Origin of the sequence: Rothia sp. P4278 (assembly GCF_048512945.1) — a bacterium.
Lineage (GTDB): Bacteria > Actinomycetota > Actinomycetes > Actinomycetales > Micrococcaceae > Rothia.
In genome coordinates this window covers 403701-461371 of the sequence record NZ_JBLXXU010000001.1, presented here as the reverse complement: position 1 = coordinate 461371, position 57671 = coordinate 403701, and the positions used below count along the sequence as shown (strand labels likewise).

50 protein-coding genes (2 of these 50 cut by a window edge) are annotated in these 57671 nt (G+C 55.9%); 8 read left to right on the top strand and 42 right to left on the bottom strand.

Annotated features, from left to right (window positions below):
- The 3 genes in view from ACN085_RS02065 to hrcA are tightly spaced (at most 57 nt apart) and all read right to left on the bottom strand, a layout consistent with a single transcriptional unit that may run on beyond the window.
- On the bottom strand, window positions 1–183 hold the 5' portion of the coding sequence (locus ACN085_RS02065; protein WP_419110418.1) for a 16S rRNA (uracil(1498)-N(3))-methyltransferase. It extends 579 nt beyond the left edge of the window; 183 of the gene's 762 nt are visible here — the first part of the coding sequence; its start codon is at window positions 181–183; the stop codon falls past the left edge of the window.
- Between the two features lie 9 nt (window positions 184–192).
- Entirely contained in the window at window positions 193–1308 is a 1116-nt protein-coding gene (dnaJ, locus tag ACN085_RS02060) for a molecular chaperone DnaJ (protein WP_419104511.1), read from the bottom strand.
- 57 nt (window positions 1309–1365) lie between these two features.
- Window positions 1366–2358 (bottom strand): heat-inducible transcriptional repressor HrcA, encoded by a 993-nt coding sequence (hrcA, locus tag ACN085_RS02055; protein WP_419110417.1) that lies wholly within the window; start codon window positions 2356–2358, stop codon window positions 1366–1368.
- A 149-nt stretch (window positions 2359–2507) separates the two neighbouring features.
- On the opposite strand from hrcA, the gene ACN085_RS02050 reads away from it, so the two are divergent.
- Complete coding sequence (locus ACN085_RS02050; RefSeq protein ID WP_419110416.1) at window positions 2508–3359, top strand: DUF3097 family protein; 852 nt, start codon at window positions 2508–2510, stop codon at window positions 3357–3359.
- A 159-nt stretch (window positions 3360–3518) separates the two neighbouring features.
- Window positions 3519–3935 (top strand): DUF4870 domain-containing protein, encoded by a 417-nt coding sequence (locus ACN085_RS02045; RefSeq protein ID WP_419099677.1) that lies wholly within the window; start codon window positions 3519–3521, stop codon window positions 3933–3935.
- A gap of 60 nt (window positions 3936–3995) precedes the next feature.
- Here ACN085_RS02045 and hemW read toward each other — a convergent pair whose 3' ends face one another.
- Together hemW and lepA are read right to left on the bottom strand one after the other, a co-directional pair.
- Window positions 3996–5243, bottom strand: a complete 1248-nt coding sequence (hemW, locus tag ACN085_RS02040) for a radical SAM family heme chaperone HemW (RefSeq protein WP_419110415.1) — start codon at window positions 5241–5243, stop codon at window positions 3996–3998.
- Complete coding sequence (gene lepA / locus ACN085_RS02035; protein ID WP_419099675.1) at window positions 5243–7099, bottom strand: translation elongation factor 4; 1857 nt, start codon at window positions 7097–7099, stop codon at window positions 5243–5245. The genes hemW and lepA overlap by 1 nt, the downstream gene beginning before the upstream one ends.
- Window positions 7100–7244: 145 nt before the next feature.
- On the opposite strand from lepA, the gene ACN085_RS02030 reads away from it, so the two are divergent.
- Together ACN085_RS02030 and rpsT are read left to right on the top strand one after the other, a co-directional pair.
- Window positions 7245–7940: a type II toxin-antitoxin system PemK/MazF family toxin gene (locus tag ACN085_RS02030; RefSeq protein ID WP_419110414.1), complete on the top strand. Its 696-nt coding sequence runs from the start codon at window positions 7245–7247 to the stop codon at window positions 7938–7940.
- A 201-nt stretch (window positions 7941–8141) separates the two neighbouring features.
- A complete protein-coding gene (rpsT, locus tag ACN085_RS02025; protein ID WP_419099673.1) occupies window positions 8142–8405 on the top strand; it encodes a 30S ribosomal protein S20 in 264 nt (87 codons plus the stop codon).
- Window positions 8406–8519: 114 nt separating this feature from the next.
- On the opposite strand, the gene holA is transcribed toward rpsT, so the two are convergent.
- The 6 genes from holA to leuS all read right to left on the bottom strand — a co-directional run bounded on the left by holA (window position 8520) and on the right by leuS (window position 16672).
- Entirely contained in the window at window positions 8520–9527 is a 1008-nt protein-coding gene (gene holA, locus ACN085_RS02020) for a DNA polymerase III subunit delta (protein WP_419110413.1), read from the bottom strand.
- Window positions 9528–9578: 51 nt separating this feature from the next.
- On the bottom strand, window positions 9579–10556 hold the full coding sequence (locus ACN085_RS02015; RefSeq protein ID WP_419110412.1) for a ComEC/Rec2 family competence protein: 978 nt from the start codon (window positions 10554–10556) through the stop codon (window positions 9579–9581).
- The gene (locus tag ACN085_RS02010) at window positions 10553–11821 is read right to left on the bottom strand and encodes a ComEC/Rec2 family competence protein (RefSeq protein ID WP_419110411.1); all 1269 of its coding nucleotides are present in this window, start codon (window positions 11819–11821) and stop codon (window positions 10553–10555) included. Before ACN085_RS02010 ends, ACN085_RS02015 begins: the two co-directional genes overlap by 4 nt.
- A 311-nt stretch (window positions 11822–12132) precedes the next feature.
- The gene (locus ACN085_RS02005) at window positions 12133–13059 is read right to left on the bottom strand and encodes a helix-hairpin-helix domain-containing protein (RefSeq protein WP_419110410.1); all 927 of its coding nucleotides are present in this window, start codon (window positions 13057–13059) and stop codon (window positions 12133–12135) included.
- A 165-nt stretch (window positions 13060–13224) separates the two neighbouring features.
- Window positions 13225–14133 (bottom strand): DegV family protein, encoded by a 909-nt coding sequence (locus tag ACN085_RS02000; RefSeq protein WP_419099668.1) that lies wholly within the window; start codon window positions 14131–14133, stop codon window positions 13225–13227.
- A gap of 100 nt (window positions 14134–14233) precedes the next feature.
- Window positions 14234–16672 carry a leucine--tRNA ligase gene (leuS, locus tag ACN085_RS01995; protein WP_419110692.1) on the bottom strand — a complete coding sequence of 813 codons (2439 nt, stop codon included), beginning with the start codon at window positions 16670–16672 and terminating at the stop codon, window positions 14234–14236.
- Window positions 16673–16909: 237 nt separating this feature from the next.
- Here leuS and ACN085_RS01990 point away from each other — a divergent pair, with 237 nt between their 5' ends.
- Both ACN085_RS01990 and ACN085_RS01985 read left to right on the top strand, forming a co-directional pair.
- The gene (locus ACN085_RS01990; protein WP_419110409.1) at window positions 16910–17827 is read left to right on the top strand and encodes an alpha/beta fold hydrolase; all 918 of its coding nucleotides are present in this window, start codon (window positions 16910–16912) and stop codon (window positions 17825–17827) included.
- Window positions 17824–18948, top strand: coding sequence for a glycosyltransferase family 4 protein (locus ACN085_RS01985; RefSeq protein ID WP_419110408.1), 1125 nt, complete (start codon window positions 17824–17826; stop codon window positions 18946–18948). The genes ACN085_RS01990 and ACN085_RS01985 overlap by 4 nt, the downstream gene beginning before the upstream one ends.
- Here ACN085_RS01985 and ACN085_RS01980 read toward each other — a convergent pair.
- From ACN085_RS01980 to hisS, 29 genes are all read right to left on the bottom strand, one after another.
- Complete coding sequence (locus ACN085_RS01980; protein ID WP_419110407.1) at window positions 18945–21068, bottom strand: primosomal protein N'; 2124 nt, start codon at window positions 21066–21068, stop codon at window positions 18945–18947. The genes ACN085_RS01985 and ACN085_RS01980 overlap by 4 nt on opposite strands.
- 12 nt (window positions 21069–21080) lie before the next feature.
- Window positions 21081–22286, bottom strand: a complete 1206-nt coding sequence (gene metK, locus ACN085_RS01975) for a methionine adenosyltransferase (protein WP_419099664.1) — start codon at window positions 22284–22286, stop codon at window positions 21081–21083.
- 44 nt (window positions 22287–22330) lie between these two features.
- The gene (gene coaBC / locus ACN085_RS01970; RefSeq protein ID WP_419110691.1) at window positions 22331–23581 is read right to left on the bottom strand and encodes a bifunctional phosphopantothenoylcysteine decarboxylase/phosphopantothenate--cysteine ligase CoaBC; all 1251 of its coding nucleotides are present in this window, start codon (window positions 23579–23581) and stop codon (window positions 22331–22333) included.
- Between the two features lie 13 nt (window positions 23582–23594).
- Window positions 23595–23981, bottom strand: coding sequence for a DNA-directed RNA polymerase subunit omega (rpoZ, locus tag ACN085_RS01965; RefSeq protein WP_419099662.1), 387 nt, complete (start codon window positions 23979–23981; stop codon window positions 23595–23597).
- Window positions 23982–24133: 152 nt separating this feature from the next.
- Entirely contained in the window at window positions 24134–24706 is a 573-nt protein-coding gene (gene gmk / locus ACN085_RS01960) for a guanylate kinase (protein WP_419099661.1), read from the bottom strand.
- A gap of 10 nt (window positions 24707–24716) precedes the next feature.
- Window positions 24717–25031 (bottom strand): integration host factor, actinobacterial type, encoded by a 315-nt coding sequence (mihF, locus tag ACN085_RS01955; protein WP_419099660.1) that lies wholly within the window; start codon window positions 25029–25031, stop codon window positions 24717–24719.
- Between the two features lie 230 nt (window positions 25032–25261).
- Window positions 25262–26122 (bottom strand): orotidine-5'-phosphate decarboxylase, encoded by an 861-nt coding sequence (gene pyrF, locus ACN085_RS01950; RefSeq protein WP_419110406.1) that lies wholly within the window; start codon window positions 26120–26122, stop codon window positions 25262–25264.
- Window positions 26119–29424 (bottom strand): carbamoyl-phosphate synthase large subunit, encoded by a 3306-nt coding sequence (gene carB, locus ACN085_RS01945; protein WP_419110405.1) that lies wholly within the window; start codon window positions 29422–29424, stop codon window positions 26119–26121. Before carB ends, pyrF begins: the two co-directional genes overlap by 4 nt.
- A gap of 11 nt (window positions 29425–29435) precedes the next feature.
- Window positions 29436–30605, bottom strand: a complete 1170-nt coding sequence (gene carA / locus ACN085_RS01940; protein WP_419110404.1) for a glutamine-hydrolyzing carbamoyl-phosphate synthase small subunit — start codon at window positions 30603–30605, stop codon at window positions 29436–29438.
- 33 nt (window positions 30606–30638) lie between these two features.
- A complete protein-coding gene (locus ACN085_RS01935) occupies window positions 30639–31181 on the bottom strand; it encodes a hypothetical protein (RefSeq protein WP_419110403.1) in 543 nt (180 codons plus the stop codon).
- Between the two features lie 31 nt (window positions 31182–31212).
- Window positions 31213–32523: a dihydroorotase gene (locus ACN085_RS01930; protein WP_419110402.1), complete on the bottom strand. Its 1311-nt coding sequence runs from the start codon at window positions 32521–32523 to the stop codon at window positions 31213–31215.
- Between the two features lie 23 nt (window positions 32524–32546).
- Entirely contained in the window at window positions 32547–33530 is a 984-nt protein-coding gene (locus ACN085_RS01925) for an aspartate carbamoyltransferase catalytic subunit (RefSeq protein WP_419099654.1), read from the bottom strand.
- On the bottom strand, window positions 33527–34132 hold the full coding sequence (gene pyrR / locus ACN085_RS01920) for a bifunctional pyr operon transcriptional regulator/uracil phosphoribosyltransferase PyrR (RefSeq protein ID WP_419110401.1): 606 nt from the start codon (window positions 34130–34132) through the stop codon (window positions 33527–33529). Before pyrR ends, ACN085_RS01925 begins: the two co-directional genes overlap by 4 nt.
- A 197-nt stretch (window positions 34133–34329) precedes the next feature.
- Window positions 34330–34740: a transcription antitermination factor NusB gene (nusB, locus tag ACN085_RS01915; protein ID WP_419099652.1), complete on the bottom strand. Its 411-nt coding sequence runs from the start codon at window positions 34738–34740 to the stop codon at window positions 34330–34332.
- Window positions 34741–34745: 5 nt separating this feature from the next.
- Window positions 34746–35309 (bottom strand): elongation factor P, encoded by a 564-nt coding sequence (gene efp, locus ACN085_RS01910; RefSeq protein WP_419099651.1) that lies wholly within the window; start codon window positions 35307–35309, stop codon window positions 34746–34748.
- Window positions 35310–35439: 130 nt separating this feature from the next.
- A complete protein-coding gene (aroB, locus tag ACN085_RS01905) occupies window positions 35440–36534 on the bottom strand; it encodes a 3-dehydroquinate synthase (RefSeq protein ID WP_419099650.1) in 1095 nt (364 codons plus the stop codon).
- On the bottom strand, window positions 36531–37151 hold the full coding sequence (locus ACN085_RS01900; RefSeq protein WP_419110400.1) for a shikimate kinase: 621 nt from the start codon (window positions 37149–37151) through the stop codon (window positions 36531–36533). The genes aroB and ACN085_RS01900 overlap by 4 nt, the downstream gene beginning before the upstream one ends.
- 2 nt (window positions 37152–37153) lie before the next feature.
- Window positions 37154–38368, bottom strand: a complete 1215-nt coding sequence (gene aroC, locus ACN085_RS01895; protein WP_419110399.1) for a chorismate synthase — start codon at window positions 38366–38368, stop codon at window positions 37154–37156.
- 94 nt (window positions 38369–38462) lie between these two features.
- Window positions 38463–39389 carry a shikimate dehydrogenase gene (locus tag ACN085_RS01890; protein ID WP_419110398.1) on the bottom strand — a complete coding sequence of 309 codons (927 nt, stop codon included), beginning with the start codon at window positions 39387–39389 and terminating at the stop codon, window positions 38463–38465.
- Window positions 39390–40589: an endolytic transglycosylase MltG gene (gene mltG / locus ACN085_RS01885; RefSeq protein WP_419099646.1), complete on the bottom strand. Its 1200-nt coding sequence runs from the start codon at window positions 40587–40589 to the stop codon at window positions 39390–39392.
- On the bottom strand, window positions 40582–41100 hold the full coding sequence (gene ruvX / locus ACN085_RS01880; RefSeq protein WP_419104557.1) for a Holliday junction resolvase RuvX: 519 nt from the start codon (window positions 41098–41100) through the stop codon (window positions 40582–40584). The genes mltG and ruvX overlap by 8 nt, the downstream gene beginning before the upstream one ends.
- A 28-nt stretch (window positions 41101–41128) precedes the next feature.
- The gene (gene alaS / locus ACN085_RS01875) at window positions 41129–43816 is read right to left on the bottom strand and encodes an alanine--tRNA ligase (RefSeq protein WP_419110397.1); all 2688 of its coding nucleotides are present in this window, start codon (window positions 43814–43816) and stop codon (window positions 41129–41131) included.
- Between the two features lie 36 nt (window positions 43817–43852).
- Window positions 43853–44302, bottom strand: a complete 450-nt coding sequence (locus ACN085_RS01870) for a peptide chain release factor 4 (RefSeq protein ID WP_419099644.1) — start codon at window positions 44300–44302, stop codon at window positions 43853–43855.
- Window positions 44299–44706, bottom strand: a complete 408-nt coding sequence (locus tag ACN085_RS01865) for a DUF948 domain-containing protein (protein WP_419104534.1) — start codon at window positions 44704–44706, stop codon at window positions 44299–44301. Before ACN085_RS01865 ends, ACN085_RS01870 begins: the two co-directional genes overlap by 4 nt.
- A 246-nt stretch (window positions 44707–44952) precedes the next feature.
- Window positions 44953–45585: a 30S ribosomal protein S4 gene (gene rpsD, locus ACN085_RS01860; RefSeq protein WP_419099642.1), complete on the bottom strand. Its 633-nt coding sequence runs from the start codon at window positions 45583–45585 to the stop codon at window positions 44953–44955.
- Window positions 45586–45912: 327 nt separating this feature from the next.
- Window positions 45913–47331: a replication-associated recombination protein A gene (locus ACN085_RS01855; RefSeq protein WP_419110396.1), complete on the bottom strand. Its 1419-nt coding sequence runs from the start codon at window positions 47329–47331 to the stop codon at window positions 45913–45915.
- A 9-nt stretch (window positions 47332–47340) separates the two neighbouring features.
- Window positions 47341–47775, bottom strand: a complete 435-nt coding sequence (gene dtd, locus ACN085_RS01850) for a D-aminoacyl-tRNA deacylase (RefSeq protein ID WP_419110395.1) — start codon at window positions 47773–47775, stop codon at window positions 47341–47343.
- 631 nt (window positions 47776–48406) lie between these two features.
- Window positions 48407–50179, bottom strand: coding sequence for an aspartate--tRNA ligase (aspS, locus tag ACN085_RS01845; protein ID WP_419110394.1), 1773 nt, complete (start codon window positions 50177–50179; stop codon window positions 48407–48409).
- A 145-nt stretch (window positions 50180–50324) separates the two neighbouring features.
- The gene (hisS, locus tag ACN085_RS01840; RefSeq protein ID WP_419110393.1) at window positions 50325–51683 is read right to left on the bottom strand and encodes a histidine--tRNA ligase; all 1359 of its coding nucleotides are present in this window, start codon (window positions 51681–51683) and stop codon (window positions 50325–50327) included.
- A 339-nt stretch (window positions 51684–52022) separates the two neighbouring features.
- On the opposite strand from hisS, the gene ACN085_RS01835 reads away from it, so the two are divergent.
- Both ACN085_RS01835 and ACN085_RS01830 read left to right on the top strand, forming a co-directional pair.
- Entirely contained in the window at window positions 52023–53312 is a 1290-nt protein-coding gene (locus ACN085_RS01835) for a DUF349 domain-containing protein (RefSeq protein WP_419110392.1), read from the top strand.
- Between the two features lie 153 nt (window positions 53313–53465).
- Window positions 53466–54272, top strand: coding sequence for a type IV toxin-antitoxin system AbiEi family antitoxin (locus tag ACN085_RS01830; RefSeq protein ID WP_419104539.1), 807 nt, complete (start codon window positions 53466–53468; stop codon window positions 54270–54272).
- Window positions 54273–54296: 24 nt separating this feature from the next.
- Here the strand turns inward: ACN085_RS01830 and ACN085_RS01825 are convergent, their stop codons facing one another.
- Both ACN085_RS01825 and secF read right to left on the bottom strand, forming a co-directional pair.
- Window positions 54297–56684: a RelA/SpoT family protein gene (locus ACN085_RS01825; protein ID WP_419110391.1), complete on the bottom strand. Its 2388-nt coding sequence runs from the start codon at window positions 56682–56684 to the stop codon at window positions 54297–54299.
- Between the two features lie 196 nt (window positions 56685–56880).
- Window positions 56881–57671, bottom strand: the 3' portion of a protein-coding gene (secF, locus tag ACN085_RS01820; RefSeq protein WP_419110390.1) for a protein translocase subunit SecF. Its footprint extends 277 nt past the window's final position; the window shows 791 of its 1068 coding nt (coding positions 278–1068); its start codon lies beyond the right edge, outside the window; the stop codon is at window positions 56881–56883.

Below are 57671 nucleotides of genomic sequence, written 5' to 3'. Positions count from 1 at the left end.
TGTGCCCTCCACCCTTGTGACGGCCCGGTTGCCCAAGCCGTTGACCAGGTCGATCCCCTCGCCTAACTCCGCACGTTTGACGGTCTTGGCGTGGTGGCCCTCATCGCCTAGGAGACTGTAGGCGGCACCTGGGACCAAGGACTCAAAATCTTCGGGCGAGATGTAGTAGACGGCGTTGCTCATAACGAGTTCCTACTTGAGGTGGTCTTTGAGGCGGGAGAAGAACCCACCCTGCTTATGGGTCACGGTTTCACTCATCTTGAGATCTTCTCCGCGCAACTCCGAGAACTGCTTAAGCAGGTTCTTTTCTTCATCGGTGAGCTGGGTAGGGGTACGGACCTCAACCTGCACACGCAAATCACCGCGGCCACCACCGCGCAGGTGGTTAACACCCAGGCCCTTGAGCGTGATGACATCGCCAGACTGAGTGCCGGCTGGAATCTGTATCTCCTGCGGCCCGTCGAAAGTCTCCAAGGTGATGGTAGTGCCCAAGGCGGCAGCGGTCATCGGAACCCCTACCGCCGCAATGAGGTCATCGCGTTCGCGTGAGAAAGTGGGATCGGCCGCTACACGAAGCTCAACGTAGAGGTCACCATTAGGTCCGCCGGCGGTGCCTGCTTCACCCTGCCCCGCTAGACGAATACGGGCGCCATCGGTTACGCCCGCAGGAATCTTGATGGTCAGGGGCTTGCGTTCACGCACACGACCCTCACCATAGCACTCGGCGCAGGGGTGCTTGATAACGGTTCCAAAGCCACGGCAGCTGGGGCACTCAACAGGCTGAACGACAGTACCCAAGATGGACTGAACCTGGCGCTGCATGTAGCCCTGGCCACGGCAGGTTTCACAGGTTTCGGGGTGGGTACCCTCAGCGGTTCCCTCGCCCTTACACAGGTCGCAGGTCACAGCGGTATCAACGGTGATGGGCTTATTGGTGCCAAAGACAGCGTCTTTAAGGTCAATCTTGACGTTGATAAGAGCATCCTGCCCCTGACGAACCCGGCTCTGCGGCCCGCGCGGAGTCGCGTTGAAAAAGGTCTCAAAGATATCCTGGAAACCACCAAAGCCGCCCGCCCCGTTAAAGCCGCCGGCTGTGCCGTTCTCGTTACCGGTTTGATCATAAATCCGGCGCTTTTCAGGGTCAGAGAGCACATCGTGAGCTAGCGAAACACGCTTAAATTCCTCAGCGGCTTCCTCAGAAGGGTTAATGTCGGGGTGCAGCTGGCGGGCTTTCTTGCGGTAGGCCTTTTTGATTTCTTCGGGGCTGGCATCGCGCGATACACCGAGGGTTTCGTAGTGACTGCTCACAGTTCTCTCTTTCAGGGTCATGGGGTACTACTAAATATGTGGAGGCAAGAAGCTGTTTTACTCCTGCCCCAAAATCTTTGACAGGTAGCGGGCTACGGCATTCACCTTTGAGACGGTTCGGGCGTAGTCCATACGTGTTGGCCCTACAACACCAACGTGTGCCTTTCCTCCAGGGCCGTAGCTACTTGCAACAACTGAGGTCTCGGCCAGCGATTTCTCCCTGTTTTCTGAGCCGATGCTGACCGCAAAACCGCGCTCATCGTGTTCCATAGTTGCCAAAAGCTTAAGGAGCACCACCTGCTCTTCAAGGGCATCGAGTACAGGTGCAATACTACCGCGAAAATCAACGGTTGACTCTGCCAGGTAGGCTGTTCCCGCTATCAGCACCTGAGAGGATACACCCTGAGCTGCCAGTAGCTGAACGGCCTGGACGAGGCTGAGCATGAGCTTGCTGCGCGGGTGAGGAGCCAGCGCCTGAGCCACCTGGGACAGAGGCTGACCCGAAAAGGCCTCAATAAGCTGTTGCTTGATAGTGACCAGTTCATCGGCTGTATGCGGGCATGCTACCGTTCGTTGGGTGACCTGCCCGGTATCGGTAATCACTACCACTAGGACTGTGGATGTTGATAAAGAGACCAGCTCAACATGCCGTAGCGCAACCGTCGGGCCGGTCGGATACTGCACCATGGCGACCTGGTGAGTAAGCGAAGAAAGGAGCTGGACGCTACTTTTCATCATGTCATCCACGCTATCGGCGCTATCGAGCAGGGTATGGATTGCTCTCTTCTCCCCTGGTGAGAGCGGTCGCAAAGCCGATATCTGGTCAACGAAAAGCCGGTAACCCAGGTCAGTGGGCACTCTGCCCGCACTGGCATGTGGTGCCGATATCAGGCCCTGTTCTTCCAGAGCGGCCATGTCGTTGCGCACCGTGGCGCTAGAAACCCCCAACTGCCGCCGCTCAATGAGGGTCTTTGAACCAACCGGCTCCCGAGTATGCACGTATTCCTCGACGATAGCCTGCAAGACCTGAAGCCTGCGCGGATGGTCCATTTCACCTCCTGATGATGTGAGCTTTAAGGGTTTTTAGCACTGGGGATACCAGAGTGCTAAGTTACCCGTTAACTCTAATACCACTGCACTAGAATCAGAATTCAGTACGCTGATGGCTAAGGCACTTGGCCGTGTTTTCAAGGAGTTCAATGGATTATCGCGCTTCGTGGGGGTCAGCTGATCTGAGCGCCCACAAACATTCCCAATTACCCCGCGTGGTGCTCAAACCGGGGCTGGTTCTCGAAGATATGGTGAGCGGTTTTGTGGGTGCAGCTGTTTCGCTCCGCTCTGTTGGCAGTCACCGTATGGTAGGTCTTGAGGATCGGCATGGGCGGGTCAAGCAATTCCCCTTGGGCCCCGGCTTCCTCCTTGAAGGTCGACCGGTCAACCTTGTTGCTCCTGAACCGCAACAGGCTAAGCCCACCAAGCAGATTTCCCGATCCGGTTCTGTCGCCTTGGATAATGCCCCCGCTAGGACTGCCCGTGCCAGCCGAATTTGGGTCGAAGGTATCCACGACGCTGAACTGATTGAGAAAGTGTGGGGGCACGACCTGCGTGTCGAAGGGATTGTGGTCGAACCCCTCCACGGTCTTGATGATGTAGCCAGTGCCATTAGGGAGTTCGCACCAGCGCCCCACCGAAAACTCGGGATTCTAGTGGACCACCTGATTACCGGGTCTAAAGAAAGCCGTATAGCCGAAGCCGCGCTGAAAACCCCCGGCGCTCGCGGGAACGTAATGATTATGGGGCACCCCTTTGTCGATATTTGGCAGGCAGTTAAACCCGGCGTTCTTGGAATCGAGAAATGGCCCGTAATCCCTCGCAGCGAAGAATGGAAGCAGGGAATCCTCCGCCGACTCAACCGGCCTTACGCCAGACCCGAAGATATTCGAGCCGGATGGGACTCAATCCTAAAGCGCGTTAATACCTATACCGACCTTGAGCCGGCTCTGCTTGGCCCAGTAGAACAACTCATAGATTTTGTGACTCTTGAAAGCTAAACTTTCTCGGTAAATAATGTGATAAATATCGTGCGCTCACAAGACAAAAAGTCACTTATACCTATACCTTGTACACAAGCTATTGACTAGACTTGTCTGAGGCATGAACTTGGCATCGTGCCATCACTCGTATCCACCCAAGACCAAAGAGAAACCTTCTTGAAGACTGCAACTTCTCCATCGACCACCACCTACAAGGGGTCCTCAGCAACGGCATCGCACCTGTCCGTTAATGCTGACCGCAACATAGCGACTGCTGCCCACTTCGGTGGTGTACTCGGCTGTATCCCCTCCGCTGTTATCTACTACCTCTACCGGGGTCGCGGTCCTTTCACTGAGCAGGAATCACGTGAGGCGCTCGACTTCACCCTGCTTCCCACCATCGTTTTGGCTCTGGGAATTATTCTGAGTAACATCCCCGCTATCGGCTGGTTCTTCGGACTTGTAGCAGCTCTGACCTGGACCTACCTGGCTTTCTCAGCCCTTATTGCCGGCATTGTGGTAACTCGCGGTAACCCCTACCAGTACAAGTTCAACACTTTCCTTTTCACTAAGATTTTGAGCCGTAAAAAGTAGCCTCTGCTAATCTAAAAGTTCTGGGCCCCTACCTTATGCAGGTATGAGGCCCAGTTTTCTTTAGTACAGGTCGGGTAGTAGCTCCCTGGTCACGGCATCGCCTAAGAGCCGACCCTGCAGAGTGAGTCTGACCCGACCGTCAGCAAGGGCTTGCTCATCAATCAGCCCTTGACTTATAAGCCAGTCGAGGGACGAAGCTATATCGGTGCCCTGCCGGCCCTCCACCAGCCGGCTCACAGGTAATCCGTCGATGACGCGAAGCATGAGCATGATGTCTTCAAACCGTCGCGTTTCTTGACTTAAGACCTCGCGGGCCGCTGCGGGGCTTAGACCTTGCCTGACCCTTGTGGTGTAGGGAACTGGGTGCTTGAGGTTCCACCAGCGAGTCCCATCCACATGTGAATGAGCACCGGGACCAACCCCCCACCAGTCCTGGTTGCGCCAGTAGGCGTAGTTGTGGCGGCTCCTAAACTCCGGCGACTTAGCGTAGTTGGATACCTCATACCAGTGGTAGCCTTCTTCATCGAAGATTGCTTCAGCAAGAAGATACTTATCGGCCATAGCATCTTCATCGGGCATAGCAAACTCACCCCTACGAATTTGCGCGGCAAGTTTAGTCCCCTCCTCCACAATCAGGGAGTAGGCCGAGATATGGTCAGGCCCATAAGAAACTGCCGCTCGTACGGTCTGCTCCCACTGCTCTAGACTCTCCCCCGGAGCGCCGTAGATCAGATCAAGGGAAACCTGTAAACCGGCCTCGCGGGCCCAAGCCACTACCTTAGGAACATTAGCCGGTGTGTGCGTGCGGTCAAGCACTGCAAGGACATCAGGCACCACGGACTGCATGCCAAAGGATACCCTGGTAAAGCCACCGGCTCTGAGCGTAAACAGGTCATCGCGGGTCACAGAGTCGGGGTTGGCCTCCGTGGTAACCTCCGCCCCCTTCTCCAAGCCAAATAGATTTATGGCTTTCGCCAGAATCCGGACTAAATCAGCAGCCGGCAATTTGGTCGGAGTCCCACCCCCAAAGAACACAGAGTAGAGCTTACGCTCCGGTGCTCCTGACTCTCGCAGAACCCGCTGAGCAAACTCAAGCTCAGCAATAGCATCGTCAGCATAACTGCCTAACCCAACGCCGTCACCGAAATCTTCGGTTGCGTAGGTGTTGAAATCGCAGTAACCACAGCGCACAGAACAGAAAGGAACATGCACATACAAACTAAAATCGCGTTCCTGCAAACTGGCGGCAGAATCAAATGGGATTCTGCCGTCCAAGGGTGCAGGTTGGCCTAAAGGCTGAGCCGGCATTATTTCTTTGACTTGTCCTTAGACTCTTCACCCGATGAGAGCGCCGCAATGAAGGCTTCCTGGGGAACCTCAACGCGGCCCACCATCTTCATACGTTTCTTGCCTTCCTTCTGCTTCTCAAGGAGCTTACGCTTACGCGAAATATCGCCACCGTAGCACTTAGAAAGGACATCCTTACGCATAGCGCGGATATTCTCACGGGCAATAATGCGTGACCCGATGGCAGCCTGGATAGGTACCTCGAACTGCTGGCGAGGAATCAGCTCACGCAGTTTACCGGTCATCATGACACCGTAGGAGTATGCCTTATCACGGTGAGTGATAGCAGAGAAAGCGTCGACCTTTTCACCCTGGAGCAAGATGTCAACCTTGACCAGGTCGGCCTCTTCTTCGCCGTCAAATTTCCAGTCCAGTGAAGCGTAGCCACGGGTCTTGCTCTTGAGCTGGTCAAAGAAGTCAAAGACAATCTCAGCCAGTGGCAGACGATAACGGAGCTCCACACGGTCCTGGGAGAGATAATCCATGCCCCCCATGGAACCGCGACGGGACTGACACAACTCCATGATGGCACCCACAAACTCGTTGGGAGCGATGATGGTGCAGGCGACCATGGGTTCCTTGATGATGGCTACCTTGCCTTCGGGGAACTCACTGGGGTTGGTCACCCGCTGGGAAACTCCATCTTCGCCCACAACATCGTAGATAACGTTGGGAGCGGTGGAGATAAGGTCCAGGTTGAACTCCCGCTCAAGACGTTCACGAACAATCTCAAGGTGGAGCAGACCCAGGAAGCCGCAGCGGAAGCCAAAGCCTAGTGCCGCTGAAGTCTCAGGCTCCCAGATCAGGGCAGCATCGTTGAGCTGGAGCTTTTCCAGGGCATCGCGCAGGGCCGGGTAGTCCGAGCCGTCAATGGGGAACAAGCCAGAGAACACCATAGGCTTGGGGTCCTGGTAACCTCCCAACTCCTCACTGGCGGGCAGATGCGAACTTGTCACGGTATCACCCACGCGGGAGAGACGGACGTCTTTTACACCGGTAATTAGGTAGCCCACTTCGCCCATGCCCAGTCCGTCGGTGGGTTTAGGTTCGGGCGAAATCACACCAATTTCGAGCAGGTCATGCTCCGCGCCCGTGGACATCATCTTGATTTTTTGACGCGGGGTGAGCTTACCATCAACTACACGAACATAGGTGACAACGCCGCGGTAAGAGTCGTATACGGAGTCGAAAATCATGGCGCGGGCGGGAGCATCCTGCTCCCCCTTAGGTGCAGGCAGGAGCTCCACAATACGGTCTAGAAGTTCGGGCACACCCTCACCGGTCTTACCGGAAACACGCAAAACCTCATCGGGCTCAACTCCAATCAGATGAGCTAGCTCCTCTGCATATTTATCGGGCTGTGCCGCTGGCAGATCAATCTTGTTGAGGACCGGGATAATAGCCAAATCGTTTTCCATGGCTAGGTAGAGATTAGCCAGGGTCTGGGCCTCAATACCCTGAGCCGCATCAACCAGAAGCAAAGCGCCTTCACATGCTGCCAGAGAGCGTGAAACCTCATAGGTGAAGTCCACGTGGCCGGGTGTGTCAATCATGTTCAGAGCGTAGTTAACGCCCTTGACTTCCCAAGGCATACGAACAGCCTGGGACTTAATGGTGATACCGCGCTCACGCTCGATATCCATGCGGTCAAGATACTGAGCTTTCATCTCACGCGGGGTAACAACCCCGGTAGCCTGCAACATGCGGTCGGCCAGGGTCGATTTACCGTGGTCGATATGCGCGATAATGCAGAAATTGCGGATGATGGAGGGATCAGTAGCCGCGGGCTTAGGTGGGTTGGTCGCCAAGGGTGACACGTGGGTTTGGTCCTTTCACGACTCACAGTAGCTTGCAGAAGCTTACAGGGAAGTCTCTGACGATAGAAATCAGTTAACCAGTTTCTCACACTTCACGCGTGCGTGTCTGCTCGCGCGCCGCTCATAAGCGTTTATTGTAGTGACCATGAAGATCAATTTGAGAACCATCAACCAGGCGCTCAGCATCGGTCAGAAGCTTATGCGCGAATGGAACAAGTACCAGAACCAGAAGGATCGTCAGCAGGGTACCGCAGCCCCGAAGACCACCCGCTCAAAAACCACGCGAGAAACCAAACGTCAGGGTGACTACGGCACTTTTGGGACTGAGCCAGCTCAGCAGAGACCGGCAGAGAGCACTCAAGGCCAGTCGCCGGGAGTCCCCTCAAACCCTTACGCAACCGGTACAACGCCACCCCCTGCTACCAGCTCAAACACTGGTAGCTGGGAAACCGGCGGCTACCCCGGCGATTACTTCGGAACTGTAACTTTCGACTACTCCCCTAACCCCGATGGTGAAGCTGACCCCGGTGAAGTTGTATGGGCCTGGGTGCCCTTCGAAGAAGACTACACCCAGGGAAAGGACCGCCCGCTTCTGATTATCGGGAAGAGCGGCAACTACCTGCTAGGTCTCATGCTGACCAGTAAGGACCACACCAACGCCGCAACCACCGACCCCAACTATCTCGATATCGGTAGCGGCGCATGGGATAAGGAAGGTCGCCCCTCCGAGGTCAAGCTCAACCGGGTCATCCAGCTCAACCCCAGGGGTCTTCGTCGTGAAGGCGCCACTATGGATAGGGCAACCTTCGACCTGGTTGTTCAGGCCTACAACCAACGCTGAACTATCTTCAGGGCAGGTGCATAAGTGTTGCCTTAATCTCCGCCACACAGAGCCAATAAACTGATAAAGTTAATGCTTGTGTGTCCGATGGTCATCGGGCACTGCTGACTGGTTGCCATAGGCATCCCCACGCCGCTCAGTCGATGACCGGTCAGCACAGCCCTCACCGACCAATTAGACAAAAACAGAAAGTTTTTAATCGTGGCTAATATTAAGTCCCAGAAGAAGCGTATCCTCACCAACGAGAAGGCTCGCCTGCGCAACAACGCAATCAAGTCCGATCTCAAGACCTCCATCCGTAAGGTCACCGAGGCAGTTGAAGCTCAGAATGTTGAAGCAGCAACTGACGCTCTTCGTACCGCAAACCGCAAGCTTGACAAGGCTGTTTCAAAGGGTGTTCTTCACAAGAAGAACGCTGCAAACAAGAAGTCAGGCCTTGCTGTTCTGGTAAACAAGCTTTCCTAAGTTCTGGTTCCGGCCCCTCTAGCCGGCGTCTAAGAGCGAAGTGACATAAAGCCCCACACACCCTTAGGGTATGTGGGGCTTTGTGCATGCCAGGGATATTTTTGCCAGGACCTATTACCGGCTCTGTGCCGTCTGCGCAATAGCAAGGACAGCTTTTTCCAGCGGGTAGAGCGGATCAAGGTTCTCACCCTTAAGCTGGGCATCGGTATCAGCCAGAAGAGCTAGAATCTGCGCAAGGTCAGCCGGAGAATACCTGCGTGCATCACGTTGCGCGGCCTCGACCTGCCAGGGGATCATCTTGAGCTCACTTGCGAGCTGGTTAGCGCTCCCAGGTACCCCGTGAACCTTGGCGATATTACGGATACGGGCGGCCAAGGCACCGAGCAGTGGGATAGGGTCACTTCCGGTGTCCATAGCCTGGCGGACAAGCTTGATGGCTTCCCTGCTGTTACCGGCAATAGCAGCATCGGCCACCTTAAAGGCTGTGACCTCGGTTCGGCCTCCGAAGTATCTGTTGATAGTCTCCAGGGTAATCTCACCGGGTTCATCGGAGGCCAGCTGTCGAGCCGCCGATGCCAGCTCAGCTATATCGCTGGAAGCAGCTGCCAAGGTGGAGGCGGCAAGGGGGTCAATACGCCGACCAGCTTCCCTAAACTCATAAATCACAAAATCTACACGGTCACGTTCGTTCTTGAGAGATTTGCACTCAACTACTGGGTAATTCCTGTTAGCACGGATGGTGTCTAAGAGTTTCTTTCCGCGGTTTCCCCCGCTGTGGTGAAGGATAGTCAGGGTTGAAGCCTGCGGAGTCTGGCAGTAGGCCAACATATCGGTCAAGAAGAGGTCGTTCATCTGTGCAAGCTGTTCGACCTCAATAATTTTGGGCTCGTCAAAGAGAGAAGGGCTAGCTAGGACCCCTAGCTGGCCAGCTTTGTAGTCTTTAGCTGAAAGTACCGATAGCTCATAGGCCCCGTGTTCTTCAGCAAAGAGCTTGCGGAGCCGCTCCTTCGCTCGTTGGGCAAAATATTCCTCGGGTCCGTACAGTAGGGCTACTGCCGCCAGAGGAACTGTCCTCCAAGCCTTGTCTGCAGTGGACGGTCGTGATTTTGATGAGCGTGCCATGGGCCTCCTTCGTGCCCTTCCATCTTGTCAGAAAATCTTTGGGCGTGCAGGTTAACGAGAAGTGATGAGGTGTAGACCATCGTCATGGGAGCTCACCGCGATATGGCCCTGTTGGTCTGTCCTCTTAGTAGCTATGCCCTGTTTCTCTAAAAATTCCATAATGCTGGGGTGAGGGTGGCCGTAGCTGTTGCCCTGTCCCACCGAAACTACAGCTAGCTGAGGTTTGACAGCGATGATGAGATCGGTCCCGCTCCCCCTGGACCCGTGGTGGGCGACCTTAAGCACTACTGAGGGCAAGGCTGAGCCGTAGTTTGTGATGATGCTATGGGCAGCTTCCGCCTCTAGGTCGCCTGTGGTGAGTACCGTGAGGTGCTCCTCTTGCGAGTTCAAGGGCGCGATATCCCAGCGCATCACCAGCGAGGTATTGTTGGTCCAGCTTGAGCTATCTGATTCACCGGGTATCGCTTGCGGTTCGGACGGTGGCCACAAAACCTCTGCGGTAGCTTGTACCCGGTGATTACTGAGGGGAAAGCCTACAGAGCTCCCCTGCTCAAGGGAATGCAGTGCCGGTTGATGCTGTAGCTGCCGGGAAACGTGACCTTCTAGCTGGTTGAGTTTTTCTGAAGCAAAATAGGGGCTTACCACTACATTCTTCACGGGTAGGGAGGCCAAAGCCCAAGAGTAGGCACCGTAGTGGTCGCTGTGCTCGTGCGTGAGCACGACTGCCTCTAGTTCGTCGATGCCAGCCCAGTCCAGACAGGTTTTAAGTGCTTGAGGGTTATCCCCTGTATCCAGGAGGATGGCAGAACTATTGCCTATTCTGATGAGGTGGGCATCGCCTTGGCCAACGTCGCAGGTAATCCACTGCCAGTCAGCTGGGGCCTTATCTCTTGATGAAAAGCGTGGAGTGATAAGTACGAACAGAAGAACCACAATGAGGCAGAAGAGCACCAGATTGGCCCATTTTCGTGCTGGGTCTTTTCTCCAGGAACCGGGTAAGAGGTTATTCAAAGAAGGTGTTCTGCTCACGCTATACCGCTCCCGCCAACATCAAATAAGGCAGGAACTCTTGAATCCTGCGGAGCGTTAATCCGGGCATCGGTCACCAAAACTATGGCACTGACAGCCGCCACGCCAAAGAGCGTCAGCAGTAGGTTGTGGGGGCTCACCTCTAAAGGGATGCGACTACCGGGGAGGTCATAGCACCAGCGGCTTACCCAATGGACGGTTTGGGCGCCCAGGCCACCGCATTGGAGGAAGAAGCTAGCTGCCTGATCGGCATAATTCTGGCTTGAAGCTAGGAGGGCCGCTAGGCCGGCCAAGGTAATAGGGGCAACGAATGGGGCCACCAGAATATTCGCAAGAACGGTATAGGGGTAGAAAGACTCTGAAAGGAGCAAAATAACCGGTGCACACCATAGAGAAGCAGCCAAAGGAAGAGCCAAGACTTCAGCCCAGAGTAAAGGAAAAATATGGCAGAGGAGACGCGTTATGGCAGGTGCCAACAGCATCAGCGAGGCTGTGGCGGTGACGGATAGCACGAACCCGTAGTCGGTTGCCAGTTCGGGTGATATAAACAGCAAACCGATAAGGCAGCTTGAGAGCAAGGTAAGCCGGTAGGCCCCGTGCCCCAGCACAAGACCTACCGCACCGAGCAGGCCCATAGTCCAAGCCCTTAATACCGAACCGTCCGGGCCGACAACCGAGACGTAGAGGGTGGCAGCGCCCAGACCAGAACAAATCAGAAGTAACCTGGGTAGGCCCAGTTGCTGAACCAGCCGGTAGGCCAGTACGAAGATGAGGGTGATATTGGAACCGGATACGGCTGTGAGATGAGTGAGCCCTGAGGCTCTTAAAGCATTGACCGCCTGCTCTGAAAGCGGAGTATCGTCCCCGTATGCCATTCCTAAGACCAGCCCGGCCTCATCCGCACCTATCTCTCTAGTCGCCTTTGCTCGTAGCTCGTTTTTGAGAAGAAAAATAGCGGGAGCTGATGGGGCACCGCCCTGGTGCCGTAGCGCCCCTTTGACGCTGTAGTAGCTACCCTGAACACGAAATCTACCTACACCGGTTACTGAGCTTCCGGGAACAAACAGCTGCTCTGTGTAGATATGAAGGCTGATAGCTGCCTCGTAGGTGCTGGGATACTTCGATAGCTGGTGAGTGGCAACGGTCGTCCTGTAGCCTCCCCGAGTGGCCGGTTCGGAGTTCACAACCTGGCCGGCAAGCCGTATGCCCTGACCGTTGAGCTCTTGGAGTAGGGCTAACCTAGCTGGATAATCTTTGCCCACCATAATGACGGCTTGCAGAGAACAAAGCAGGAGCGCAAAGGCTAGACAGGCCTGTAATCCCCCGTGAATCCTGGTGCTGATTCTGCTTATTCTGAGAGTCAAGGGCCGATAGGAAAGGCACAGCAGGAAAGCAAGTAAGAGCAGGAAGATCAGAGCCACTCTGAAAGGGTATAGGTGCGTAAGGGCAGTAAAACACCAGAGAGAAAGTGCCGCAGGAAGGAGCCGTATATCTGTAAAACGAGGTTGCGCCAGCCGATGCCAGCTCAGTGCCCGGGATTGGTGCCAGCGCTTGCGAAGGTACTGTGCAGATCCCATTAGACGGTCACCAATGGCCTGAGTTTTTCGAGTTTAGCCGGCCCGATACCTGATACCTGGTCTAACTCGTCAACGGACTGGAAACCTCCGTGCTCTTCACGCCAGGCTATGATCGATTCAGCAAGTACAGGACCAACCTGGGGCAGAGTCTGCAGCTCGCTAGCTTCTGCTGTGTTGATGTTCACCAAATGATCGGTAGCAGAGGAACTACCGGCGGAGCTACTTGCCTTTCCTTGGGTAGCCTGTGCGGGTGGCAGGACGGTTTCCTCCCCCACCGCCGGAACATATATTTGCCTCCCATCCATGACCGGTTCTGCCAGATTGATAGCCGAGGTATTTGCATCGGGCCTAGGCCCACCGGCAGCAGTAAGTGCGTCGTTGACGCGGCCCCCCGGTTTAAGCTCGTAGAGGCCGGGAGAGATCACAGCACCGGTCACATGTACTAGGACAGCACCACCTGATGCGGCTGAACTGCTACTGGTGGGCGTACTAGAATCTGAGGTGTAGTTTGGCTCCTGCCTGGACCGAGCACCTACCTGTTCCTGTGCCGGAGCAGAAACGGGAGAGATGACTTCTTGGCTACCTCTTGAACCTCCTACTAACGGCCACAGGGCAAAGCCGGAAAGAACCAGTGCAAGGATAATAAGCGCTCCGGTAGGTACCTTCCAACGAATCACCGATGCTTGAGGGGCTGATAAAGAGCTATGAGCTGACTGCGCCTGCAGGGCCTGTTCAATCAGTAGCCGGTGGCGTGGGCGTGAGCTGCCGACCTGTTCTGAAGGTTGAGCTGGATCCTCACCGGGGGCAGGACCTCTTGTCGTAATCAGATAATCTGTGAGTCGATCAGGCCTATCATCCTCGCAGTCGTAGGGTTCTGGCCAGGCCTCCTGCGAAAGGTCGGGGCTCTGAAAGTGCTGTTCTTTCATGCCGCCAGGTTAGACCGATCGGTCCTAGCGACCTGTATTCAACCCTAGCTGTGGAAGGCCAGGGCACTGTTATTCTCCAGCACTTAGCTCATCAGTTAGTGAAAAAGGTGAATACATGACGCGGCTGTAGAACACGATGCTCACAGGCGGCCCACCTACCAAAGCCTAGAGCACAACGGTTGCAAGAGCACCCAGGCCTGCGTGGGCGGCGAGAACCGGCGGTAGCGGGCTAAGCTGAGCTTGCTCAGCTACTTGACCGAGCCTAGTTTTAAGTTCTTTTGCCTGCTCCACATTCCCGCTGTAGTGGATAGCAACGACCCTGCCAGCCCTCTGTATCAGTGATCTGGCTTCAGAGGTTTCTAAAGTGATGTCTAAAGGCAACTCACCGGAGCGTTTACTACAAGCATCATGAGTGAGGGCTACGAGGCGTTCAATAGCCTTTGCCGTGGTGCGTGGGCGTTCAAGGTAGCTTAGCTTGCCGTCCAGAACGGTTGCCACAGGTCGAATTTGGAACATCTGCCCAACCATTGCAAGGGCTGGGCTGACCCGACCGCCCCGTTTGAGAGCGTCTAGGGTTGGAATAAAGAAGAAGAGCTCGGTGCTTGAACACAGCTCTTCAGCCAGAAGGCTTGCTCTTTCTAGGTCGCCCTCCTCGGCCAACAACCGGTGCAGGCGGGCAACCGGCTCCCCCAGACCCATTGCAAGGTTGAGAGAGTCCACCACCGCAACCGGGATATCAACCATGGACGCGGCCAAGCCTGCTGCATCGCAGGTGCCAGAAAGCTCACCCGACAGGTGTACCGAAACAACGCCCTCAAACCCTTGCTGGGCGAAGTCCTCGTAAATATCAGCCAGGGCCCCGGGAGCCACCCCGGAAGTGGTAACCTGCTGGCCCTGAACATGGGCCATAGCAATAGCCTCATCAACGGTCATGGAGTCCAGGCTATCAACCGGCTGATTGTCGATTGAAACCGGTAAATCCGCAATGGCAAAGCCGCCCGCACTGAGCAGAGCTGCCAGCAGCTCTGTAGGCAGAGCGGAAGAAGAATCGGTAACGAGAGCAAGTGAACGCACCCTCCTACTCTACCCCTTCTGCTGTCTAGCACCCTTAACAGAAAGCAGACGGGGTGCCACCCAGATTGGTGGCACCCCGCCTGAAAACAGCCAAGAAATATTAGATGACGATATTCACGAGCTTAGGGGCACGAACAATTACCTTGCGGATTTCAGCCCCAGCCAGAGCACGCTGAACGGCTTCAGACGCTAGAGCTAGCTTCTCAAGGTCTGCCTCGGAAATGTCCTTGGCAACCTCCAGACGGTCCTTGAGCTTGCCCTTGACCTGGACGATAGCGGTGACTGTCTCATCAACCAGCTGGCTCTCGTCAACGGCAGGCCAACCGGCGGTCAGAACCGGGGTATCGTGGCCCAGCAGGTGCCAGGCGTCCTCAGCGGTGTAGGGGGCATAGAGTGAAAGCAGGATCGCAATAGCCTCAGCCGCCTCGCGGACCGCGGGGTCAGCCGCACCAGCGCCAGAGTCGATCACCTTGCGGGTGGCGTTCACCAGCTCCATGGTTTTAGCAACAGCAACATTGAACTTGCCGTTTTCTACCAGATTTCCGGCTTCAAAGATGGTGCGGTGAACCAGCTGGTGCAGGGTCTTATCGCCGGTGGCGCCGTCAACACCGGGTTGGCTGCTGACATCGTTGGCTACACGCCAGGCGCGTGCCAAGAACTTCTGCATACCTGCGGGTGATACATCGGCCCAGTCCACATCGTCTTCGGGCGGGGAAGCAAAAACCATGACGGTTCGGATAGCATCGACACCGAACTTATCCAGCTGCTCACCCAAGTCAACGCCGTTGCCCAGGGACTTGGACATAGCCTTACCCTGGTTGAGAACCTGGCCCTGATTCATCAGAGCCTTGAAAGGCTCTGAATGGTCAATCAGGCCCAGGTCACGAATGACTTTGGTGAAGAAGCGTGCGTAGAGCAGATGCAAGATAGCGTGCTCAACACCGCCAATATACATGTCAACCTGGTTCCACTTCTTCATCTGCTCGGGATCAAAGATGCCAGCATCGAAGTTAGGGGAAACATAGCGCAGGAAGTACCAGGAGGAATCCACAAAAGTGTCCATGGTGTCGGAGTCACGCTTGGCATCCTTGCCACATACGGGGCAGGGAGCGGTATTCCACTCGGTGGCCGCAGCAAGAGGTGACTGGCCCTTAGGGGCCAGGTCTTCGCCCGAGAGGTTATCGGGCAGGAGAACAGGTAGCTGGTCCTCGGGCACCAGCTGCTCACCGTGCTCTTCACAGTGGACTACAGGAATCGGGCAACCCCAGAAACGCTGACGGGAGAGCAACCAGTCACGCAGGCGGAAATTGACTTTGCCGCTACCTAGGCCCTTCTCTTCCAGCATCTCAATTACCTTGGAGATTGCCTCAGCCTTGTTGAGGCCGTCCAGGGGGCCAGAGTTGATATGGACACCGTCACCGGTGGTTGCAAGACCTGAAACCGCAGGGTCTTCCTCGCCAGTCTCAAGAACGGTAATGACGGGAATATCAAACTTGCGGGCAAAGTCCAGGTCGCGCTGGTCGTGGGCGGGCACGGCCATGAGCGCACCTGTACCGTAGTCAGCTAGGGCGTAATCAGAAGCCCACAGCGGTAGCTTATCGCCGGTGAGCGGGTTGATTGCGTAACGGCCTAGGAAGACACCTGTCTTCTCTCGGTCAGTGGCCTGGCGGTCAATGTCCGATAGAACCTTGATCTTCTCGCGGTAGGCCTCCAGAGCCGCGCGCTGATCATCGGTGACCAGTTCGAGGGCCAGATCGGCATCGGCAGCCACGATGAAGAAAGTAGCACCGTATAGGGTATCGGGGCGGGTTGTAAAGACATCCACACTGCTAGCGGGCTTACCCTCAGCTGCCTCAAGGGCGAAGGTAACCTGCGCACCCTCAGAACGGCCAATCCAGTTCCGTTGCATCGCCAGAACACGGTCAGGCCAGTGCCCTTCAAGCTCCTTCATATCGTCCAGGAGTTCTTGGGCGTACTCGGTAATCTTGAAGTACCACTGGTTCAGAGACTTCTTAGTGACCTGGGTATGGCAGCGCTCGCACTCCCCGTTAACAACCTGCTCGTTAGCGAGTACGGTCTGGTCCTTGGGGCACCAGTTGACTTGCGAGAACTTACGGTAGGCCAGGCCCTTCTTGTAGAACTGCTGGAAGAGCCACTGGGTCCACCGGTAGTATTCGGGGTCTGAGGTGTGCAGGCGGCGCGACCAGTCGGCCATAATGCCGTACCGTTTGAAAGAACCTGCCTGGGTCTCAATGTTCTTGTAGGTCCACTCTTGAGGGTGGGTGTTATTTTTGATAGCCGCGTTTTCAGCGGGCAGACCAAAGGAGTCCCAACCGATAGGGTGCAAAACGTTGTAGCCCTTCTGCTTCCAGAAACGGGCAGTCACATCGCCAATAGCGAAGGCCTCGGCATGACCCATGTGTAGGTCGCCGGAGGGGTAGGGGAACATATCCGCTACATAACGAGTTTCTAGACTTTCATCATCGGTGGGTTCAAAGACCTTAGTCTCTTCCCAGTAGGGCTGCCACTTGGCTTCCATGGCACGGAAGTCCCAGGTGGTTTCGTTCTGTTCGGTAGGTTCTACCTGGCCAGTCACGGTGTTTCCTGTCTGTTATTCGATTCTGGAGCACCATTTTTGGGCACACCAAAGCCAAAGCTGTCAATCATTTGTTACCTAGTGTACCGCGCCTCGGCAGGGTTTACCCCGCCCGTCTGCTGGGTGAGAAAGCATACCTTGGGTGAAAACGGGTACAGTGTTTTGGTAAAGGAGTTGATGATGCCGTTGGATACCTCAGAACAGCAGCCCTCGGTCTTTGAACCGGTACCCACCATCAAGATGCGCGGGCACCTTCACGAGGGTGTAATTGCCGGTGCCCGCTGCCGCTGGTGGGTCTACGGCAAGGAAGATGCCCCTCCCCTGGTTCTAATTCACGGTTTTCGGGGTGACCACCACGGGTTGGAGCTCATAGCCCAGGGCCTAGAGGACTACTGTGTCTATATCCCCGACCTACCTGGGTTTGGCAGAAGCGAGGCAATCCCCGGTGCTGAGCACACGATATCTAGCTATGCGGCCTGGCTGGTTGACTTCATTGAACTGACAAACCCTAGCCCCGTCCACCTGGTCGGCCACTCTTTTGGGTCTATTATCACTAGCTACACGGCCCTAGTCCGCCCCCAGCTTTTCACCCGGCTCACCCTCATCAACCCCATCTGCCAGCCTGCCCTGGAAGGCGAGCAGAAGATTATGACCCGTCTGGCCGAGCTTTACTATGGGGCGGGCGCCTGTCTCCCCTCGGGTCTGGGATTTGCTCTGCTCCGTTCCCGGCTGGTGACCAGGCTCAGTAGCGAGTATATGATGAAGACCCAGGATCCAGAGCTTCGCGCCTTTATCAACAGCCAGCACGACGCCTATTTCGGCTCATTTGCCTCCCGCGATGCCGTCCTGCAAGCCTACCGGGCCTCCATATCGGGCACTGCCGCTGATTTTGCGCCCTCAGTCCCCCTGCCCGTTCAGATGATTGTTGCCGAAAAAGACGACCTGGGTACCCTGGAACTTCAAGAGCAGATGGCCGCTTCTCTGCAGCAGGGACGTTTTGATCTGATCCCCGCGGTGGGCCACCTTATTCACTACGAAACACCCTTACGAGCAGCCGCTCTCATCAAAGAATTCAACCGTGAAGGGCTAGAACTGTGAAGCTAATCATTGATGCACGCTACACCCGCATTGGCTTCCACGATGGAATTAGCCGCTATACAGCATCACTCCTGACAGCTCTACATGAGCTGATAGAGAGCCAAGATAGCCACCTGCCACGGGACTTCCAGCTAGTCATGGCTATCCACGACCTTCGCCAGCTTGAGATGCTTCCGCCTCTGCCTTACATCACAATCTGCTCACCAACATCTGCCCTTGAACCTCTCGCAGCCCTCCAGCTGAATCGTCACAACCCTGACGTAGTTTTTTCTCCCATGCAGACCCTTGGTTTGGGCGGTTTAGGACGCAAATTCAAGCTAATTCTGACCCTTCACGACCTGATCTACTACAGCTACCCTACTCCGCCCTCCTTCCTGCCCCTGCCCGTACGCCTGGGATGGAGGGTCTTCCATTCAACCTACGCTCCCCAGCAATACCTGCTCAACAGCGCAGATGCTGTTGCAACGGTATCGGCGACAACGGCAGATCTCATAAGACAACACAGCCTGACACACCGCTGTCTTGTCGAGATCCCTAATGCCCCCCAGCCAGGGAGTATTGTGACCGAAGCTCAGGCGCTTGCAGCGCTTTCGACCCGTACCAAAGACCTGATCTATATGGGTTCCTTCATGCCCTACAAGAATGTGGAGACCCTACTGCGGGCCATGAAGTTCCTGCCCGACTATCGCCTGCACCTGCTCTCTAAAATTAGTCCCCACCGGAAGGCTGAATTACTGCCACTGGCCGGTTCCAACGTCACCTTCCACAACGGTGTGAGCGATGAGGAATACCGCAATTGGCTGGGGCGCGCCCACGCCCTGCTCACCGCCTCAAAGGAGGAGGGCTACGGCCTGCCGGTTGCTGAAGCACAGGCCGCCGGTTGCCCCGTTGTACTCAGCGATATCCCTATCTTCCGTGAGATAGCTCCGAACGCCCACTTTGCCAGCACCCATAACGCCTGGGAATTTGCGCAGGCAATACGAGGTCTGTCCGCCCCGGCTGTTGCCCAGCAGGCGGTCAGAGCAGGATTAAAGGATTCTCAACGCTACAGCTGGCAGGCCAGCGCACTCACACTAGTTGAGACAGCAATGAAGCTCTACCAAGGGCAGGCGGAAGCCTAGAGGATATCTAGGCCGTCACACCTAATCTGGACTGGCTCGCTCTTATGCAGGGCAGCTAGGGATGCCTTTGTTGCTCTGAGGTGATGGGTGAGACTAGGCCCCTGCGCATAGGTAAAGAAGATAATGGCGCGGTAGAGATCTCCCTCGGGTTCACCGTCGTAAAACCCTGTAGGGTCAGCTAAAGCTACTGGCCCGCTCACCCGCACTTGGTCAGGTAGTTCAATAGCGTCCAAGAAGGTCTGGACAGCTTTTTCACTGCCCGTAATAGCAGCGGTACGAACAGCCGGTGGTAGGCCAATCTCGTTGCGCTCATCCATCTCCCACAGGGCAAAGCCCATGGGATCCCAACGGATAAGGGCTTCAAGCGTGGGTGAAGGGCTAGCTGTCGTGACCACGCGGCCACCCACCGCAAAAGAACGCACCAGCGCTGCGGCGTTGAACCAGCGACGCAAAGCGGTCTCCGGTGCCCGCAGCGAATCAAACTGGAGCATGCGATCAGCATCAAGCAAGAGCGCCGCAGAGTAGCCACCTTGGGCCACCGGCTCCCCGCCAGGAGTGGCAATGACCAGGGCCGGTTCGGGGCCGATAGCGGGGCGGATATTCTCGCCACTGGAGGTGATCACCGGTACACCAGGGAAAGCCCGGCCCAGTTCTTCGGCGGTGCGTAAGGCACCGGCTGCGCCGGTACGCCAGCGGTCATAGCCGCATTCGATACAATGCCAGCCCTGGGCCAGATGACCGCACCAACCGCACTGGGGGGCGCTACTTCCGCCAGGTACAATCATAGGTCCGCGGCATTCTGCGCAACGTGCTGGCATACGACACCGCTGACAGCTGAGCGCAGGAATGTAGCCAGCCCGAGCTACCTGTATAAGAACGGGCCCCGTTTCGAGGGCGTCTTTGGCTACAGCGAAAGCCTGGTGCGGGATACGGGCTATAGCAGCCAGCGGGTCCCTAGCCAGTGCGTAGTCATCACCCGTTGTCATAACCCTGGGTGTAAAGGAGCGGACCAGTTCTCGTTCGGCCCCGATAAAACTGGCCCAGCGGGTGCGTACCAAGCGCGCTGCCTCGCTGGAAACTGCGTAGCCCATGAAGAGAGCAGCCGTGTTTTCTTGGCTAGCCCTCAGCAAAAGGACGTCGCGTGCGTGGCAGTAGGGCGACCGCTGTTCAATGAGTGAAGAGTCCCCATCGTCCCAGCAGGCTACCAGTCCTAAATTAGCAACCGGGGCGTAGGCTGCTGAGCGCGTTCCAATCACAATGCGCACGGCCCCGCATCTGGTCAACAGAAAGTTACGGTACCTTATGGTGGGCTGGTCGTGTGCTGTTAGCTGGACGAATGCTGATGCCGGAACCAGCTTATTCAGAGCCTGGGCAAGGCGGTCCAGGCTTTTGCGGTCAGGAACGAGAGCTAAGGCTCCCCTGCCGGTGCTGGCGGTAGCCACCAGCGCTGAGGCAAGTAGGTCCTCCCAACTCCGTTCGGGGTGCGAGGGTAGGACGGCCATAACTGCCCGCGCCTCTGCACCTGCTAAAAGGTCATCGCAGAACTCGGGACCGTTGGTATAGTCAGCAAAGCCTTCCAAATCCACCGGTGCTATTTCCAGCGGTTCAGCACGATAGGTGTGGGTCAGGCCGTGCTGGCCGGGGCCGCTATCGCCCTTTCGCGGTAGATAGGGTTTTTCAACGCTGGCAACACGCGGTGGAATCGCAAGGCGCAGGATATCGGGAATCAGCCCCGCATACCTATCAGCTAGCGCATCAGCAAGCTGAAAAACCTGGGGTGAAACAACGGAAACCGGTGAGATTACTTCTTGGAGGGGTAGCAAGCGTCCCGCGACACTGCTTGTTGCTGCCCTTTCACGAATCCAGCCTGAGACGGTCCGGTTGTTGAATTTCACGCGCACCCGCACACCGGGCTGTGCTTGGGCATCAAGCGAGACAGGAATGCTGTAATCGAAGAGCCTATCCAGGTGCGGTAGCGGACTATCAATGTGAACCCTTGCTACGGGTAGATGCCCGGCCTGCGCTTCGGCTGGTACAGCATCAGCCTGCTGGGGCGAAGCAAGGTCGAATCCCCGCAACAAATCAAGTTGCGGGGATTCGTAAGAAGGCACCTGAGTCATGAGGACATTATATTAGATGCCCGCTGCAGCCTTAAGCTCGCTGACGCGGTTGGTCCGCTCCCAGGTAAACTCACGTTCTTCGCGGCCGAAGTGGCCGTTGGCTGCGGTCCTTGCGTAGATTGGCCGGCGCAGTTCCAGGTCACGAATAATAGCTAGGGGGCGCAGGTCAAAGACCTCGCGGATGGCGTGTTCGATGGTTGCTACCGATACCTTCTCGGTACCGAAAGTTTCGACGTAGATACCCACCGGAGCGGCCTGGCCGATAGCGTAGGCTACCTGGACCTCGGCGCGGTCCGCAAGACCGGCTGCCACGATGTTCTTGGCAACCCAGCGCATAGCGTAGGCAGCGGAGCGGTCAACCTTGGACGGGTCCTTGCCTGAGAAGGCACCGCCTCCGTGGCGTGCCATACCACCATAGGTATCGACAATAATTTTGCGGCCGGTTAGACCGGCATCGCCCACGGGGCCACCCTGAACGAAACGGCCAGCCGGGTTGATAATGAACTTTGCGTTTGAGGAATCACAGTCAAAAGAGGCCAGAACGGGTTCAATGACGTGCTCACGAATATCGGCATCGAGCTGAGCCAAATCGTAGTCTGCCGTGTGCTGGGTAGAAACCACCACGGTATCGACAGTGACGGGTTTGAAGTTATCGTCGTAACCGAGCGTTACCTGGGTCTTACCATCGGGGCGTAGATTAGGCAGAGTTCCCTCTTTGCGTACCTGTGTCAGTCGTTCGGCTAGACGGTGGGCCAGGTAGATAGGAGCGGGCATGAGAACATCGGTCTCCTTGGTCGCGTAGCCGAACATGATGCCCTGGTCTCCGGCGCCCTGTAGATCAAGGTCATCGGTTGCGGTTCCCTGGCGGGCCTCAAGAGAGTTGTAGACACCCGAATTGATATCGGGTGACTGCTCGCCGATGGAAACTGATACGCCACAGAACTCACCGTCAAACCCGTGGGTTGAGGAATTGTAACCAATTTTAAGAATGGTCTGACGGACAATCTGGGGAATATCGACGTAACCGTTGGTGGTCACTTCACCTGCAACGTGAACCTGGCCGGTGGTGACCAAGGTTTCTACAGCGACGTTAGAGAGCGGGTCAACGGTCAGCAGAGCATCCAGAATGGAGTCTGAAATCTGGTCGCAAATTTTGTCGGGGTGTCCTTCAGTGACGGACTCACTGGTAAACAAACGGAGATGGTTATTTTCAGTCACGGTTCTACTGTACTTCTCTCAATGAAAGCGGGCTATAAAGTTAACTACTGTTGGGTTTGTTGCGCGATATGAAGCAGAAGCGCACGAGCCACGTCTTCTTTAGTGCCTTGGGCGACCAAGTGCTCTCCCCCATCTTTGGGCAAAAGCGTAACTGTGTTATTATCTGCTCCGAAACCTAGCGTAGGGCTGACGGTGTTTACGGCCAGATAGTCGCACCCTTTTCGTGTCAGCTTTGCTTGACCGTACTCCAGCGGGGTAGCCGTGTCATCGCCGGTCTCGGCCGCAAACCCCACGATAGTCCTTGGTCCCCCCTCAGGATTGTTCTGGCGGTGCAGGACGATTTCACGCAGGATATCGGGATTACGCACTAGGCGAATAACCGGATCGGCCAGCGGATCATCGGTCTTTTTAATCTTGGAGTCGGTGTAGTCTGCAGGCCTGAAATCAGCAACTGCTGCCGCCATGATTACCATATCCGACTCAGATAAGGCGTCGAATACAGCCCTGCGCATCTGCTCGGCGCTGGTGACAAGGGTCAGTTTATCTAGATCTGACGGTGGCCTGACTTCTAGGTTGGCTCCAATCAGATGAACCCTTGCCCCTAAGTCGGTTGCTACTTGGGCAAGAGCAACCCCTTGCTTACCCGATGAGCGGTTGCCCAAGAACCTGACCGGGTCTAGGGCCTCCCTTGTGCCACCTGCAGTAATCAGCAACCTCTGCCCTGCAAGTGGCTTCGAGACAGTCTCAGCGCAGGAGCCCTGTTCCCGGCCCCAACCAAGGACAGCTAGGGCTTGAGCGTAAATTTCTTCAGGCTCAGGTAGTCTGCCAACCCCGGAATCTGGGCCGGTGAGCCGGCCAACAGCAGGCTCAATAAGCCGGTAGCCATAGGACCGAAGCGTGGCTACATTGGCCTGGGTGGCAGGGTGCTCCCACATCTGGGTGTGCATAGCGGGTGCCAGAATAACTGGGGCATGGGTGGTCAGAACTGTTGCCGACAGCAAATCGTTTGCCCGACCCGCTGCAAGGCGGGCCATCAAATCTGCTGTAGCCGGTGCAATAATCACTGCATCGGCCTGCTCAGCCTGGCGCACATGGTTGACCTCGGGCACTCGCTCAAACACGTCTACAGAGACAGGGTTACCGCTGAGAGCCTCGAGTGTGGGCTGCCCAATGAACTTGAGCGCGGCTTGGGTGGGGATAGCGATAACCTCATGGCCCGCTTTACCAAAAAGACGAAGGAGCATTGCTGCTTTATATGCAGCAATGCCCCCTCCAATGCCTATAACGACTCGCATCGGTGATGAGCCGCTAGGCCTGCTGAGTGCCATCTGCATCGACGTACTCTACAAAAGGTTCATCGATGTAGAAGTCATTGCCGGGAAGGAAAGCGCTGGGCTCATCTTCGTGAATCAGGGTACCGTTTTCGTCGAACTGGCCGTCCTTGATGTGTCGTGACTCAATCAGGCCTTCGTTGATTTCACGCATAGCCACGGAAAGTGACTTTTCGTTGGGCTCAGAATCAACCAGAGGACCAACATGATCGTAGAGGTTCTCGTGAAGCTGAGAGTAGTAGGCGTTAATCTGGCGTGCACGGCGAGCACCAAAAATCACCAGACCGTACTTCGACTCAGCTTTTTGGATCAGAGCGTCTGCGCTGGGATTGATGATACCTTCATCGTTGTGTGCGTTTGCCACTTAAGACTCCATCTTGACTATGCTTGCTGGCCATCGAAAATAACGACGGCATAAAACTCTACCTATACTATCGGTCAACGGTTTTTTTGTCACGCAAAAGGGCGGCGTCTTAGGGTGATGTTCCCCTAGTCTGCCGCCCCCTGCCATAAAACCTAACGCCCAATACCCATGAGCTTGATAATCTCTTCAGCCGCTTCGGCTACTGTCTCGTTAATGACAGTGTGGTCAAACTCGGGTTCAGCTGCTAATTCAATTTTGGCTGTTTCCAGGCGACTCTCTTGCTCCTGCGCTGATTCCGTTCCGCGACCAATCAGGCGGGCAACAAGCTCATCCCAACTGGGGGGAGCAAGAAAGATGAGCTGAGCTTCGGGCATGGCATTGCGGACCTGACGTGCCCCCTGCAAATCAATTTCTAGCAATACATGCTTACCCGCATCGAGCTGCTTCTGCACCATAGAACGAATCGTGCCGTACTTGTAGCTATTGTGAACGGTAGCCCACTCCAGCATCTGCCGGTTTTCAACCATGGAGCTGAACTCTTCGTCGGAGACAAAGTAGTAGTGGACACCGTCTTCTTCGCCGGGGCGGGGATCACGGGTCGTGGCAGAGACAGAGAACCAGACCTCCGGGTAATGCTCACGGATATAAGCAGAAACCGTCCCTTTGCCGACGGCGGTAGGGCCAGCAAGTACGGTGAGCTGAGGTGTGGCTGTCTGTTCTGTCATGCGGTGTTCCCTATCGATCGAGAAGGTTAATAAGCGCCTTACGCTGGTGGATGCCAAGGCCACGCAAGCGACGGGAGGCGGCAATATTCAGGTCGTTCAAAATGTTTTCGGTCCGAACCTCACCCACGCCCGGCAGGGAGGTGAGCAAATCGGTCACCTTAAGTCTAGCGACTGCTTCATCGGTTTCAGCGCGCTTAAGGACCTCTGCAATGGTGATTTGCTTGGTCTTGACAGCATTCTTAATTTCTGCGCGGGTAACGCGAGCTTTCTTGGCCTTTTCGCGGGCGGCTGCGCGCTGTTCTTCGGTCAGAGGTTGTAGAGGCATAATCGTATCCTTCTGTGCGAGGTGCCGTTACCGGCAACGGGGGTTCATAAGGTGTTGGGTAGGGTGAATCTGAGCAGATGCTCATTTTTTTGGGGGTGATACACGCCTACTGCGAACCAACATTTACAAATTAGCATGTCAGAGGCGATTATGGAAGATGTTACCCATGAGTAACACGAAACAATATAAAAAATGGTGGGAAATTGAATAATTCCCCACCATTTGTATGATTACTCTGCCTTGAGAAGCGCTTTGATCAATTCGTCTCGCGAACGTTCGGCGGCGTTTCTCAAAGATATAGCATCAGGTCCCGACACAAGTACACCGCGGCTCGAATTAACAAGCACTTGTTGTTTAACCCCGGTAAACACTTTATAAAGATCTAACGCACTTGCGCCCTGTGCACCATACCCAGGAGCAAGGATTGGGCCGTTGAAGCTGGCTAGGTCTATACCAAGCTCCTGAAGAGCTGGACCCACTGTTGCCCCGACCACCAAACCGCACGGCCCCATAACAGACCAGTGGCCTTGAGCGTTCTCCTGGCAAGCGGCATCGACAATTCCCTTAGCAACAGAGTGCTCCCCACCGATATGCTGAACAGTCTTGCCCTCAGGGTTAGATGTCAAAGCAAGAACAAAGACGCCGCGCGAGGTCTGCGCTGCCTGATCAAGAGCTGGCCGAAGCGATTCAAAGCCCAGGTAGGGGCTCAGAGTTACAGAGTCTGTTGCCAGAGGTGAACGCTCCCCCAGCCAGGCATCGGAATAAGCGGCCATAGTGGAGCCAATATCGCCGCGTTTGGCATCAGCAATAATCAGCACATCGGCATCAGCTGCCACCCGGTGCAGTTTTTCAAGTACGGCCAAGCCAGCAGATCCGTGGCGCTCAAATAGGGCAACCTGAGGCTTGAGCGCTGCTGAAACGGGCCCGCAAGCTTCAAGCACTGTCAAAGCAAAGGCCTCTAAGGACTCCGGGGTATCAGGCAGGTCCCAGGCAGAAAGCAAACCCGGGTGGGGATCAATCCCTACGCACAGAGGCCCGCGCGACTCCATAGCCGCTGCAAGGCGATCACCGAAACCTACCCGGGCACTCATGCCTGCTCCTGAGTCAGCGCGGCAGCAATGGAAGCGCCGTGTTCCTGTAGGCTCATGACGCCCCAGCTATACTCACGCAGAGCGTTGATACCCTGAACAGCAGCACCGAATTCTGAAACCGTGGTCATGACCGGGCAACCAACCGAGGTAGCAGCCGCACGAATCTCGTAGCCGTCGCCACGGGCCTGGCCACCGGAGGGAGTATTGAAAATCAGGTTGATTTCGCCATCACGAATCAAATCAACGATAGAACGCTCCCCCTCAGGTGTATCAGCGATCTTTGCAACAACTTGCGATTCAACACCGTTTCGTCGGAGCACCTCTGCGGTACCGCCTGTTGAAACAATCTCAAAGCCAAGCTGCTGAAGCATCTTGACGTAAATAATCGAGTTGCGCTTGTCGCGGTTAGCCACCGATACGAAGACCTTACCCTCAGTCGGTAGGCTGGAACCGGCTGCCTTCTCAGCCTTAGCGAAAGCGGTGTCAAAGAAGCGGTCCAGGCCCATAACCTCACCGGTAGAGCGCATCTCCGGGCCCAGTAGGGAATCAACAACGATACCTTCGGGGGTGCGGAAGCGACTGAAGGGGAGCACCGCTTCCTTGACAGCAATCGCGGTACCAGCGGGCAGTGATGCTCCGTCCATGCTAGTGGGCAGGTAGCCCTCGGCCTTCAAATCGGCAATGGTCTTACCTGCACCAATCAGAGCTGCGGCCTTAGCGAGCTGTACACCCGTTGCCTTTGAGACGAAAGGAACAGTGCGCGAAGCGCGGGGATTGGCTTCAATGACGTAAAGAATCTCAGACGCGACAGCGAACTGAATGTTAATCAGACCCCGTACACCAACACCCTGAGCGATTTTGAGGGTTGCCTCTTTGACCTGCTCAACAAGATCGGGGCCGAGCGTGATAGGCGGCAGGGCACAGGCCGAGTCACCAGAGTGAATACCGGCTTCTTCAATATGCTCCATGACCCCACCTAAGTAGAGCTCCCTTCCATCATAGAGAGCATCAACGTCAATCTCGACAGCGTCCTCGAGGAACTTGTCGATGAGGGCAGGCTGAGAGGGCGAAATCTCGGTTGCATTTTCCAGGTAACGGGCCAGCTGTTCTTCACTGTAGACAATCTCCATGCCACGGCCACCCAAGACGTAGGATGGGCGAACCAGGACCGGGTAACCGATCTCGTCAGCAACCTTCTTGGCGTTCTCAAAGGTGAAAGCCATGCCATTCTTGGGTGAAATCAGGCCGGCTTCTTCCAAGACGCGTGAGAACTCACCGCGGTCTTCGGCTAGGTCAATTGCCTCGGGCGAGGTACCCAGAATCGGAATACCAGCAGCCTTAAGCTCCTGAGCCAGCTTGAGCGGGGTCTGCCCACCGAGCTGAACAAAGACACCCATCAGGCCTCCAGTTCGGCGCTCTGCCTCAACAATCTCCAGGACGTCCTCTAGGGTGAGGGGCTCAAAGTAGAGGCGAGTGGAGACATCGTAGTCAGTGGAGACAGTCTCGGGGTTGCAGTTAACCATGACGGTCTCATAGCCGGCCTCACGCAGGACCAAGGAGGCATGCACGCAGGAGTAGTCGAACTCGATACCCTGGCCGATGCGGTTTGGCCCTGAACCAAGAATCATGATGGAGGGCTTCTCGTGGTGCGCTACCTCATCTTCAAGATCGTAGGAAGAGTAGTGATAGGGGGTAAAAGCCTCAAACTCAGCGGCGCAGGTATCTACAGTCTTGAAGACCGGGCGGATGTTGAGAGCATGGCGGATACCCCGAACCACTGCCTCGTTCATGCCCAGAATCTCACCGATTTGCGCGTCGGAGAAGCCATGTCGCTTAGCGAGGCGCAGGGTCCGCTCGTTGAGTGTCTTGGACTGGGCGATTTCAGCAGCCACCTCGTTCAGCAGAACCAGCTGGTCCAGGAACCAGGGGTCGATGGCCGTTGCTTGGTAGATCTGTTCAACGGTGGCACCTGCAAGCAGAGCTCGCTGGACCTGGAAGATACGCTCGGTGGTTGCCACCTTGCTACTTTCAATCAGCTCTGACAGCTCAGCAGAACTGAGCTGGGGCTGGTCAAAACGGAAGGTCGAGCCCTTTTGCTCCATGGAGCGCATAGCCTTTTGCAGAGCTTCAGTAAAGTTACGGCCCAGAGCCATAGCTTCTCCCACACTCTTCATGGTGGTAGTCAGAGTGGGATCAGCCGCAGGGAACTTCTCAAAGGCAAATCGGGGAACCTTAACCACAACGTAGTCAAGGGTAGGTTCAAAGCTAGCCGGAGTCTTCTGGGTAATATCGTTGGGAATTTCGTCTAGGGTGTAGCCCAGCGAGAGCATGGTTGCGATCTTTGCGATGGGGAAACCGGTTGCCTTGGAGGCCAGAGCTGAAGAGCGCGACACACGGGGATTCATCTCAATGACGATGATACGGCCGGTAGCCGGGTCAATGGCGAACTGGATGTTGCAGCCACCGGTATCAACGCCCACCTCACGAATCACTTTGATAGCGATATCACGCAGGCGCTGGTACTCACGGTCGGTCAGAGTGAGGGCCGGGGCAACCGTGATGGAGTCACCGGTATGAACACCGACCGGATCAAAGTTTTCGATGGAACAGACGACAACCACGTTATCGTTCTTGTCCCGCATCATTTCCAGCTCGTATTCTTTCCAGCCCAGGATTGACTCTTCGAGCAGGACTTCGCTGGTGGGGCTGTATTGGATACCGGCACCGGCAATGCGGTGCAGGTCGGCCTCATTGTAGGCCATGCCGGAGCCAAGACCACCCATGGTGAAAGACGGGCGAACCACCATGGGGTAGCCCAGTTCTTTGGCCGCTTCAAGGGCTTCCTCCATGGTGTGAACAATGACTGACCGGGCAGATTCGCCACCAGCACGTTCGACGACACCCTTGAAGGCTTCTCGGTCTTCACCCAGGTTGATAGCCTCGATGTTTGCACCGATAAGCTCAATACCATACTTATCCAGGATTCCCTGTTCATCGAGAGAGATAGCCGCGTTCAAGGCGGTCTGGCCACCCAGGGTAGGCAGGATTGCGTCGGGCTTTTCCTTGGCAATGATTTTTTCAATGACTTCTGGGGTAATCGGTTCTATGTAGGTGGCATCGGCGAACTCGGGGTCGGTCATGATGGTGGCCGGGTTGGAGTTGACCAAAATGACGCGTACACCTTCATCTTTGAGCACGCGGAGGGCCTGTGTACCTGAGTAGTCGAATTCGGCGGCCTGACCGATAACGATGGGGCCTGAACCGATGACCAGAATTGATGTGAGATCGTGACGCTTGGGCATGGTTCTTTTCCTTAGTTCTTCTTTTCGAGCATGAGATCAATGAAACGGTCAAAAAGGTAGGCCGAATCGTGCGGGCCAGCCGCGGCTTCTGGGTGGTATTGAACCGAGAAGGCCGGGATGTCGAGGCAACGCAGACCTTCTACGACCTGATCGTTGAGGCCGATATGAGAGACCTCTACACGACCAAACTCTGAGTTGGGGGCGGTCACAGGGCCATCAAGCGGTGCATCAACAGCGAAACCGTGGTTCTGGGCAGTAATCTCTACCTTGCCCGTGGTGCGGTCAAGCACGGGCTGGTTAATGCCACGGTGGCCAAAAGGTAGCTTGTAGGTGCCAAAGCCCAGGGCACGGCCCAGCAACTGGTTGCCGAAGCAGATTCCGAAGAAGGGAGTGCCGGTTCGCAGGATGTCCTGGAGCAGTTCAACCTGCTGGTCGGCTGTCGAGGGATCACCTGGGCCGTTGGAGAAAAAGACACCGTCAGGTCTCAAGCCCTTGATTTCTTCAAGTGTTGCGGATGCAGGAAGGACATGAACACGCACACCGCGCTCTGCGAAGCGCTGAGGAGTCATGGCCTTAATCCCAAGGTCAAGAGCAAGCAGAGTGGCCCGCACAGGGCCGTCCCAGCCCCAGTCAGCCGGTTCAACAGTGTAGGCGGCCTCAACGGAGACGCGATCTGCCAGCTTCTGCCCCTTCATGGGCGCGGCTTCTTTGACCTTTTCAAGCAGTTCAGAAACAGGCTGTTCTGCATGGCCACCGGTAAAGATACCGGCCCGCATGGCACCGGCGCTGCGCAGGTGACGGGTCAGAGCGCGGGTGTCGATGCCCTGAATACCCACGATGCCCTGCTCAATCAGTTCTTCATCCAGAGAACGCTCGGAGCGCCAGTTGGAAGGGCGACGAGCCGCATCACGAACCGCGTAGCCGGCAACCCAGATACGTCGAGATTCAGCGTCTTGCCTGTTGACACCCGTATTACCGATGTGGGGGGCGGTCTGGATAACGATCTGCCCTGCGTAGGAGGGGTCGGTGAGGGTTTCCTGGTAGCCGGTCATGCCGGTAGAGAAAACCGCCTCGCCCAGAGTAGAACCTATAGCTCCGTAGCTTTCACCACGGTAGACGGTGCCGTCTTCAAGGACAAGGACGGCGGTTTGGGGGGTACTGGCTTGCTGAGACAAATTCACACTTCCTCTTAATCTTGGTCGGTTAGGCCGCAGTTAGCGGCTAAGAGTTGAGACAGGCCAATCGGGCAGGGTTGTGGATGCCTGCGGCGCGATAGCCCGGATAGCGGAGAGCAAAGATTGCTTATCGATGGCAAACTGAGTGCGGAAGCCGGTATCGACTGCGTTTCCGTTCAAGGACCAGGACACCATGACCAGGCCGTCCTTTTCAACGAACTTGCCGCTCATACCTGACTCTGTTCTCACGGCAATAATGTCGGTCGCGGGAATCCAGATATCTTCGGCACCATCACGTGCAATAATCAGTGCATCGTCAAAGACAAAGAAAGTTCCTGCTGCCTTGACTCCCAGGGTTTGGGTAGCGATTCTATCGAGCCAGTCCCCCATGATCGTGGTGGCAATGTAAACACCGGGGACGGCCAGGACGGATTCGGCATCGTCGTAGTGGGCTGGTACGGGGGGCAACTCCCCCACCTGTACCTGCCGCTTTTGACGACTTTTCCAGCCTGCCCGCATTGCCCAGAAAATAAGGAGGCAGAGGAAGGCCAGAATGAGGGTGGGGATGAGCTTTTCCTGCACGGTCTTCTCTAATCTGTGGTTGGTGCCCAAATTAGGCAGCGGGAACGGGGGAATTGAGTTTGCCATCAAGCACGGTGGGGTGGCCGCTGTAGAAAGTGGCAACAACCATGCCGGGGACTTCGAGACCGCGGTAGGGGTTGTTTTTACCCTTGGTTGCCTGAGCCTGCGGGTCAATCAGGCGGGTCGCTGCGGGGTCAACCAGAACTAGGTTTGCTGGTTCTCCGGCTTCTAGGGGGCGTCCCTGCTGGTTGGCTAGACCAATTTCAGCAGGCTTGGTGCTCATGATTCGGGCGACATCAGCCCACCTGATGTACCCGCTGTCGACCAGGGTTTTCTGCACGATGGAGAGAGCCTGTTCAAGCCCGGTCATCCCGTTAGCTGCACATGCCCACTCACAGTCCTTGCTTTCTGCCGGGTGCGGGGCATGGTCAGTACCGATGATGTCAATAATCCCATCGGCAACTGCCTGGCGCAGGGCCAGAACGTCCTCTTCGGTCCGTAAGGGTGGGTTGACCTTATAGACGGGGTCGTAGGTTCTCACCAGCTCATCGGTTAGCAGTAGATGGTGGGGGGTTGCCTCTGCGGTGACGTTAATTCCCCGTTCTTTGGCCCAGCGGATGATTTCTACCGAGCCCTTGGTGGAGAGATGGCAGATATGCAGACGCGAACCAACGTGATCTGCAAGTAGTACATCGCGGGCAATGATAGATTCCTCAGCTACCGCGGGCCAGCCAGCCAAGCCTAGCTCAGCTGATACCTTGCCCTCGTTCATCTGGGCGCCTTGGGTCAGGCGCGGCTCCTGGGCGTGCTGGGCAATGACACCGTTGAATGTCTTGACGTATTCCAGGGCGCGGCGCATCAAGGCCGGGTCCCATACGCACATGCCATCATCCGAGAAGACGCGTACCTGAGCACGTGAATCTGCCATAGCACCAATTTCTGAGAGCCGCTCTCCTGCCAGGCCTACGGTGACGGCACCGATAGGTTGAACGTGAACCCAACCCGATTCGCGGCCCAGCTCATAGACCTGCTCGACAACACCAGCGGTATCGGCTACAGGCTTAGAGTTAGCCATTGCAAAGACTGAGGTGTAACCGCCCAGAGCTGCCGCACGGCTGCCGGTTTCTACGGTTTCTGCGTCTTCTTGGCCGGGTTCACGAAGGTGGGTGTGTAAATCGACCAGGCCGGGCAGAGCGATGAGCCCCTTAGCCTCAATGATTTGAGCTTCAGCGGCTTGAAGGTTCTCCCCCACTTCAGCAATCTTCCCGCCGCGAATGAGAATGTCGGCGGTCTTTTCACCGAGCAGTGATGCTCCCTTGATGAGATAAAGATGAGAGGTCATAGTGTTCTCTTTTCCTTGCGGGGTTAGGAACCCGAGTAGAAGTCAGCGGATGAGCCACCGGTCATGAGTAGATAGAGCACGGCCATACGGACCGATACGCCGTTAGTGACTTGGCGAAGCACCCAGGAGCGGGGTGAATCAGCTGCTTGGGCACAAATCTCTAGACCTCGGTTCATGGGGCCGGGGTGCAGAATTGCGGTTTCATGGCTAGCGCTATCAAGCCTGATAAAGCGTTCAGGGGTAAGCCCCCAGCGGCGGGAATATTCTTGGCTGGAGGGGAAGAAAGCGTCGTTCATACGCTCTTTTTGGATGCGCAACATCATGATGGCATCAAGGCCTGACTCAATCGCATCGTCAAGGTCGTAGTAAACTTCTGCTGGCCAATGTTCGATTTCCACTGGTAGCAGGGTCGGTGGTGCGACAAACTTAACGGTTGCGCCTAAGGTGTGAAGTAGCCAGAGGTTGGAGCGGGCTACACGGGAGTGCAGGATATCGCCCACAATGGCGATCCGCATGCCCTCAAGGGTGAGTCCTCGGGTCTCGCGCCCCTCAACACGGGCCTTGAACTGCCGGAGAGTCATAGCATCGAGCAGAGCCTGAGTAGGGTGGGCGTGGGTTCCATCACCGGCGTTGAGAACAGGCACATCAATCCAACCGGCTTGGGCTAAACGCTGGGGTGCCCCGGAGGCACTGTGCCGGATAACAACTGCATCAGCCTTGATAGCCGCTAAGGTCTGAGCAGTGTCTTTAAGAGATTCGCCCTTGGAAACAGAAGACCCTTTGGCGGAAAAATTGATGATATCTGCAGAGAGCCGCTTCTCTGCTGCCTCAAATGAGAGGCGGGTGCGGGTGGAGTCCTCGAAGAACAGATTAACAACGGTTCTGCCTTGAAGGACGGGCAGTTTTTTGACCTCGCGCTGGCCGATTTCACCCATGTAATCGGCGGTGTCGAGAATATCGAGAGCTTCTAGCAGGCTCAGGTCTTGGGTATCCAGTAGGTGTTTCATGCACCAGCCCCCTGTTTGGTTGATGCGTTCTCAATAATCACTACTCGGTCGCTGATAGTGTCTATGCTCTCCAAGAGGACTTTGACGGATTCGCCGGAGCTGGTGGGCAGGTTCTTTCCCACATGGTCAGCCCGGATAGGTAGTTGCCTGTGGCCCCGGTCCACGAGAACGGCTAACCGAACTACCGCTGGGCGACCGTAATCTTTGAGGGCATCGAGAGCGGACCGAATGGTCCGCCCTGAGTAGAGGACATCGTCGACCAATACCACATTCTTGCCGTCAATCCCGGCAGCCGGTAGGCGCGTTGGCTGTGGGGTTCGCCCGGGCATAGACCTGAGATCATCACGGTACATGGTGATATCGAGTTGGCCGAGCGAAAAGGCTGGATTAAAGCCGGAATCAGTCTGCGCTATCTTAGCGGCGATCCTTTCGGCAAGAGGATATCCTCGGCGTGGAATACCCAGCAGAACCAGATTTTCACTGCCCTTGTTGGCTTCCAAAATTTCGTGTGCAATGCGCGTGAGCGCACGCTCTATGTCGGCTTGCTCCAGAATCACTCTCTGGTGTTCTGGGTCTGAAGATACACCGGTGGTATCCATCATGTGCCGGCCTCCTTCCCCGCCTCACAGGACGGACTTAAAGGTTGCTGTCGCACTTCAATTTACCATGTCAGGTTACCCGGTGGTATGAGGACCACAAAAATATTACGTACGGGACGCACCTTATCGCTGTGCAGTCCCAAGGCCCGAAGGCAAAATCCCCACCTGCTCAATGAGCGGGTGGGGATAAAAAGTAGGAACTATGCCAGAAGGGTCGGCTTAACCTGGCGCAAACGATCCAACAAACCGTTGACAAATTTGGGTGAGTCATCGGTTGAGAGGAGCCTTACCAGGCCGGTGGCCTCTGAGATAGCTACCGCATCGGGAATCTCATCATTGTAGAGAAGCTCCCAGGCACCAAGTTGCAGTGCAACACGGTCAACACTGGGCATGCGGTCCATAGTCCAGTCCTGCGAATAGGTTTCAATGTACTCCCGAATTTCTTCGGCGTGGTCACGGACACCGCGAACCACCTGCTCGGAGTACAGGGAAATCTGTGCTGAGGTATGCATACGTCGTCGGGTAAGAACATCAAGGATGTCATCGCCACGCTGGTCAGCTTCAAACAGGACTTCGAGGGCACGAAGTCTAGCTTTGGTTCTTGAATTCACGGTACTTAGTCGTTGACGCGACCCAGGTATTCACCAGTACGGGTGTCAACCTTGACCTTTGTACCGGTCTCAAGGAAGAGAGGAACCTGAATCTCAGCGCCGGTTTCAACGGTTGCAGGCTTGGTGCCACCGGTTGAACGGTCCCCCTGCAGGCCGGGCTCGGTGTAGGTAATTTCGAGGACTACAGATGCGGGCAGTTCAATGTACAGAGGTGAACCCTCGTACATGGCAATAGTAGCTGTCTGGTTTTCCAGCATGAACTTAGCGGCATCGCCCACGGTAATCTCAGAAACATTGATCTGATCGTAGGTCTTGAGGTCCATGAAGACATAGTCAGTGCCGTCCTGGTAAAGGTACTGGTAGTCTGAACGGTCAACGGTTGCAGTCTCAACCTTGGCACCTGCGTTGAAAGTCTTATCAACTACCTTGCCGCTGGTGACGTTGCGTAGCTTGGTACGGACGAAGGCACCACCCTTGCCGGGCTTTACGTGCTGGAACTCGATAACGGACCAGAGATTGCCATCAATTTTCAGAACGACACCGTTCTTGATATCTGCGGTAGTAGCCAACAGACTCTCCTCTAATAAATAATTTTTCAATAAGCGTTGCGGGTTAAACCGTAGACCAGTCTACCGCTTCCCCGGGTGATTGTGCGATTACTTGGCGAGTTTCACACCGTCTGGGCTTCTGCTATAGCGGCTATGCCGCAACCTCTTGGTAGGTCATGAAGAGAATTGAGTCATCGGGAACTTCGTAGATACGGGGCCTAGCCAGCCCTTCAAGCACCACAAACCGCAGAAGACTACCGCGAGCCTTTTTATCTCGGCGCATAGTTTCTAGTAGCTTTGTCCAGCGATCGGCCGGGTAAGTGATCGGCAGATTGAGAGACTGACAGATCGCGCGTGTACGCTCCACCGTTGCCTCGTCCAAGTAGCCGGCAGCCAGTGACAGCTCAGCAGCAAAGACCATGCCAACTGCTACCGCAGCACCGTGACGCCACTGGTAGCGTTCAGCATGTTCAATAGCGTGGCCCAGAGTGTGCCCGTAGTTGAGGAACTCACGGCGGCCACTTTCTTTCAGGTCTTCAGAGACAATCTCGGCCTTGACCCTAATTGACCGCTCAATAAGTTCACGTACCACATGGGACTGAGAATCACGGACCTTGGAGGGGTTCTGCTCAATCAGATCGAGAATAACCGGGTCGGCAATAAAACCACACTTGACGACCTCCGCCATACCGGTCAATAGCTCATGCTCCGGCAAAGTTCGTAAGACACCCAGCTCGCAGAGCACAGCTGCCGGCGGGTGGAAAGCACCCACCAGGTTTTTTCCCTCGGCAGTGTTAATGCCGGTTTTCCCCCCGACGGCAGCATCCACCATGCCCAGTAGAGTTGTTGGGATGTGGATAACGCGTACTCCACGCAACCAGGTGGCAGCAACAAAGCCAGCCAGGTCCGTGACCGCCCCACCACCAACTGCAATCACCGCGTCGCTGCGGGTAAAGTCGTTCTGCCCCAATACCTGCCAGCAGAAAGCCGCAACCTGAATGTGTTTGCCCTCTTCAGCATCGGGAATTTCAGCCGAAAAAGCTTCAAAGCCGGCTCTACGCATCTGATCCATGACAAGCTCACCGGTCGAGCGGAGTGCTCTGGGATGAATCACCAAAATCCGCCGCGTACGTTGTCCTAGAATCTCGGGGATTTGTCCGAGCAGATCATGGCCAACCAGCACCCGATAGTTTTCGCTCGGCTGTGAACCTGTTACCGGAATGACGGTTGTCTCTCTTGTAGTCATGCTCCACCTTTTCGGGTTGTGATGATGAAGTTCTGTATCTCGGCGGTCATAGCGGTGATACTTCTGCCGCCTCTTGCATCGAGCGTATAACTGGCTAGAGACTCATAGCGTCCCCTCCGCGACTCGAAAATTTCCGACCATTTTTCCACAGGATTAGGTTGCAAGAGAGGCCTGGTCTTGCTGTTTTGGATACGCGGTGCCACAGTTTCTGCATCGACCTTGATATACACCACAGTCTGATTCTTTAGAATCTCAGCGACGGCGTCAGTCATAGGTGCTCCCCCGCCCAGAGAAAAAATAGTGTTTCGTCGGGCAGGGGAAGACAGGACTTCTTCAATGACAGCGGCTTCAATTTTACGGAATTCAGTTTCGCCGTAGTCTCCGAAAATCTGTGAAATCTTTCCGTACTTCTCGACAATCAGATGGTCTGAATCAAGGAACTCGTAACCGTAAAAGCGAGACAAGTGGGTGCCAATATAGGACTTACCAGCAGCCATGGGGCCAATCAAGACAACGGGGCGGGACTTTTCGATATAGGTTTCTTGAACCTCTCGTACCTGGTTAGGAGCCAGAACCTCAGTCATATCGATCGCGTGAGTACGGGACCGGGAGGGCATGGTTACTTGCTCCACCCTGCTACCTTAGATTCCCAAGCCAGCGACTTAGGAATAGCCGTCAGGTAGGCATCCAGGTTGCGCCTAGTCTCGGCAATGTTATCGCCCCCAAACTTCTCGAGAGCGGCATCGGCAAGCACCAGCGCTACCATAGCTTCGGCAACCACGCCTGCGGCGGGAACAGCACACACGTCAGAACGCTGATGGTGCGCCTTTGCTACTTGGCCTGTTGAGGTATCAATAGTCGCCAGAGCCTTGGGCACGGTTGCAATTGGTTTCATAGCCGCACGAACGCGCAAGAGGTCGCCAATGGTCATGCCGCCTTCAATACCGCCGGCCTTGTTAGAAGCACGCTGGACTCCTGCATCACCCGGAAGGATTTCATCGTGCGCCTGAGTGCCAGGCCTGCGGGCAGTTTCAAAACCATCACCGACTTCAACACCCTTGATAGCCTGAATCCCCATCAGAGCTGCGGCTAGACGTGCATCCAGACGACGGTCCCAGTGCACGTAAGAACCCAGTCCCGGGGGCAAGCCGTAGGCCAGTACCTCAACAACCCCGCCCAGGGTCTCACCATCTTTGTGGGCCTTATCAATACATGCCACCATAGCCTCAGAGGTTGCGGCATCGAAACAGCGAAGCGGATCAGCGTCCAAGGCCTGCACATCGCGCGGGGTGGGGCGAGCAGCATCTGCGGGGGCCTCTACCCCAGCTATCGCTGTAGTGTGACTGACTAGCTCAACATCAAGAGCCTTCAAAATCTGAGAGGCAACTACGCCAAGGGCAACGCGGGTTGCGGTCTCGCGGGCACTAGCGCGTTCAAGCACCGGGCGAGCCTCATCGAAGCCATACTTTTGCATACCGGCAAAATCTGCGTGGCCGGGGCGGGGGCGGGTCAGAGCCGCGTTGCGAGCACGGCCTTCAAGCAGTGCGGGGTCTACCGGGTCAGAAGACATGACATCGACCCACTTAGGCCACTCGGTATTGGCTATCTCAAGCGCTACGGGTCCGCCCTGGGTCTTGCCGTGGCGAACACCGCCCAGGATACGCACAGCATCTTCCTCAAACTTCATTCGTGCGCCACGACCGTAACCGAGCCTGCGACGGGCCAGAGCGTCGCGCACCATCTGGCTGGTCAGCTCAAGACCGGCAGGGACACCTTCGATAATTCCGACCAATGCTTGGCCGTGTGATTCACCGGCTGTTAGCCAACGCAACATCTCTAACCTTCTTTATCATTACCTGTGGGTCTACTGTCTAAGATTTCCAAAAAAGCCCGGTGATAGCAACTCTTGCACCACCATTCGGGCTAACCTACATGCCCAGTGTGCTCGGATCACTGACCTGCTGGGGTAGGTACCCCGTCAGCGGTAGGTCCACAGCCTTTCGCATAGCTTCCAGGACCTGCTGCTCGTAAGGTAGATAATCTTCAAGCGACCGGCCCGTGAAGAGCCTGACCTGGTCCACTGCCTGGTACATGAGCATTTCAAGGCCGCTGGTTACCCTCCCGCCAGATTCTTGGTAAGCCAAGGCTAGCTTGGACGGCCAGGGGTCATAGGACACGTCAAGAAGGTAGCCCGCTCGCTGTGCGCGGGGCCCTGTTTCGACCACCTTGTCGGCTGCCCCCGCAGGTAGCGTACTGATTGTCAGCTCATAGTCCTCGAGCCTAGACCAGAACTCAGCAAGCGGGATAAAAGTTAGGTCCATACCCAACCGCTGCGCGGCCTGCTGGGCTCCCTCTGCGCGACGTGGGTCCCGCACAAAGACATCTACCCCGGTAGAGCCCATAAAACGTAGGGCAGCCAATGCTGCGGTTGCGGTACCGCCTCCGCCCAAAACAGCGGCACGGGCAGGTAGACCCAACAAACCTTCCTGTCTCAGGGCATTCACAATTCCAGAGACATCGGTGTTGTGACCAAAAGACCGCCACAGGCCCTCTATCTCTCTCCAGTAAACAGTGTTGACCACCCCTACCGCACGAGCGAATGGGGTCAGCTCATCCAGGTAGGCCATAACAGCGGATTTAAGGGGCATAGTGACCGAAAAACCGCAGGTTGAGCTGTGGGGGCCAAAACACTCGAATACAGAGGCTAGTTGGTCCTCTACTGTATCGAGACACTCATAAACGATCTGCTCCCCCAGAACCCGGTAGGCGGCCTGGTGTAGCGCTGGCGACTTACTGTGCCTAATGGGGTGCCCCAAGACAAAAGCCTTGGGGCACGAGGTCAAGCTGTCACTCATCTACTGGCACTCATCCGGGTGAGCAGAACAGTACTTGTTATAGACTTCTACGTTCTTAAGGTGCTGGCTGTAGGTCTTAGCAAACAGGGTCTCACCGGTGCTCAGGTCCACTGTGACCCAGAAGTAATAGTCATTCTTCTCGGGGTTAGCTGCCGCCTTGATGGCCGCAGCACCCGGTGAGCCAATAGGACCGAGAGGCAAACCCTGGTAGTAGAAGGTGTTGTACTTATTACTGGAGTCCTGTTTCTGGGCATCGGAGATGTGATAACTCTTAATGCCCAGCCCGTAGGCTACCGTAGCATCCGACTGCAGGTAACCGTTTGTTTCGCCATCGGGGTTGTTCAGTCGATTTTCAATTGCACCTGCGATCGGCAAGTAGTCCTTTTCGCGGCCCTCAAACTCCAGAATCGAAGCTACCGTGATGACATGGAAGATCCGGTCGTCACCGCTCACCCCGTCCTCTTTAAGCTGGTTCAAGGTGTTGTCAACCATAATCTGTAGGATTTCTTGAGCAGATGCTTCCTTGGGGAAACGGTATTCACCCGGGTACAAGAAACCTTCGATTGTAGGGAACTTAGACGGGATACCAAAGCTGGTGGGTTTTTCAGCCAGGTTCTTAAAATCTTGCTGACTGATACCCGTGCCTTTAGCAAGAGCATCGAGTGTTTCATCCATGCGCCAGGTCCGGGCAATTGCAACATAGTTGGTATTGGCTTCATCAACGCGAAGCAACTCATCGAGAGCGGCAGAACTACTCATTTCCTTTTGCAGGGTGTAGTCCCCTGGCTGGAAGAACTGGTCGGAAGCCTTATCGGAGTAGACCTGAAGAAAACGATCGGCGTTAGCAATAACTCCTTGTTCTTCAAGGGAATTAGCGATGCCAATGACCGAGGCGCCTTCGGGAATTGTGAAGGTCACTTCAGTACCGTTACCGCTTCCAGCAAAATCTTTACGCTGGAACCATCCCATCTGCGGGCTGATAATCGAGATAACCAGAACAAGCGCAACGGCAAAGACAAGACCGGCTGAAATCACGAAATTACGGCTTCGACGTTTCGCGCGTTCACGCTCATCGCTGCTGAATTCTTCTTGATCAGCAACAACGGCACCACCAAGCAGGCCCTCAAGATCAGTTTGCTGGTTCCGGGTCCGCAGGGTGCGTCGACGCGGAGGGCGGCTAGAACTCGAGTTTTCAGACATTCGGGTTCTCCGTTTCATGGTTGAAGGTGCTTGGGGCAGATAAGGTGGAGGGTTCTGTCAGCTCCACCTGATAACCAGGTAAATGCTGACCCACCTTAAGGGTATCGACCGCATGTTGCAAAATGTTGACTGCGGCCACCTGATCGACCATTGTTTTGAATTCTTTGCTGGAGACACCAGCCTCATGAAGAGAACGGTGTGCGCTTACAGTAGTGAGCCGTTCATCCACCAACCACACAGGTACTTGCTGTGACTCAGCGGCCAGCTCATTCACAAGGGCCTCGGCGTACTCACGAGCCATGACTGTGGAGGAGCTCTCTCCCCCGCTCATCGTTTTAGGTAGTCCCACAAAAACCTCCGTGACTTCGTTGACCTCGATGAGTTTACGAAGCACACGTCTGTCTGAGTTCTTCTTCAGATCGCGACGTAGGGTTTTGAGCGGGGTTGCGAGTATGCCATCGGGGTCGCACAGGGCCAAGCCGACGCGGGCATTACCCACATCGACTCCCATGCGGCGGCCTCTTGTGAATGTCACCGGTTTAGGCCCCCAGCTGCGAAATAGCTTGACGGATTGATGCGAATGCCTCATCAATCTTGGTGGCGTCCTGGCCACCGCCTTGGGCAAGGTCGTCCTTGCCACCGCCACCACCACCCAGAACGGAAGTAGCGGTACGAACTAGCGCACCGGCCTTAACACCGGCATCGCGAGCAGCCTGGTTGGTAGCTACAAGGATTACCGGACGGCCGTTGTTTACACCGGCAACAACAACGGTTGCGGCATCTTCGCCCAGACGTGAACGCAGGTCAAGAGCCAGCTCACGAACGGCACCGGCATCGAGCTCACCGGCATTGTGGAGCAGAGTACGAACAGTCCCCACCATCTCGGCGGATTCGGTTAAGCGGCCTGCCTCGGCCTGGAGCTTTTCCTTGCGGAGCTTAGCGAGCTCCTTTTCAGCTTCCTTAAGCTTGGCCAGAGTCTGGGTAATCTTATCGGGCAGATTGGCCGAAGACTGAACCTTGAGCAGACCTGTGAGCTGGTTAACCAGGGTACGCTCGGTTGCAAGGTGATTGAAGGAGTCAAGACCAACCAGCGCCTCAACACGGCGGTTACCCGAGCCTACAGACTGCTCAGTCAGCAGGGTCAGCGAACCAATCTGGGCGGTTGAAGCAACGTGAGTGCCCCCGCAGAGCTCGCGGGAGAAGTCCCCGCCCATCTCGACAACACGAACAGTCTCGCCGTACTTCTCACCGAAGAGGCTCATAGCACCCAGCTTCTTAGCTTCATCGAGAGGCATCTGGCGGGTCACAGTTTCAAAGTTATCGCGAATCGCAATGTTAGCGACTTCTTCAACTTCTTGCTTAGCGGCATCAGAAAGCCCCTCGCCCCAGGCGAAGTCAAAGCGCAGGTAGCCTTCCTTGTTGAAAGAGCCCCGCTGGGTTGCCTCTTTGCCCAGAACCTGGTGCAGTGCAGCGTGGATGATGTGGGTACCGGAGTGGGCTTTCTCGCCATCCTGGCGGCGCTGAACATCGACCTGCGCCACAACAGCTGAACCGCTCACCGCTTCGCCCTCACGAACCACAGCACGATGGACAGAAAGACCCTTAACGGGCTGTTGAACGTCCGAAACATCAATGACGAACCCGTTACCGGTGATGACACCGGTATCGGCAGCCTGGCCACCGGCCTCAGCGTAGAAGGGGGTCTCGTCAAGGACAACTTCAACCTTCTGGCCAGCAGAAGCGGCAGGAACGCTCACGCCGTCTACCAGTAGAGCGCGCAAGGTAGTCTCGGTGCGGAGCTGATCGTAGCCGGTGAAGACCGAGCCGCGTTCATCAGCGAGCTCACGGAAAACAGAAAGATCGGCCATGCCACCCTTCTTAGCCTTAGCATCGGCCTGTGCACGGTGACGCTGTTCTTCCATCAGGGCACGGAACTCTTTTTCATCAACGGTCAGGCCGGCTTCCGCTGCCATCTCCAGAGTCAGGTCAATGGGGAAACCGTAAGTATCGTGCAGGGCAAAAGCCTCGGCACCGGAAACAAGGTTCTGCCCCGCAGCCTGAGCAGCCTTAACGGCACCTTCCAGACGCTCAGTACCGCTTTCGATGGTTTTCAAGAAGGCACGCTCTTCGGCGTAGGCAATACGTGAGATGCGTTCGAAATCATCAGCGATGTAGGGGTAAGCACCGGCCATTGCATCGCGTGAAGCGGGGAAGAGGACGGGTAGGCAGGGCTCAGTAACGCCCAGCAGACGCATAGCGCGAATAGCGCGGCGCATCAGGCGACGCAAGATGTAGCCGCGACCCTCGTTGGAGGGGGTAACCCCGTCTGCAATCAGCATGAGCGAAGAACGAATATGGTCTGCTACAACACGCATACGCACGTCATCGTCGTAGCCTTCATCCTGGGCGTTCTCTGAACCGTGGTACTTCTTACCTGAGAGCTTTGAAGCGGCATCGAGAACAGGGCGAACCTGGTCAGTCTCGTAGAAGTTTTCTGCACCCTGCAGGAGCATTGCAAGACGCTCAACACCCAAACCGGTGTCAATGTTCTTCTTGGGGAGGTCACCGAGAATCTCGAAGCTGTCCTTGCCGGTGCCTTCACCACGCTGGTACTGCATGAAGACCAGGTTCCAGATTTCGATGTAGCGGTCATCATCGGCCGCGGGCCCACCATCTTTACCGTACTCGGGTCCACGGTCGTAGAAAATCTCTGAGTCGGGGCCTGCCGGGCCGGGCTGGCCGGTTGACCAGTAGTTCTCGGCCATACCCATCTTCTGGATACGTTCAGCGGGGAACTTAACATCGTTTACCCAAATGTCGTAAGCTTCATCGTCGCCCTCATAGACAGTAACCCACAGGCGTTCAGGGTCAAGGCCGTAGCCCCCGTCTTCAGGGGACGAAGTCAGCAGCTCGTAGGCCCAGGGGATAACTTCTTTTTTGAAGTAGTCGCCGAAGGAGAAGTTGCCGGCCATCTGGAAGAAGGTACCGTGGCGGGCGGTCTTGCCGACCTCGTCGATATCCAGGGTGCGGATGCATTTCTGGACGCTTACCGCGCGTGAGTAGGGAGCGGCTTCACGGCCCAGAAAGTAAGGGATAAAGGGCACCATGCCAGCAATAGTGAACATGGCACCGGGTTCATGGGATACCAGCGACGCAGATGGTACTACGGTATGCCCGCGCTTTTCGAAAAAGTCGATCCAGCGCTTTGAGATTTCCTGTGAGAGCATCGAGGCTATCTTCCTTCTTGTGTATGTTAAAACTTTTTAGTTCGTTGACTCGAAAAAATCTTTGCCCAGAGCGGCATCGCGGCGGAGCCTAGCTTCGGTTTCAAGCTCTGGGAGTGCCTCTGAATCAATAATCTCGCCGCGCTTCCTGTCCTGATCTCCGGTGTGCCAGTTATCCAATGAGCCTGGTCGGGGATCCTGAGCCTGGCGGTCAAAGCGTTCTTTGAGCTCGGCTTCTTTTTCGTTCATACCGGCTTTGACTGAGGCCGCAAAGTTGAGCGCCTTGAGCGCCGTGTGCTTAAAGGGTGCGCCGTACTTGGAATCAAAGAACTGGGCCATAGTGCTACCTTCGGAGAGAGCCTTTTGCAAGTGAGCCGACTGCTTAAGTTCTACCTCGCTCCCTGTTGGGGAGGTTGTAGTAGCCCGCGAGGCAAAGTAGCCAGTAGCTACTCCCCCGGCAATCAAAACAAGGTTCTTGAGGAAACTCATGAGAGGTCCTCACCTGCTGATGGGCTATCTGGTGCACGGTGGCGGCCCTGAGGAGCGTTTTCATCGCCCTTGAATGCTTTACGGACGCCGTGGGAGAAAGCAGCGACCTTAATGAGGGGCTGTCCGACCGTTGAGGTGACCAATGATGACAGTGCCGAGACATTGGCTGAGGCATCGGAAACATTGCTGGTAATACCATCGACTTTTTCAATCTGTGCATTGGTACTGGCAACGGTTTTGGTTACTTCCCCAATCAGCGGGGTTGTCTCATCGTTCAGTGAGCGAATGGTGCGTGTTAGTTCGTCAAACACCTTACCGAGCTTAATGATAGGAACAGCAAGCAGGGCAACCAGGATGGCGAATACGCCTGCGGCAATAAGGCCTGCAATGTCGGCTCCACTCACGGATTACCTGCTTTCTGCCGGCTAGGGGCCGGCGTCAAAGAACACGATTTGGTAACAATCTTACTTTACAGAGTAAGACTTGACCTATTTTAGTTACCCTGTTTCGCCGGTCGGGAGCATCACACCTTGTCAGAGGGATAGATCAAGAGCCTATGGGTCTACTCCGGTCTAGTTATTAAATGAGGCCGGCCCGCCTCACCAGCGCCAGATAGCGCCAGGTAAGCGGGCCGGTTCAAGCTAGGCGGTTTAGGCCAGGCGTGAGTAGTATTCAACAACCAGCTGCTCTTCGCAGGTGACGGGAATTTCTTCACGCTTGGGGGCGCGCTCAAGCTTTGCGTGGAGCTTCTCAATCTCAACGTTCAGGTAAGCAGGAGTGTCGGGCAGAACGTCCTGGTGTGCGCCGGTGGCTGCAACCTGGAAAGGTGCCATCTTCTCGCTCTTGGGGTGAACGTGGATGAGCTGGCCGGGCTTGACGCGGAAGGAGGGGCGGTCAACGCGGATGCCATCTACCATGATGTGGCGGTGGACAACGAGCTGACGTGCCTGAGCGATGGTGCGAGCGAAACCTGAGCGCAGGACGAGAGCGTCCAGGCGGGTTTCGAGAATCTCGACCATGTTCTTACCGGTCTGACCTTCGATGCGCTTGGCTTCGAGGTAGGCGCGACGCATCTGAGCTTCACGGATGTTGTACTGTGCGCGAAGACGCTGCTTCTCACGAAGCTGGACAGCGTAGTTTGAGTCAGCCTTCTTGCGGCTACGGCCGTGCTGGCCGGGGCCGTAAGGACGACGCTCGAGGTACTTTTCTGCCTTGGGGGTCAGTGCAATGCCGAGGGCACGGGACTGGCGCACGGTACGGCGGGTACGGTTGTGGTTTGCCACAGCTTTTCCTTTTCATTAGCGGTTGGCGGAACCCTGCGTGGGGCACTCCACCATTGTTCTGGTGGTCTGGCCTCCAAGTACCCGCCCACGGTTTGGGCGGTGGAGAGTGTAGAGCAGCCGCACTCTAATCACTACGAGCTATCCGGTGATCAGTGGCTACCGTATAAGCGGCACCTTACTGCGTTTTGGATAGTCTGCCAGCCAATGTATTAGCCTACCGCTGGCTACGGTAGCTTGTCAGCCCCCTGCGGCAGATGAAGCAGTGCTCTTTGACACAGATAGCTTCCGGGCTTACCGATGGCTATCGGCAGATCTCTATCGGGCAACTCAGTCTCTGGCACTGTTACGGGGTAGCGGTGTCCGTAAGGCTTTGAGCCTTTTGAGCCGGTCGCCCATGGCTTGTTCATTCCCGAAAACAGTTGGCCGGTAGTAGACCGCCCCAAGGAGTGTATCCGGTGAGTATTGCTGGCGGGCTACAGCATTTTTCTGGTCGTGTGGGTAGATATAGCCTTTACCGTGCCCCAGCGCGGCAGCTCCCTGGTAATGGCCATCGCGTAGGTGCAGAGGGACAAGTCCGGCTTTGCCGGAACGGACATCGGCCAGGGCATCGTCAATAGCCCGGTAGACTGCGTTTGATTTGGGAGCTGTGGCAAGATGGATTGTTGCCTGCGCTAGGTTAATACGGGCTTCGGGCAAGCCCACCAGTTGGACTGCCTGGGCAGCATTGACGGCGCTGGTTAAGGCGGTGGGGTCGGCCATGCCGATATCTTCGCTGGCGTGGACAATGAGGCGGCGGGCGATAAATCGCGGGTCCTCCCCAGCATCAATCATGCGGGCAAGGTAGTGAAGGGCAGCATCAACATCGGAGCCTCGGATGGACTTGATAAAGGCACTGGTGACGTCATAGTGCTGGTCACCGTTTTTGTCGTAGCGTACCAGCGACTGGTTGAGGGCTTCTTGGGCATGCTCCAGGGTAATAAGCAGGGGTTGATTGACCGAGTAGTTCTGCCCCTCAGCATGGGCTTGCCCAAAAGCAACAGCTGCTGCGGCCTCAAGTGCGGTGAGCGCTCTGCGAGCATCACCGGCGGCTAGCTTCACCAGGTGGTCGGCGGCTTCTTCTTGGAGGGAAACAGCCCCGGCAAAGCCGCGCGGATCAGTCAGGGCGTGACTGAGAAGTTGGGCAATGTCGTGGTCTGTCAGCCCTTGGAGGGTGAGCAGAATCGAGCGGGAAAGAAGCGGTGCGATCACCGAAAATGATGGGTTTTCGGTTGTTGCCGCCACCAGAACTACCCAGCGGTTTTCTACACCGGGTAGCAGCGCATCCTGCTGGGCCTTGCTAAAGCGGTGAATCTCATCCAGGAAGAGTACCGTGGTCAGCCCCCGAAAATCACGGTCTTCGAGCGCCTGCTCCATGACCGAACGGACGTCTCTAACCCCTGCTGTAATAGCCGAAAGCTCAACAAACTTTCGACCAGCGCTACCAGCAATTACGTTAGCAAGTGTTGTTTTGCCTGTCCCGGGTGGTCCCCACAGAATGAGAGAGGACGGGCCAGCGGGGCCACCCTGCTCACCCGCAAGGAGCCGCAGAGGCGAGCCAGGCTTCAATAGGTGTTTCTGGCCCACGACCTCGTCAAGAGTTCGCGGTCGCATACGAACAGCCAGCGGGGCACGTTCACGGGTGCGTTTAACCGACCGGTCATCGCCGTTGTCCTGCGTATCGTCAAGGTAAAAGAGTGATGGATCCATGGTGCTGTCTTAAAGGTGGTCGCTATCGAGAATAAGGGTCACCGGCCCGTCATTGGTCAGCTCGACCTGCATCTGAGCACCGAATGTTCCGGTTTCTACGGTCAGCCCCATATCGCGGAGCGCCTGGACATAGGCATCAAATAGCGGCTGGCTCACAGGGCGTGGGGCGGCCTGCGACCAGGAGGGGCGGCGGCCCTTCTTAGCATCGCCGTAGAGAGTAAATTGGCTGACTGCGAGTACCGGTGCGCCGGCATCGAGCACCGATTGTTGGCCCTCCAGCAGGCGCAGGTTGGCCGTTTTTTCTGCAAGTTTTTGAACCTGCCCCGGGCCGTCACTGTGCGTTATACCTACAAGGGCTAGCAGGCCAGTCTGACGGATAGCGCCTACCGTCTGCTCCTCGACAGTAACTGATGCGGAGCTCACCCTTTGGAGGACTACGCGCATGTTTTCTCCTTGTAGTTTTAGTGGCCCGCACACCTATCTTGTTTTAGCTAACCTGGCCAGAATTACTTGCCCTCAGCTCCCAATAAAAAATCTATTTATCCCAAAAGCGTTTTTGGGTGAAGAACTGGTTTCTTTAAGGTTAGCTTCGATTTCTTTAATAATTTTAAGCACCCGGTCATTATGGACTTTCCGCCGCTTGATATCTTCCTGTTGGGCTAAGGTGCAACAAGAGCCTGGATAGTTGTCATCAGCTTCCCCTTTCTTTGTCCCTATTATCCATGGTTGGCAATCTTTCGCCAACTATTGGCGGGTTGTTCTGCTCTGAAGGTTCTAATGCTGCTGAGCTTGGTTCTCGGTCCTCAGCATCTAGATCTCTGTGCTCTGAGGTTAGTTCCTCTTCGTAGGCTTCAAGAATGACCAAGACTCTCCGATGCCTCCTCCAGGCGGCAAGCTTAAGAGCAAAAAGCAGGCTACGAGTGCTACAAGGAGAGCACAGACAGCAAGCAGTATGGAACGGTTTATAGGCCTCACCCTAACAGCCAGCAAAATACAGGCCAAACCTAATCTTTAAAGAGAACCGGCCCTTATACCTATCCAGGTACAAGGGCCGTTCGTGAGTTTTTGGCTAAGACTACTTCTCGTCGTCTTTCTTGGGCTTGAAGTCAACGCCGGCTTCCTTGCGCTGCTGGGCAGTGATGGGAGCGGGAGCCGCAGTCAGGGGGTCGTAGCCGCCACCGGTCTTGGGGAAGGCGATAACGTCGCGGATTGAGTCGGTGCCACCAATCAACTGGAGAACACGGTCCCAGCCAAAAGCGATACCGCCCATAGGGGGTGCCCCAAAGCTGAAAGCCTCGAGTAGGAAGCCAAACTTCTCCTGGGCCTCTTCTTCGGAGATACCCATGACCTTGAAGACACGTTCCTGCACGTCACGCTGGTGGATGCGGATTGAACCACCACCAATTTCGTTGCCGTTGCAGACGATGTCGTAGGCGTAGGCCAGAGCATCACCGGGGTTCTCGTCGAAGGTATCGATGAACTCAGGCTTAGGGGAGGTAAAAGCGTGGTGCACAGCGGTCCATGCTGAGTTGCCCAGGGCAACGTCACCGGAAGCGGTTGCATCCGCTGCTGACTCAAACAGGGGTGCGTCAACAACCCAGACGAAAGACCAGTCGCCGTCCTTAATCAGGCCGGTACGGTGGCCGATTTCTACACGGGCGGCACCCAGCAGGGCGCGGGAAGCCTTGGCTTCACCAGCAGCAAAGAAGATACAGTCACCGGGCTTGGCACCGGTAGCTTCGGCCAGGCCTGCACGCTCAGCCTCGGTGATGTTCTTGGCAACGGGGCCGGTCAGTTCGCCGTCTTCCTGAATCAGGACGTAGGCCAGGCCCTTGGCGCCGCGCTGCTTAGCCCATTCCTGCCAGGCATCGAGGGTGCGGCGTGCCTGGGAGGCGCCACCAGGCATGACAACAGCACCAACATAGGGTGCCTTGAAGACGCGGAAAGTGGTGTCCTTGAAGTAGTCGGTCAGTTCGGTCAGTTCAAGGCCAAAACGCAGGTCGGGCTTATCTGAACCGTACTTCTCCATAGCGTCTTTGTAGGTGATGCGCTCGATGGGGCGGGGCACCTTAACGTCAATTAGGTTCCAGACAGCTTCTACGATGCGCTCACCCAGGTCGATGATGTCTTCCTGGTCAACGAAGGAGGCCTCGATATCCAGCTGAGTGAACTCGGGCTGGCGGTCAGCACGGAAGTCTTCGTCGCGGTAGCAACGAGCAAGCTGGTAGTACTTCTCAATACCACCGACCTGTAGGAGCTGTTTGAAAAGCTGGGGTGACTGGGGCAGGGCATACCAGGAGCCGGGTGCAAGGCGAGCAGGAACCAGGAAATCGCGGGCACCTTCGGGGGTTGAACGGGTCAGGGTGGGGGTCTCGACCTCGGTAAACATCTGCTCCTGCAAAACTTCGCGAGCGGCACGGTTAGCCTCAGAGCGCAGCCGCATCAGGCGGGCAGGCTCGGGGCGGCGCAGGTCAAGGTAGCGGTACTTGAGGCGGGCTTCTTCACCGACCTCAACGTGCTCATCAATCTGGAAAGGCAAAGGCGCTGAGGTGTTCAGAACCTTGGTTTCCTTGACCATGACCTCGATTTCACCGCTGGTCAGGTTGGGGTTCTCGTTGCCCTCGGGGCGGCGGGTAACCTCTCCCATAACCTGCAGGACGTATTCGTTGCGCAGGTGTTCAAAGTCAGCTTCGTTGTGGAAGACCACCTGGGTAAGGCCCTCGCGGTCGCGCAGGTCAACGAAAGCTACCCCGCCGTGGTCGCGGCGGCGGGCCACCCAACCTGTGAGGGTAACGGTTTCTCCGATGTTCTTAGCGGTCAGTTCGCCAAGGGTGTGAGTGCGTAGCACTGATTTCCTTTCGATGGGGCACGGTAAGGCCGGTTTGAAACCGATTTTACCGTTTTTTGGTGCGGTGGGCACCGGTAGCTTGATGTGACTTAGGGGTGCTCCCCTGGTTAAGGGGAGCCGGTGGCAGAGACAGCCGACCCGGGTTTTACTCTTGGCCTGAGGGCAGAACGCGCACCCGCAGATCCTCTTGGGAGGGAGTCCACAGAGCGGGATCAGCGGTTACCTGCTCACCGGAGCGGATGTCTTTGACCTCGTGCTTGAGCTGGCCGTCCTCACCCTGTGAGGTGAACCAAACAAAGGGGATTCCCCGCTTTTGAGCGTATTTGATCTGCTTACCGAATTTGGCGGCGGTAGCTGAAACCTCGCAGGCAATTCCGCGTCCGCGGAGAGCATCTGCAAGGTCCTGGGCATCTGACCACATCTGATCGTTGGTCAGGGCAATAAGCACCGCCGAAGGTACCTTACGGCTAGGGGCAGCGAACCCCTGTGAAAGAATGCGGGCAACCAGGCGGGTTACACCGATTGACAGGCCCACACCGGGGTAGGTCTTCTTACCGTTTGAAGCTAAGGACTCGTAGCGCCCGCCGGAGCAGATGGATCCGAGCTGTTCGTGGCCCACCAGCACGGTTTCGTAGACGGTACCGGTGTAGTAGTCCAAACCGCGCGCAATAGAGAGGTCAGCGACAACACGACCGGGGGCACGCTTTGCCGCTTCGCCAATGACCTCTGTGAGCTCAGCAAGGCCTTCCTCCATGAGAGGATCGGTTACACCCAGAGCACGGACCTGCTCCACAAAACCGGTATCTTCGGCGCGGATAGAGGCCAGAGAGAGGGCGGCCTGGGCCTGCTCATGGCTAGCTCCCAACTCGTCTTTCAGGAGCTGGGCAACAGCCTCGGCACCAATCTTTTCGAGCTTGTCGATATTGCGCAGAACACCAGCGGTATCGGTCAGGCCGATTCCACGGTAGAACCCCTCGGAGAGCTTACGGTTGTTGACCCGTAGTTTGAACTCTGGGATAGGTAGCTTAGAAAGCGCATCAACAATGACGAGAGCCAGCTCAACGTCGTAGCGGAAAGGTAGAGCACCATCGCCCACAACGTCGACGTCGGCTTGAGTGAACTCACGCGCGCGGCCCTCCTGGGGGCGCTCACCACGCCAGACTTTCTGAATCTGGTAGCGCATAAAGGGGAAGTTCAGGTAACCAGCGTTCTCCACCACGTAGCGAGCAAAGGGAACGGTCAGGTCGAAGTGTAGGGCAAGCTTTTCTTTTGTGCCGGAGCGGGTCTGGTCCTCATCGTCTAAGAGACGTGAAACGGCATAGACCTCCTTATCGATATCTCCCTTGCGCAGGAGCTGTTCGATAGTCTCTACAGAGCGGGTCTCAATCGACGAAAAACCGTGAAGCTCAAAAGTCTCGCGTAGGGTATCGAGAACATAGTTCTCTACTAGACGTTCCTCGGGTAGGTGCTCCGGGAATCCAGAAAGTGATTGTTTGCGAGCCATGCGCTCCCCTCATATCGGTACATTAGTTCTTTAGGTGCTCATAAAAGCACAATCCATTCCATACTAACTGCCGCTACCGCTGGACAGCTAATCACAGAGTGGATCACCGTTAGCTCGTGCCTAATGGTGATCAGAAGCAAGGTCATGGGTCAGGCATCACCACAAACCCGCTTAAACACGCTATGCTTGTCTATGCACCAGCTGTGCCCGATAGATTATTGTCTTTGGCAGGTTTACCTGCGCGACAACCGGCCCTATCGATTCGCCCCGGCTTTGGTGCGCTTTTCATTACCTGACGGGCGCTGAGCCCACACTATTGACGCGAAAAGAGTTATAGCGGTGACTACACAATCCGACGACACTAACCTCCCTGTTGACCTTGAAAAGGCCCGCCAGTTTGGCCGCGTAGATGAAGACGGTCACGTTTTCGTCATCGTAGATGGCGAAGAATTTGCTGTTGGCCAGGTACCCGGCGCTTCAGCCGACGAGGCACTCGCCTACTTTGCTCGCAAATTTGAAAACTTTGAAGCACAGGTTGCTCTGCTTGAAGACCGCGTTGAGCGCAAAGCTAAGGCCGCTGATTTGCAGAAGGCTGCTGCCCACCTGGGCCAGCAGGTTGCTGCCCGCAACATGGTAGGTGACTACGCCGCCCTGCAGGAACGCCTTGTCCTTCTTGTTGGCAGAATTAATGAGCGCGAAGAAGCCGAAAAAGTAGAAGCCGCTGAAGCCCGCGAAGCCGCTCTAGCTGCCCGTGAAGCTATCGTGTCAGAAGCCGAAGCTATCGCTGACCAGGACGATTCCAAGATTCACTGGAAGAACTCCCACGCCCGTATGAACGAGTTGTTCGATGCCTGGAAGCAGACCCAGCGTGAACACCACCTGGCAAAAAGCGTTGAAGATGAGCTGTGGAAGCGTTTCCGCGCCGCCCGCACCACCTTTGACCGTCGCCGCCGCGCCCACTTCTCCCAGCTCGATGAGGTCAATGCCAAGGCCAAGCGGGTTAAGGAAGCTCTCATCGCTCAAGCTGAGGCACTTTCAACCTCCACCGACTGGGCCGCTACTGCTGCTAAGTACCGTGACCTCATGGACCAGTGGAAGGCAGCTCCCCGCGGTACCCGCAAGGAAGATGATGCTCTCTGGGCCCGTTTCCGTGCGGCTCAGGATATCTTCTTCGATGCACGCACAGCGGTTAACGCTGAGCTTGATAAGGAGTTTGAAGCTAACCTGCAGGCCAAGGAAGCATTGCTGGAAGAGGCAGGCACCATTCTTCCTGTCACCGACCTGCCTTCTGCCAAGAAAGCCCTCCAAGGAATTCTTGACCGCTGGGAGCAGATTGGCCGTGTCCCCCGCAACTCGGTTCGCCGTGTTGAGCAGGAACTGCGTAAGATCCAGGACGAAATTCACCGTGCTGAGAACGATAAGTGGCAGAAGACTGACCCCGAGAAGCAGGCCCGTGCCAACTCCATGCTGACCCAGCTCGAAGATACCATTGCCGGCCTTGAAGCCGACCTGGCCAAGGCTGAAGCAACCGGTAACACCCAGAATATTAAAAAGGCGCAGGCCGCTTTGGATGCTCGCAAGCAGTGGCTAGAAACTCTGAGGGCTTCATCTGCTGAGTTCGGTGCCTAAAAAGCGCATAGGTTGTTTTACCTTGCATCATGTGACGTGAGGTCCCCGTCTACCCACCTGTAGACGGGGACTTTTCTGTGGATTTTGCCTGTTTTATCCACAGAATTATGTAGACCCCTGTTGGGGCCAGCTCCCAGCTGATAAAACTGTGCCATGACACATCGGCTCAACATTCTTGATGAACTGCCCCTCCCAGTGGCTCCGGGTAAGAACCGCCCCCAATCGGCGATTGACTGTTTAGCGCACAGTGCTGAGTTTTTACCCACACGGGGCTCTAGCCCTGGCCTACCCAGCACAAAGATCTCGGTGGACGAGAGCGGCTACCTGATCACTGCCGGAAGACTCGGGCTAAGTACACCGGAATGGCAGAAATATCGGCAAGAACAAGGCCTCATCAACCTGCATCATGATATCTGGGTTAGCCCTGACCAACCGGTCACTCGGGCGCTCCGGGCTGAAAGCCTGGCCGCCGTGGCACCAGCAGACTACCTGTACCGAATCCGTTTTTCACGGTTAAGTGCGGCCTGGGTGCTGGGCTACACACCCCAGTTTCCGTCAGGGCGCATAGACATCGACTACAGCAGAGATAACCGGTGCAATCTGCCCCGGGCCTACCGAGCCCGTTTTGCTGCCCACCAGACCACCGTCATCCCCTATGACTGCATAACGATCGGGCCTATCCGTGTTACTAGCCCACTGCGCACAGCGGTAGACCTGGTCAGCTACCACGACCAAGTGGAGCACCTGGACGCGGTAAGGGCTATTCTTCGGGACCCGCAGAACACCGTAAGCCCTCAGCTTTTCCTTAAGGCCTTGGCCGACAAGCCAAACCTGCGCCGCAGTAGCTATCTAAGAGCCCAACACCTGGCCCAGCAGTGCCTCAAGGGAGGTACAAGCAGGCAGGATGAGCCTAATCGCTCTTACCCCCGAGTAGCAGGCAAGTCCAGCTGGCAAACCTAGAGCAGGCAGCCCCGTGCAGGAACCCTAGTTTCCCTCTTGAACGGGGCGGGAGCCGGTAAGACGATAGGCCCTGAAAATGCCGTGAACATTACGAATCTGGTTAAGCAGATGCTCAAGCATAAAACGATCAGCCAGTTCCACCGTGTAGCGGTTAACCACAAAGCGGTCGTCACTGGTGTGAACCTTGGCGTCTACAATGTTGCACCCGGCCTCGGAGATAACTCGGATAGTGTCAGACAGTAGAGCCTTACGGTCAATGCCCTCCACCTGAATAGATACACGGTACACCGAGTTACCATTAGCCGCCCACTCAACCGCCGTTTGTCGGGGATCATCCTGCTGGCTCAGGACATTCGGGCAGTCTACCCGGTGAACAGAAATACCGTGGAGTCGGGTCACGATACCGATGATTTCATCGGGCGGAACCGGTGTGCAACAGCGGGCAATTTTGGTCAAAATGCCCTCAGCACCCGGTACCACTACACCATTGTCGTCACCAACCGATCTACGTTCAGTGACCAGTGAAGTATCAAAGCTGCCCGGCTCAACCGCCTGGTGGGTTTCCTCTTCACCGTAGTAGAGGCCAACCAGCGAGGTAATAACAGCCTGGGTTTCGACTTCTCCCTCGCCCACTGAGTGGTAGAGGGTTGCAAGGTCATGCTTGTGTAGGTCCTGGGCTACCTGCAGCATCAGCTCCGGGGTCATCATCTTCGTCAGCGGTAGCTCATGCTGACGCATGGCGCGGATAAGGCGCTCCCGGCCCCGGTTCACCGCCTCCAGACGGCGGCCCTTAGCGTAGTGCTGGCGGATTTTGGTGCGGGCCTTGCTGGTACGGACGAACTTGAGCCAGTCTTCACTGGGCTGGTGATTCTCGTCCTTGGTGGTCATAATTTCCACCGATGATGCCGTCTCAAGCTGGGTGTGCAAGGGTACCAGCTTACCGTTGACCTTAGCGCCAATGGTACGGTCGCCCACCTCAGTGTGGATGGCATAGGCAAAATCAACGGGGGTGGAACCTGAGGGTAAGCTAATTGGCTTGCCCTTGGGAGTCAGAACAACAATCTCGTCGGTTTCCAGAGTCTCGGCTAGCTGTTCATAGAACTGTGCAGATTCCGGGTTGGAGCTAGAGATCTCGGAGATGCTTTGAAGAATACCGATGCTGAAAGCCGCGGTGTTGCTCCCGGCTTCCTTGGGGTGGGACTGTGCGTCAATCTTCTCACCGCGTGATGCGGCCTTATAACGCCAGTGGGCCGCTACACCGTACTCGGCCTCCTCGTGCATCTTAAAGGTACGGATCTGGATTTCAAGAGGCAGATCACCAGGACCGTTTACCGTCATATGCAGAGACTGGTAGTGGTTGTGCTTGGGCTGCTTAATGTAATCCTTGAAACGGCCCGGCACAGCTGTCCACAGCGACATAACGTGCCCCAGCGCCGTGTAGCACTCGTCCACAGACTCAACCATCACGCGAACGGCCAAGATATCGTTAATCTCGTCGAAGCTCTTGCCCTTGGTCTTCATCTTCTGATGAATGGAGTAGTAGTGCTTGGGGCGGCCTGTGACGGTAGCGTCAATGCCAACCTGCTTGAGCCGGTCTTCGATAGTGATACGGGCTTGGACCAGATATTTTTCGAGCTTGGGGGTTCGCTCCCCCACCATACGAACAATTTCGCTGTAAATATCCGGGCTCATGGCCGCAAAAGACAGGTCTTCGAGCTCCCATTTGATGGTGTTCAGGCCGAGCCGGTGGGCCAAGGGAGCGTAGATTTGCAATGTCTCTTCAGCTTTTTTGGCGGCTGATGCGCTAGAGACAAAGCGCCAGGTTCTGGCGTTGTGCAGCCGATCTGCCAGCTTGATGAGCAGAACGCGAATATCCTTGCTCATGGAAAGCACCAATTTGCGGATTGTTTCAATCGGGGCGTTCTCACCGTAGGAAACCTTATCGAGTTTCGTGACACCGTCAACCAGGTAGGCTACCTCTTCGCCAAAGTCCTCTGTCAGTTGTTGGTGCGTATATTCGGTGTCCTCAACAGTATCGTGTAGCAAGCCTGCTACGAGTACCGGCCCGGTTGCACCGATCTCAGCCAGAATGGTGGTGACGGCAACGGGGTGAGTGATATAGGGATCACCGCTCTTACGTTTCTGCCCGCGATGGTAATAGTTAGCGACCTGAAAAGCCCGTTGGAGTACCTCAAGGTCCTCCTCCGGGTGATTTTTCTTAACGGTACGAATTACAGGTGCAAGCACCGGCGAGAAACGCGGGGCATTCTCGGGGCCGTGAACTCTATCGCTCCCAAAGACAAGACGGGTGGGAACGCGACCCGAGGCAGACATCACACGATGGGAGCCGCGAACAGGTTTCTTAGCGTGCCCTGCGGGTACCTTTTGGCTACCTTCTTCAGACCGGCTCATATGGAACACTCCCCTTAAAACTTTATTCTGCGTGTGTGGGTCTATTTTAGTTGAAAAGCTGGGCCGAATGTGGCCAAGGACGCTCATGTTCCGCAGGTAGGTAGTCGGTCAAACTATTTTATCTGTTAAGACAGTGGGGTCGGGTAGAAATACATCTACCCGACCCCTAGCCAAGTTTACTGCTCTGCCCCCTGAGCTACTTGAGATTAATGTGCTGAACAGAGATCAGCACAGGGTCCACTTCTTCTGCAGCCTGGGCATTCTCCTCTTGCTGCGTAATCTCACCAGCGCCTACCTTGGCAACCAAGGCATCGTGCTCCTTGACTGACTTCTCGCGCAACCGCAGAGCGGCGTAGGCTGGGGCTGCCACAAAGAGCGTTCCGGCGGTACCGACGATAATGCCGATAAAGAGCGCCAAGGACAAATCCTTCAGGGTACCAGCGCCTAGAAGGAGCGCACCGATAAAGAGAATCGAGCCCACCGGCAGGATACCCACGATGGAGGTATTGATAGAACGAACCAGAGTTTGGTTGACAGCAAGGTTGAGTTGCTCGCCAAAGGTTGTGTCCTGGCCTTGATCAAGGTTAGCGGTATTCTCACGAATCTTGTCGAAAACCACTACCGTGTCATACAGCGAGTAGCTCAAAACGGTCAAGAAGCCAATGATTGCACTCGGAGTGATCTCGAACCCAATCAAAGCGTAGAGGCCAACAGAGGTAATGATGGTGAAGAGCAAACCCGCAATAGCCGATAGGGACATCTTCCAAGTACGGAAATAGAGAGCCATACCTACCATGACCAGTCCAATGAACCATGCCAGACCCACAAGGGCCTGCCTGGTAAGGCCCTCACCCCAGGTGGGGCCCACAAACGATGAGGTCACCTTGTCACTACCTACACCGTAGGCTTTTTGCAGAGCCTGGCCAACTGCTAAAGTTTCGTCGTCGGTGAGCTCACCCATCTGAGCGCGAATAGTGCCATCGGCAA

Coding starts and splice junctions, on each gene's coding strand:
- hrcA (WP_419110417.1), bottom strand. CDS start 2,358: ATGGACCATCCGCGCAGGCTTCAGGTCTTGCAGGCTATCGTCGAGGAA.
- ACN085_RS02050 (WP_419110416.1), top strand. CDS start 2,508: ATGGATTATCGCGCTTCGTGGGGGTCAGCTGATCTGAGCGCCCACAAA.
- hemW (WP_419110415.1), bottom strand. CDS start 5,243: ATGCCGGCTCAGCCTTTAGGCCAACCTGCACCCTTGGACGGCAGAATC.
- ACN085_RS02030 (WP_419110414.1), top strand. CDS start 7,245: ATGAAGATCAATTTGAGAACCATCAACCAGGCGCTCAGCATCGGTCAG.
- holA (WP_419110413.1), bottom strand. CDS start 9,527: ATGGCACGCTCATCAAAATCACGACCGTCCACTGCAGACAAGGCTTGG.
- ACN085_RS02010 (WP_419110411.1), bottom strand. CDS start 11,821: ATGGTGGGCAAAGATTATCCAGCTAGGTTAGCCCTACTCCAAGAGCTC.
- ACN085_RS02005 (WP_419110410.1), bottom strand. CDS start 13,059: ATGAAAGAACAGCACTTTCAGAGCCCCGACCTTTCGCAGGAGGCCTGG.
- leuS (WP_419110692.1), bottom strand. CDS start 16,672: ATGGAAGCCAAGTGGCAGCCCTACTGGGAAGAGACTAAGGTCTTTGAA.
- ACN085_RS01990 (WP_419110409.1), top strand. CDS start 16,910: ATGCCGTTGGATACCTCAGAACAGCAGCCCTCGGTCTTTGAACCGGTA.
- ACN085_RS01980 (WP_419110407.1), bottom strand. CDS start 21,068: ATGACTCAGGTGCCTTCTTACGAATCCCCGCAACTTGATTTGTTGCGG.
- coaBC (WP_419110691.1), bottom strand. CDS start 23,581: ATGCGAGTCGTTATAGGCATTGGAGGGGGCATTGCTGCATATAAAGCA.
- gmk (WP_419099661.1), bottom strand. CDS start 24,706: ATGACAGAACAGACAGCCACACCTCAGCTCACCGTACTTGCTGGCCCT.
- mihF (WP_419099660.1), bottom strand. CDS start 25,031: ATGCCTCTACAACCTCTGACCGAAGAACAGCGCGCAGCCGCCCGCGAA.
- pyrF (WP_419110406.1), bottom strand. CDS start 26,122: ATGAGTGCCCGGGTAGGTTTCGGTGATCGCCTTGCAGCGGCTATGGAG.
- carB (WP_419110405.1), bottom strand. CDS start 29,424: ATGCCCAAGCGTCACGATCTCACATCAATTCTGGTCATCGGTTCAGGC.
- ACN085_RS01930 (WP_419110402.1), bottom strand. CDS start 32,523: ATGACCTCTCATCTTTATCTCATCAAGGGAGCATCACTGCTCGGTGAA.
- ACN085_RS01925 (WP_419099654.1), bottom strand. CDS start 33,530: ATGAAACACCTACTGGATACCCAAGACCTGAGCCTGCTAGAAGCTCTC.
- pyrR (WP_419110401.1), bottom strand. CDS start 34,132: ATGATGGATACCACCGGTGTATCTTCAGACCCAGAACACCAGAGAGTG.
- aroB (WP_419099650.1), bottom strand. CDS start 36,534: ATGACTACAAGAGAGACAACCGTCATTCCGGTAACAGGTTCACAGCCG.
- ACN085_RS01900 (WP_419110400.1), bottom strand. CDS start 37,151: ATGCCCTCCCGGTCCCGTACTCACGCGATCGATATGACTGAGGTTCTG.
- aroC (WP_419110399.1), bottom strand. CDS start 38,368: ATGTTGCGTTGGCTAACAGCCGGTGAATCACACGGCCAAGCATTGGTC.
- ACN085_RS01890 (WP_419110398.1), bottom strand. CDS start 39,389: ATGAGTGACAGCTTGACCTCGTGCCCCAAGGCTTTTGTCTTGGGGCAC.
- mltG (WP_419099646.1), bottom strand. CDS start 40,589: ATGTCTGAAAACTCGAGTTCTAGCCGCCCTCCGCGTCGACGCACCCTG.
- ruvX (WP_419104557.1), bottom strand. CDS start 41,100: ATGGGAGTCGATGTGGGTAATGCCCGCGTCGGCTTGGCCCTGTGCGAC.
- alaS (WP_419110397.1), bottom strand. CDS start 43,816: ATGCTCTCACAGGAAATCTCAAAGCGCTGGATCGACTTTTTCGAAAAG.
- ACN085_RS01870 (WP_419099644.1), bottom strand. CDS start 44,302: ATGAGTTTCCTCAAGAACCTTGTTTTGATTGCCGGGGGAGTAGCTACT.
- ACN085_RS01855 (WP_419110396.1), bottom strand. CDS start 47,331: ATGGATCCATCACTCTTTTACCTTGACGATACGCAGGACAACGGCGAT.
- dtd (WP_419110395.1), bottom strand. CDS start 47,775: ATGCGCGTAGTCCTCCAAAGGGTGAGCTCCGCATCAGTTACTGTCGAG.
- hisS (WP_419110393.1), bottom strand. CDS start 51,683: ATGGCTCGCAAACAATCACTTTCTGGATTCCCGGAGCACCTACCCGAG.
- ACN085_RS01830 (WP_419104539.1), top strand. CDS start 53,466: ATGACACATCGGCTCAACATTCTTGATGAACTGCCCCTCCCAGTGGCT.
- ACN085_RS01825 (WP_419110391.1), bottom strand. CDS start 56,684: ATGAGCCGGTCTGAAGAAGGTAGCCAAAAGGTACCCGCAGGGCACGCT.